This window comes from Amycolatopsis echigonensis, assembly GCF_002846615.1.
Classification (GTDB): Bacteria; Actinomycetota; Actinomycetes; order Mycobacteriales; family Pseudonocardiaceae; genus Amycolatopsis; species Amycolatopsis echigonensis.
In genome coordinates, this window is sequence record NZ_PJMY01000003.1 from 908095 (window position 1) to 964882 (window position 56788).

Here is a 56788-nt window from a genome sequence, read left to right on the forward strand (position 1 = left end):
GCCGCGTACGTCGGGTACTTGCCTGCCTTGTCCGCGATGCCCGGGAAGTTCTCGATGTTGATGAGCGTCGGCACCAACGCGACGTCGCGGCGCGCGAGTTCGGCGAGCTGGTCTGGCGACAGCGCGGTGCCGTGTTCGAGACAGTCGATGCCCGCGCCGATCAGGCCCGGCAACGCGGCTTCGCCGAACACGTGCGCGGTGACGCGTGCGCCGAGGTCGTGGGCGATGCGGATGGCTTCGGCCAGCACGTCGTCCGGCCACAGCGGTGCGAGGTCGCCTTGGCCGCGGTCGATCCAGTCGCCGACGAGCTTGACCCAGCCGTCGCCGTCGCGGGCCTGTTCGGCGACCGCTTCGGGCAGCAGCGGCGGGTCGTCCAGTTCGATCGCGAAGCCGGGAATGTACCGCTTCGGCAGCGCCAGGTGGCGTCCGCAGCGGATGATCGTCGGCAGGTCGGCGCGCGATTGCAGCGGCCGGACGTCCAGGGGCAGGCCGCAGTCGCGGATCAGCAGGGTGCCCGCGTCGCGGTCGGTCGCCGCCTGGTCCGCCGCCTCCTCGACCGACAGTCCGCCGTGCGGGCCGAGGCCCGGGTGGCAGTGCGCGTCGACGAGTCCCGGGACCACGAATCCGCCGGTGGACAGCGTTTCCGCGCCGGGAATCGGCTCGAACGACAGCTTTCCGTCCTGAATCCAGAGGTCACGCGGTTCGCCGTCAGGCAGGACGGTGCCGTGCAGGTGCAGCGGGCTCAATTGCTCTTCGGGTCCTTCGGCAGCTTGAACTTGGACGGGTCGAAGCCGGGCACGTCGTTCATGCCGCCGAGCTGGGACAGGTCCGGCATCCCGCCGCCGCCCATGCCGCCCGGGGGAAGCATCGGCATGCCACCGGGCATCCCGCCGCGCATCTTCGGCTGCGTGGGGCCGCGCCCCTTGCCCTTCTTCCCCTTCTTGCCCTTGCGGTTCTTGCTCCCGCCGCCTCCGCCGCCGAAGCCGAACCGGCCGGCCATCTGCGCCATCATCTTGCGCGCCTCGAAGAAGCGGTTGACCAGGTCGTTGACCTCGCGGACGGTGACGCCGGAGCCGTTCGCGATGCGCAGCCGGCGCGAGCCGTTGATGATCTTCGGGTCGGCGCGCTCGGCGGGGGTCATGCCGCGGATGATCGCCTGGAGCCGGTCGAGCTGCTTGTCGTCGACCGCGGCGAGCTGGTCTTTCATCTGGCCCGCGCCGGGCAGCATGCCGAGCAGGTTGCCGATCGGGCCCATCTTGCGCACCGCGAGCATCTGCTCGAGGAAGTCCTCCAGCGTGAGCTGGCCGCTGGTGAGCTTTTGCGCGGCCTGTTCGGCCTGCTCCTGGTCGAAGTGCTGTTCGGCCTGCTCGATCAGGGTCAGCACGTCGCCCATGCCCAGGATGCGCGAGGCCATCCGGTCCGGGTGGAACGTGTCGAAGTCCTCGAGCTTTTCGCCGTTGGACGCGAAGAGGATCGGCTGGCCGGTGACCTCGCGGACGGACAGCGCGGCACCACCGCGGGCGTCGCCGTCGAGCTTCGTGAGCACCACGCCGGTGAAGCCGACACCATCGCGGAACGCCTCGGCCGTGGTGACCGCGTCCTGACCGATCATGGCGTCGACCACGAACAGGACTTCGTCCGGCTGCACGGCCTCGCGGATGTCCGCGGCCTGCTTCATCAGCTCTTCGTCGACACCCAGGCGGCCCGCGGTGTCGACGACCACGATGTCGTGCTGCGCGTGCTTGGCCTCTTCGATCGCGCGGCGGGCGACGTCGACCGGGTCGCCGACGCCGTTGCCCGGCTCCGGCGCGAACGTGGTGACGCCCGCCCGCTCGCCGACGACCTGCAGCTGGGTGACCGCGTTCGGCCGCTGGAGGTCACAGGCGACCAGCATCGGCGCGTGGCCCTGTTTCTTCAGCCACATCGCCAGCTTGCCGGCCAGCGTCGTCTTGCCAGCACCCTGGAGACCGGCGAGCATGATCACCGACGGCGGGTTCTTGGCCAGGTTCAGCCGCCGCGTCTCGCCGCCGAGGATGCCGACGAGCTCCTCGTTGACGATCTTGACGACCTGCTGCGCCGGGTTCAGCGCCTGGGAGACCTCGGCGCCCTTCGCCCGGTCCTTGATCTTCGCGATGAACGCCTTGACCACCGGGAGCGCGACGTCCGCTTCCAGCAGCGCGATGCGGATCTCGCGCGCAGTGGCGTCGATGTCGGCGTCGGACAGCCGGCCCTTGCGCGAGAGCGACTGCAGGGCCGAGGTGAGCCGATCGGAGAGGGTGTCGAACACGGGGGTGCACGCTCCAGCTGGGTCGAAAGTTCGCGTGCCGGGCGGTGCTCGGCACCCCCGGCATCTTCCGAGGGTAGCCGCCCCGGCCACCCGGCCTTCACGGGTACGGGAAGGGTACTACGCACCCGCGTATTAATTGGCCGAGCGACAACAGGTCAACTGCGCGAAAATCGTTCGACCGGCTTCGCGGATTAAGTAAACATAGGCGTATGACATCAGCAACTGCCCGGCGTCCGACGCTCGCCGAACCGGCAGGAGACGAGGACGAACAGGTCCCGTTCAGCCGCATCGCTGGCCTGTTCCGGCCGCACCGGGGTGCGCTGGCCGGGCTGTGCGCGCTGCTGGTCGTGCAGGCCGGGCTGGGCGTGACCTCGCCGTTCCTGCTGCGGGAGATGCTGGACGACGCGCTGCCGCACCGCGACGCCCTGCTGGTGAGCCTGCTCGCCGCCGGAATGATCGCCGCCGCGCTCGGGTCCGGAGCGCTGAGCGTGCGGACGACCGGGCTGTCCAACACCATCGGCCAGCGGGTGATGAACGAACTGCGGGTGGCGGTGTACAGCCATCTGCAGCGCATGTCGCTCGGCTTCTACACCCGGACCAAGACCGGCGAGGTGCTGTCGCGGGTGTTCAACGACATCGGCGGTGTGGACAACGTCGTGACCGGGACCGCCGCGTCGATCGTGCAGAACGGCACCACGGCGCTGGCGATCGCGGTGGCGATCCTGGTCATGAACTGGCAGCTGGCGCTGTTGTCGCTGGTCGTCGTGCCGTTGTTCCTGCTGTTCACCCTGCGGCTCGGCGGCAAGCAGCGGAAGCTCGCCCGCGGCCGGACCCGGCGGATGGCGAGGCTGACCACGATCGTCGAGGAATCGCTGTCGGTCACCGGCGTGCTGCTGGCCAAGACGATGGGCAACGCGACGCTGATGCGCGACCGGTTCGCCGAGGAGTCGCGCGAGGTCGCGGCGCTGGAGCGCAGTGCCGCGCTGGCCGGGCGGTGGCAGCGGGCGGCGCGGACGATGAGCCTCACGATCATCCCGGCGCTGGTCTATTGGGCAGCCGGGCTGGAGCTCGCCGGTGGTGCGGCCCCGATTTCGCTGGGCACCGTCGTCGCGTTCACCAGCATGTTGAACCGGCTGCTCACGCCGGCGACGGCGATGCAAACGGTGGGCCAGAACGTCGCGTCGGCGAAGGCGTTGTTCGGGCGGATCTTCGAGGTGCTCGATCTGCCGGTGGAGATCGACGACCGGCCGGGCGCGCGGACGCTGCGGCCCAGCGGCGGGGCGGTTTCGATGCGCGGGGTGTCGTTCCGCTACGACGACGATGGCCCGTGGACATTGCGCGATATCGACCTCGACGTGCCCGCGGGGACCACGACAGCGCTGGTCGGGTCGACGGGTTCGGGGAAGACGACGCTCGCCTACCTGGTCGCTCGGTTGTATGAGGTGACCGAGGGAAAGGTATGCGTGGACGGGACGGACGTCCGGGATGTCACGCTCGCGTCGCTGGCTGCCGGGGTGGGATTGGTGTCGCAGGAGACGTATCTCTTCCACGCGTCAGTGCGGGAGAACCTGCGTTTCGCGAAGCCGGACGCCACCGACGAGGAGCTGGAGAACGCCGCGAAGGCCGCGCACATCCACGACACGCTGGCCGCGCTGCCGGACGGGTACGACACCGTGGTCGGCGAGCGTGGATATCGGTTCTCCGGCGGGGAGAAGCAGCGGATGGCGATCGCGCGGATCCTGCTGCGCAATCCGCCGGTGCTGATCCTGGACGAGGCGACGAGTTCGCTGGACAACCGCACCGAACGGGCGGTGCAGGCGGAACTGGACCGGCTCGCGGCGGGCCGCACGACGATCGCGATCGCGCATCGGCTGTCCACTGTGGAGCATGCGGACCAGATCGCGGTGCTGGACGCCGGGCGGATCGTCGAACGGGGCACGCACGCGGAACTGCTGGCGCTGGACGGGCGGTATGCCGCGTTGGTCCGAGGAGAGGCCGCCTAATCTGGCCTCATGCAGACCGAACCCGCCGACGAGCTGGCGATGCTGGCCCGGGCGGTGCGCGAGGGCGTCGGCCGGCTGAACTGGCGGATGCGCTCCGAGGCGGACACGCCCGCCCCGGGACCGGCGGTGCTGGCGGTGCTGTCGCGGCTGTACCGGGGCGGCACGCATACGCCGAGCGAACTGGCCGAGGCGGAACGGATGCACCCGCAGTCGCTGACGCGGATCCTGGCCTCGCTGGCCGAACGCGGCTGGATCACGCGCACTCCCGATCCGGCGGACGGGCGGCGGTCGCTGATCGACATCACTCCCGCCGGCCTGCGGGAACTGCGCAACTATTCGATCGCGCGGGAGGCCTGGCTGGCCGCTGCTCTCGAACGGACGCTCAGCCCGACCGAGCGGGAGCTGCTCCGGCTCGCGGCGGGGCTGCTGACGCGGATCGCGGATTCCTGAAGCCTGGGAGTCCCGGGGCGGCCGCTCCCCACGGCCGTCCCCGGAACTCTGGCGGAAGAGCTCACCTCCCCGGGAGCCTTCCGCCGCAGGCACGCGGAGCGGTTCCCCCTCGACCACCCGGCGTTGGGGAGAAGTCTGCCGTCCGGGACCGGGCGCGCGGCAGCGTGAAGTCCCTCAATCGGCACTGAGTAGAACTACTCAAACGCGGGTGTCGGGCCCCGCGGAGTCGCTCGTGAACTCGAAGAGCGGTTCCGAATCGGCGAGTTCCTCGGCCGAGCAGCTCACCGCGCAGGCCGCGGCCTGGAGGACTTCGGTGAGAACCTCGACCTCCGACGGCGAGACAGCGGCGAGCGCGGGATTGCGGACGTCCATGCGGCCGGCGAGACCGGCCAGTGCGTGAGACAGCGCGTGCTGGCCCGCGACCAGCTGGGTGACCACCTCGGACAGCTCGCCGAGGGTGGCGGCCGATCCGTCGCCGCGGAGCAGGGCGGAGAGTTCTTCGGCGCAGGTGCGCAGGTGCCCGGCCACGACTGTCGGGGGCAGCGAAAGCTCGGGCAGGTTCTCGTGACCTCGCACCGCGTTCACCTCGCCCCTTGCTCGGACCTGCCATCCTGCCATCGGAACGGGGGTTGTCGCTTCCGACACCCCGAATGGGTGAGCCCGGATGGCGCAATTGCAGGTGGTGTGCCCTGCGCGGCTGCGCCGCGAGAAGACGGTTGCGAGGGGCACCCCGAAGCTGGATTGTGCTGACGGTCTGGGGGTGCTTGTCAAGGCGGGAAAGATGCCTTGACAAACACCCCCCAGACCGCAGGGAGGCTTCGTATCGGGGTGCGGGGGAGGGTCTGGGTGCCTCGATCGTCGGGTGCGCGGGTGCGGTCGGGTGGGCGGGTGGGCGGTCCGTGAAGGGCTCCTTGAGGGAATTAGATTCCCTCAAGGAGCCCTTCACGGACGGTCAGGAGACTGCGGCTAGGACGGCCTCGGTGATCGCGGTTCGCCACTGTGGGGTGACGTGGCCGGATCTTGGCGAGAGGGCGAAGGAGTCGACGACGGCGCCGCCTAGGGTCGCGGCTTTCGCCCAGTGGACGTCGGCCTCGGCGCGGCGCAGGGCGCTTGCCACGCGGAACAGCAGGCCGATCCGGTCGGCGGCGCGCAGTTCCAGCACGACGGCGTCCGGGCCGCTGGTTTCGTCGTCGAACCATCGCACGACCGGCTTGACCACGGCCGGCGACGAGGTCGCGTAGTCCCGTTCCTTCGCGGCCAGCCGTTGGGTGAGCGGCATCGTTCCGGCGACCGCGCGGGCGAACTGTTCCCGCAGCAGCGCGGGATCCGGGAGCGAGCCGAACTTCGGCGACGCGGTGAACACGCCTGCCCGGCCTCGGCCGGAGTGTTCGCGCAGAACCGCGGAGTGGACCTCCAGGGAGTTCAGTGCCAGCACCCCGGCCGCGGGGGCGAGCAGTTCGCGGTCCGCGGGCACGGCCAGCAGGACCGTGACGACCTTGCCCTGTGCGGAGATCCGGATCTGCCCGGCGCCGGTCCGGGCGGCCTCGGCGACCAGTTCGCGCTGGTCGTCGTCCAGCGGCTCGGGCGGCGTGAAACCCTTGCCGTGCACCGCTTCCTCGCAGCCGCTGACGAGTTCGGCCAGCAGCCGGTCCTTCCAGTCGGTCCAGACGCCGGGTCCGGTGGCCAGCGAGTCGGCGCGGGTCAGGGCGTGCAGGAGTTCCAGCAGGACGACGTCGCGGTCCAGGGTTTTCACCACCCGCGAGATGGTCGCGGGGTCGCCGATGTCGCGTCTGGTCGCGGTGTGCGGGAGCAGCAGGTGGTGGCGGACCATGGCGGAAACCGTCGCGACGTCCTCGGGCGGCAGGCCCAGCCGTTGCGCTACCGAGGCGGAAATCTTCGCACCCAGTTCGGAGTGGTCGGCCTCGCGGCCCTTGCCGATGTCGTGCAGCAGCGCGCCGATCAGCAGCAGGTCGGGCCGCGACACGGTGGTGGTCAGCTTCGCTGCTTCGACACACGCCTGAACGAGGTGCCGGTCGACAGTCCACTGGTGCACGGGCGACCGCGGCGGCAGGTCGCGCACGGACCCCCATTCCGGGAACAGCCGGGCCCACAGGCCGGTGCGGTCCAACGCCTCGACCGCGTCGACCAGCCCTTCCCCCGCGCCCAGCAGTTCGACGAGGGCGTTGCGGGCGTCGTCCGGCCACGGCTCGCGCAGCTCGGGCGCGGACTCGGCGAGCGTGCGCAAAGTACCTGGTGAGATGGGCTTTTGTGTCCGAGCCGACGCGGCTGCCGCGCGAAGCAGGAGCGCCGGGTCTCGTGCCGGGAGCGCGTCTCGGGCCAGCGCGACTTCGTCGCCGTGCAACACGACGCCCTCAGCCAACGGACGGCGCACGGGACGTCGACCGAAAAGCGGGCGTGGTTGTTCCACAGTGGACCGAAGGGCGACATCGACGGCGTACGCGATGGTCCGGCCCGCACCGGAAAGCTTGCGCGCCAAGGCGAATCTGTCGCCCAGCTCCAGTTCGTGCGCGACGACGTCGGCGTCCGGAGCGCTGAGGATGTCCCGTTCTCGACGGGATTCGCGGCGCAGTTCCGTGCGAACGTCGAGCAGGAGTTGCTTGGCTGCCAGCAGTTCTTCGCCCGGTCGCGCGGTGAGCTGTCCGGCCGCGAGGGCTTCCAGCACGCCGAAGTCGCGGAGGCCGCCGCGGCCGTGTTTGAGGTCCGGCTCGGCGGATTGGGCGATCTCGCCGCTGCGCCGCCATCGGGTGTGGACGGATTCGGCCAGCTCCGGCAAACGTTTGCGGGCCGTCCGCCGCCACTGGTCGCGGGCGGCGGAAGCGAGGCGTTCGGTGAGAGCCGGGTCGCCGGCCAGGTGCCGGGCGTCGAGGAGACCGAGCGCGGTCCGCAGGTCCTCCGCCGCGACTTTCAGCGCCTCGCCGGGGGTGCGGACCGAATGGTCGAGGCCGACCCGCGCGTCCCACAGCGGGTACCACAGCGCGTCGGCGATCTCCCCGATCTGACTGTTTCCGTTGTGCAGCAGCACTAAATCGAGATCGGAGTACGGCACCAGCTCGCGCCGTCCCAACCCCCCTACGGCGACCAGCGCGACACCTGGGTCCGCGGTGTCGACGCCGGCCGCCGTCGCTCCTTTCCCGAGCCAGAACTCGTACAGATCGACCAGGGACGTCCGCAGGGCGGGCGCTCCGTGCCGTCCTTCGAGCAGCAGCGCAGTGGCTCGGGCGAGTTCTCCCCCGTCGGTCATCGGCTACAGCGCGTCCGTGCCGCGTTCGCCGGTGCGGACCCGGATCACCGTCTCCACCGGCGTCACCCAGACCTTCCCGTCGCCGATCTTGCCGGTGTGCGCGGCGGTGGTGACGGCGTCGAGGACCTTCTCGACCACGGCGTCGTCCGCCACGACCTCGATCTTCAGCTTGGCCACGAAGTCCACCGAGTACTCGGCCCCCCGGTAGACCTCGGTGTGCCCCTTCTGCCTGCCGTAGCCCTGGACCTCGCTCACCGTCATCCCGAGCACGCCCAGCTGCTCCAGCGAGGAGCGGACGTCGTCGAGCGTGAACGGCTTGACGATCGCGGTGATGAGCTTCATGCCTTGGTCTCCTCGAGTTTCGTGACGGGCTTGGCCGGGAACGTGCTCGAGTGGCCGAGGCCGCCCATGCCGGTGAAGTCGTAGGCGCTCTCCGCGTGCTGACCCTCGTCGATGCCGCTGACCTCGTGCTCGGTGCTCACGCGGAACCCGCCCGCCTTCTTGATCGCGAAGCCGATGATCAAGGTCATGATGAACGAGTAGCCCAGGACCGCAAGCGCGGCGACCACCTGGATGCCCAGCTGCTTGAAGCCGCCGCCGTAGAACAGGCCGTCCGCGCCCGCCGAGTTCACGCTCTTGGTGGCGAAGAGCCCGATCAGCACGGTGCCGACGAGACCGCCGACGAGGTGCACGCCGACGACGTCGAGGGAGTCGTCGAAGCCGAGGCGGAACTTGAGCGAGATGGCCAGCGCGCACAGCACCCCGGCGATGACGCCGATCGCGATCGAGCCGAGCGGGCTCACGAAACCGCAGGCGGGCGTGATCGCGACCAGCCCGGCGACCGCACCCGACGCCGCGCCGAGCGTGGTCGGCTTGCCGAACTTCAGCTGCTCGACGAGCAGCCAGCCGAGCACCGCGGCCGCGGTCGCGACGGTGGTGTTGGTGAACGCGACGCCCGCGAGGTCGTTCGCACCGAGCGCGGAACCGGCGTTGAAGCCGTACCAGCCGAACCACAGCAGCGACGCGCCGAGCAGGACGAACGGGACGTTGTGCGGACGGCCGGTGTCCTTCGGCCAGCCCTTGCGCTTGCCGAGCACCAGCGCGAGGGCGAGACCCGCGGCACCGGCGTTGATGTGCACCGCCGTGCCGCCGGCGAAGTCGAGCGCCTTGAGCTGGTTGGCGATCCAGCCGCCCACCGCGTCCTTGCCGGTGAATCCGTCGAACGAAAACACCCAGTGCGCGACCGGGAAGTACACGACGATCACCCAGATCGCCACGAAAAGCGTCCAGCCCCAGAACTTGGCGCGATCCGCGATGGCACCGGAAATCAGCGCCGGGGTGATGATCGCGAACATCAACTGGAACATGCAGAACGCGAGCAGCGGCAAGGCGTCCGGACCCGGCCACGGAACCGCGGGCGGGCCGGAGCTCGCGAGCCCGACGAGTTTGCCGAACGCGTCCGACAGGCCCGCGTAGTCGAGGTTCCCGACCAGGCCGCCGAAAGCGTCGTCGCCGAAGGACAGCGAGAACCCGAAAAGCACCCACAGCACCCCGACTATCGCGAGTGCGATGAAGTTCATCATCAACATGTTCAAAACGCTCTTCGCGCGGACCATGCCGCCGTAGAAGAACGCGAGGCCTGGGGTCATGAGCATGACCAGCGCGGCGCTGATCAGCACCCAGGCGGTATCTCCGGCGTTCAGCACAATCGTCCTCCCGTGCCGTGGGCAACTGCAGAGGAAGTGTTGGCCGCCGGTGTTTCACCAGGCTTCGGTTCACGTTTCCCTCGCGTGAACTCCGGTGCGGTGGTTGTTACGGGGACGTTTCCAGAGACCCGGGGCGAAATGTCCGGTCAGGCAACCTCATGGTCGAATAGCGCCCATGTCTTTGCCTGATCGGGTGATCGAAGCGCTGCGCTGTTCGGTGTGCGCCGAGCCGGTCTCGCTGACCGGCCGGACGCTGCGCTGCGAGCGGCGGCATGCGTTCGATCTGGCCCGGCAGGGTTACGTCAACCTGCTGCACGCGCGCATCCCGGCGGGAACGGCCGACACCGCGCCGATGGTGGACGCGCGGGCGGCGTTCTTGTCTTCCGGTGCGTACGCGCCGCTCGCCGAGGCGGTCGCCGCGGCTGGTTCTGCTCCTGGATTGATCATCGACGCCGGAGCCGGGCCTGGCTATTACCTCTCGCGAGTGCTGGACGAAGCGCCGGACGCGGTCGGGCTGGCGCTGGACGTGTCGGCGATCGCGTTGCGACGGGCCGCGCGGGCGCATGCCCGGCTGGGTGCGGCGGTGTGGAACCTGTGGGAGCCGTGGCCGGTGGCCGACGAGGTGGCTTCGGTGGTTTTGGACGTGTTCTCGCCGCGGAACGCCGCGGAGTTCCATCGGGTGCTCGCGCCGGGCGGGAAGCTGGTGGTGGCGTCGCCTTTGCCCGGGCATCTCGCGGAACTGGGCGATCTGGTGCTCGCGGTGGACTCGCGGAAGGAAGAACGGCTCGAGGCCGCCCTGGGCGGGCTGTTCGTGCGGGAGTCCGCGGCGGAGGTGGTCCGGACTCAGCCGTTCAGTGCCGCGCAGGTGCGGGACGTGGTCGCGATGGGCCCCGCGGGATTCCACCTGGACCGGGACGGGCGGCGGGAGAGGCTCGAGGCCGCGGCGGGGAGGGACGTGACGCTGGCGGTTTCGGTGAGCACTTGGCGGAAACGGTGAGGGCCAGGCCGGACACCCGAGTACGAACGGCCCAACTGAGCGACGTCGAGGCGATCTGCCGCTTCGGCGAAAGGCACATCCCGCCGCACTACACCCCGCTGATCGGCGAAGCGGCGGCCCAGCGCCAAGTCCGCCAGTGGTGGAACGAATCGCACGTCTCCGCGGCGGTGGCGGACGGGCGAGTTGTCGTCGCCGAAACCGGCGGACGCATCGTCGGCGTCGGGCAGCGCGGACCGGATCACGTCGTCTACAAGCTTTACCTGCACCCGGACCACCGCGGCCACGGGCTGGGCCCACAGCTGCTCGACGCCCTCGCCAGCCAGCTGCCGGAAGACGTCGGCCAGCTGCGCATCGAGCATTTCGCCGCCAACGAGCGGGCCGCGGCGTTCTACGAACGGGAAGGCTTCGCGGTCGAGCGGATCGAACCGGACCCCGCCGGGGATCCGGCGCTCGCGGTGGTCTGGCGAGCCCGCCCGATCACTCTCCGGGAGGAATGGCCGCCGCCCCGGGCGCTGGGTTAGCGTGGCGCTCGATGAGCGAACGTACCTGGGGCTTCCGCACCCGCGCCCTGCACGCCGGCGGCACTCCCGACCCCGCGACCGGGGCTCGTGCGGTGCCGATCTACCAGACGACCAGCTTCGTGTTCGAGGACGCGGCCGACGCGGCCAACCTGTTCGCGCTGCAGAAGTACGGGAACGTCTACAGCCGGATCGGCAACCCGACCGTCGCGGCGTTCGAGGAGCGCGTCGCGAGTCTCGAGGGGGCCATCGGCGGGGTCGCGACGGCCAGCGGGCAGGCGGCGGAGTTCCTGACGTTCTCGGCGCTCGCGGAGGCCGGCGACCACATCGTGTCGGCTGCCGGACTGTACGGCGGGACGGTCACGCAGCTCACCGGAACGCTCGCGCGGTTCGGTGTCGAGACGACGTTCGTGCACGGCGACACCGAGGACTACGCCAAAGCGGTGACCGACCGCACGAAGCTGATCTACACCGAGGTGATCGGCAACCCGAGCGGTGCGATCGCGGACCTCGCCGGGCTGGCCGATCTCGCGCGTTCGCACGACATTCCTCTCGTGGTCGACGCGACGCTCGCCACGCCGTACCTCTGCCGCCCGATCGAGCACGGCGCGGACATCGTCCTGCATTCGGCCACGAAGTTCCTCGGCGGACACGGCACGACGCTCGGCGGGGTCGTCGTCGAGGCAGGAACTTTCAACTGGGGCAACGGAAAGTTCCCCCGGATGACCGAGACCGTCGACAGCTACGGCGGGCTCAAGTACTGGGAGAACTTCGGCGAGTACGCGTTCTGCACGCGGCTGCGCGCGGAGCAGTTGCGCGACATCGGCGCGGTGCTGTCGCCGCATTCGGCGTTTTTGCTGCTGCAGGGCGTGGAAACGCTGCCGCAGCGGATGGACGCACATGTCGTCAACGCGCGGGCGATCGCGGAGTACCTGAACGCCGACCCGCGGGTCGCATGGGTGTCTTACGCCGGGTTGCCGGATCACCCGCATCACGAGCGCGCCGCGCGGTATCTGCCGCAGGGGCCGGGCGCGGTGTTTTCGTTCGGGGTGAAGGGCGGACGCGCGGCGGGCGAGAAATTCGTGGAGTCGGTGGAACTGTTGTCGCACTTGGCAAACGTCGGCGACGCGCGGACGTTGGTGATCCATCCGGCTTCGACGACGCACGCGCAACTGTCCGAGGATCAGCTCGCCGCGGCGGGCGTCGGCCCGGACCTGATCCGGCTGTCGGTCGGGCTGGAGGACGTCGAGGATCTGCTGTGGGATCTCGACCAGGCTCTCGACAAGGCGGTGAACGCGTGAGTTACGACGTCGGAGCGGTCGAACGGCGGCGTCTTCTCGGGCGCACGAAGTCGGTGACGGTCGTGGGCGCGTCGGCGAATCCGGCGCGGCCGAGCTACTTCGTGGCGACGTATCTGCTGTCTTCGACGCGGTACGAGGTCAACTTCGTGAACCCGCGGCTCGACACGTTGCTGGGGCGGCCGGTGTATCCGTCGCTCGCGGACGTGCCGGGCGAGCTGGATCTGGTGAGCGTGTTCCGCAAGCACGATGACCTCCCCGGGGTAGCCGAGGAGGTCATCGAGGCAGGGGCGCGGACTCTGTGGCTCCAGCTCGGCCTGTGGCACGAACCGGTGGCGGACCGCGTCCGCGAAGCGGGGTTGGACGTGGTGATGAACCGCTGTGTGAAAATCGAACACGCGCGTTTCGCGGGCGGTTTGCATCTCGCCGGATTCAACACCGGGGTGATCAGCTCCCGGCGGCAAACGGCACCGTAAACCAGGTGCTGACCTCAGGACGGTCGGCGGGCAGCTCCACGCTTTCCTTACCGCCGAAGGGTTTCCCGTCGAATACCACGAGAGCGTCGTCAGCAGACAGTCGCCACCAGGAACTCCTCCCCCGACGTCTGCAACCCATCCGAGCGGCCCGACAGATACCGCTTGGTCAAATCGGCCGCGCTGACATGCTGGACATCCTGAAAGCCGCACTCCCGCGCGAACTCCAGCATCTCGTCCGGCGCGAAGAAGCTCACGAACGGCGTCCCGGCCGCCTTCGCTCCCTTCATCGCCGCCGCCCGCGCCTCGCGGTCGGGATCGTCCAGGTACTCCTCCGACATCTGGAACGTCATCGCCACCACGGTGCCCGGTGCGAAACCGGCGAGCGCACGCAACGTCGCGGCGTTGGCCTCGCGGGTCAGGTACATGCTGACGCCCGTGGACGCCACCACCGCGGGCTTCGCCATCTCGAAACCGTTGGCAGCCAAGCGTTCCGGCCACTGTTCGCCGGATTCGAAGTCGACCGGCACGAAGCGGTACGGCGCGGGCAGCCCGAGTTCGGCGAGCCGAGCCCGCTTCCATTCCTGCGTGCCCGGCTGGTCGATCTCGAACACCCGCACACCGAGGTCCGGCTCCCGCTGCGCGAACGTGTCCAGTCCGGCGCCGAGGAGAACGTACTGCGCGACCCCGCGTTCGCGCACCAGATCCTCGACGAACCGGCTGCGCAGCACGATTCCCGCCCGGAACCGCCGGGTGAAGCCCAGGTCCATGTCCGGCCGGGACCGCCAGTCCGGACCGGGATCCGCCAGCTGGAGACCGATCTCGTCGACCAGCGCGTGCGGCGGCGGATCCGCGAGCAGGTGCAGCGCGCGCCACAGCGCTACGCGCACCGCGGTGTGGTCCGGCTCGCTCACTTCGGCGCCCGCAGAATCCAGGCCCGGCCGTCCGGATCCCGCACGGTCATCTCGCGCGTGCCGTAGTGGGTGTCCTCGAACGGCGTGACGACGTCGAGTTCCGCGTCGACCGACTCGTCCGGGACCGCCACCACCACGCTCGTCCGCGGCTCCTGGCTTTCGGGAACCTCGGCGACGAACACGGGCACGCCGTCGCCGTTCGACAGCTGCCCGGAGTTGTGGTCAGTCTCGAAATCGAGGCTGAAACCCACACGCTGCAGGAACTTCGCGGTCTTGCCCCAGTTGTGCGTCTCCAGGAAGAGCGTCGTGATGCCCTCGCTCATGTCAGCCGTCCTCTCGTTGGTCCGGCGGGGAGCCGAGATAAGCCCGCAAGGCCTCGGTGACCAGTGCGGACAGTGACTGCTCGGTCTCGATCGCCCGGTACTTCACCTGCTTGATCAGCTCGACCGGCAGGTAGACGTTGAATTGCTTGACCTCTTCACCGGCCATTCTAGGATGCTAGCATCCTAGCCAACGGCGGACAAGGGCCGCCGACCGCCGTCATGAGAAGGTGGAGGCATGGCGAAACCCTCCGGGCTGCAGATCAGGAACATCATCGCCGCCGTCCTGATGGCTGCCGCGTTCGTGTTCAACCTGGTCACCGGCGGCCCGTGGTGGGTCACCGCGATCGTCGGCGTCGCGGCTCTGCTGTCGTCCTTCTCCGCCTACCTGAACCGGCCGAGCGCCCGCGGCTGACCGTCCGGGCAGCCCCGCCCGGACGCTCGGGCAGGAAGCCGCCCCGTTCAGCCTTCGTCCGCACGGACGTCGCCTCCGGTTCAGCCGCCGCTGCTCTACTCGGCGCGGCCCGATCGCGGCAGGCGAAGGAGTGTTGGTGGCAGGGAACGGCTTCACCGTCCACCCGGACGAGTTGCACACATTCAGCGAGTACCTCGACAAGACCACCGTGCCGACGGTGCACGACTCCGCGAAAGCGGTGGACGACGCCAACGGCGGGGACATCGACGCGTTCGGCGTCGTGCTCGCGCAGGTGCTCGCCATTCCCGCGCGGATCGCGCTGAAGGCCGTCTCCGACAATCTGCACGGCGTCGCGAACGACGTGACCCAGAGCGCGGACAAGACGCGCCAGGCCAGCGAGCAGTACAGCAAGGGCGACCAGGACCTCGCGAAGGCGTTCGACAAGTTCAAGCCGGAGCAGGTCAAATGAGCGTCGTCGAGCCCATCACCGACTCGAACAGCACCACCGGCGCGGGCGTCGCGGACAGCTGGCACAGCGTCGTCTCGTCGATCCAGGAGATCCAGCACCTGCACGGCGCGGACGCGGCCGCGGTGGGCGTCGAGATCGGCGTGTCGATCGTCGGCGCGATCGCGGACACCGCGGCGTTCGTCGTCGACCCGTTCGGCAAGCTGATCGCGGCCGGGCTCGGCTGGCTGATCGAGCACATCTCGTTCCTCAAAGAGGGCCTCGACAAACTCGCCGGCGACCCCGCGGCGATCAAGAAAATGGCCGAGGAACTGCACAAGACTGCCCAGAACCTGCGCAACGCGGCGAAGGACCTCGACGCCACGCTGCAGAAGACGGTCGTCAGCTGGGAGGGCGAGGGCGCCGAGGCGTTCAAGAAGAACATCAGCGACCGGCGCGGCCAGATCGACACCGCCGGGCAGGCGGTCGACGTCGCGGGCTATGTCGTCGAGACGACGATGGCTCTGGTCACCGTGGTGCGCTCGCTGATCCGCGACATGATCACGACGTTCCTCGGCGACGTCATCGCGACCATGCTGATCGCGCTCGCGATGGCGGCGTTCACGTTCGGCGCGTCCATCGTCGTCGGGGTGGGCAACGTGATCCGGTCGGGGATCTCGCTGGCGCTGACGATGGCGTCCAAGATCGCCCGGCTGGTCGGCCTCGGCGGGCGGACCGCGAGCCGGCTGGCCCAACTGGCGGAGAAGGTCAAGCCCGGTCGCGGCAGCGGCGGCAGCACGCACGGCGGGAACGACCACGAGATGACCGACCTTCCGCACGGCACCGGCGGGGACCACGGCGGCGGGGGCGGCGGTCAGGGCGGAGAGGGCAGTCACGGCGGGAACAACACTCCGCACGACGACACTCCCGGCGGGACCAGCCAGCACGAGGACCCGCCCGGCAACAGCACGAACCACGAAGACACCCCGGGCGGAAACAACCACCACGAAGACACCCCGGGCGGAAACAACCACCACGAAGACACCCCGGGCGGGAACAATCAGCCGCACGAGGACGACCCGTTCGACACCTGGCTGGCCGCGGACCAGCACTTCAACCCGCCGCCCGGCCGCCCGCACGACTCCCCGGGTGGCAACACGCACCACGAGGACGCCCCGGGCGGCGGCAACCACGAGAACTCACCGGGCAACAACACCGGCCACGACACCACGCCCGGGAACAACTCGCACGAGGACGCGCCCGGGAACAACCACCACGAGGACCCGCCCGGCAACACCACGAATCACGAAGACGCACCCGGCGGGAACCCCAACCACGAGGACACCCCGGGCGGCACCAACCATCACCAGGACGACCAGGGCGGCGGAAACCACGAGAACGGCGGTGGCGGCGGGAACGAACCGCAGTCTCCGTTCAAGCCGTACGACTTCGACTGGATGAAGAAGCACGAAGGCTGGCTGGCGAACGTCTGCGACATCCCCGCCATCCAGAAGTACACCGGCGGGAAGAACGTCTGGAAGGACATCGTCAAGGGCCCGGACGAGTACTTCAAGACGCACCCGAGGCTGTACCCGTTCCTCAAGGGCTTGGCCGACGCCAAGAGCAGCAAGAACTTCGCCGGCTGGATCGGCAAGGACGCGATCAACTTCGACAAGTCGATCACCGACATCCAGATGCAGGCCGAGGAAGCCTGGAACGCCTCGGACGAGGAGTGGCGCAAGGAGCATCCGGACCCGGCCGCCGAAGGAAGCACCGCGGAGTAACGGTGCCAGAAGCCGTGAAGGGCCCCTTGAAGGAAACAGATTCCTTCAAGGAGCCCTTCACGGACAAAGAACTCAGTCAGACGTCTCCGCGAAGCGCGCCGTCAGGGCTTCCCGGCCGCGTTTGCTCAGTTCGCCGAAGAGCCGCAGCCGGGCGAGTCCGCCGTCGGGGTAGATGTCCAGCCGGATCTCCGTCACCTCGGGGCCGTCGTCCGCCAGGGCGAAGCGGTGCCGGGTGTCGGGCTGCAACCTGGTGCGCGGCAGCAGTTCCACCCATTCGCCCTCGTCGAGGCGGCCGCTCACCGACGCCCACCCGGGTGCGTTTCCCTTGAGGTTGCTGGTGTCCAGCTCCACGAACCGGATCACGCCGGCGCCCGCCAGCGACACCGTCGCCCAGTCGTTGCCGTCGTCGCGCCGGCGGGCGGTTTCCCAGCCTTCCGCCTGGTGCGCGGCGAGGCCCGGCGACAGCATGTTGTTCGGCGACGAATAGAACATGTCGCTGCATCCGGTGACGACCGCGCCGTTCTCCAGCGCTGCCAAGTCCAGCGAGCGGGGGTCGAGCAGGGCTGGGTCAGGCACTGGCGAACCGTGCACCCGCAGCCGTGCGACGCCGCCGTCGGGGTGCTGGGTGAGGCGCACGTGGGTGTAGCGACGCGGGGACGTCACCTTGTAGAAGTTCTCCGAGTCGCCGACCGCCGGTTCGTGGTCGACCAGGACGTCCCAGTCGGCCTCCTGCAGTTCGGCCGCGCTCGGGTAGCCGGGGACGGACGTCGCCGCGACCGACACGAACGGCGGGTAGTTGCCCTTGAAGAACGCCGTGTCCACCACCACGCCGGACACCACGCCGCCGAGGCCGAGGCGGACGAGGGCGTGGTCGTCGCCGGGTTCGCGGTGCCGCCGGGTCTCCCAGCCGTCGTACACCTGGCCCTTCGGGCCGAACGTTTCGGCGCGGTGCGCCGGCCGCCACGGATTGACCAGGTTTTCCTTTTCGGCGAACAGTTCGTCGCTCGCCCACATCACGGTGCCCCCGAACAGGCGCGAGGCCAGATCGGGCTGGGCAGTCCACTCCGGACGGTCGGACACGTGCTCCTCCATCTTGTCAGCAATTGCCCCGGGTCAGCAGAGTCCCCCTCGGTTCGCCGCCGGTCACCGGCTCGCCGCGCAGCCACGTGCCGCGCACGACGCCGGCCAGCGGACGCTGGTCGTACGCGCTCACCGGGTTGCGGTGCGCGAGCTTCGCGACGTCCACGACGAAGGCTTCGTCCGGCGCGAAGACGCAGAAATCGGCGTCATAGCCCGCTTCCAGTTTGCCCTTGCGCGTCATCCCCACCTGCGCCGCCGGGCCCTCAGCCATCCACCGCACCACGTCGGTCAGGCCGAAGCCGCGCTGACGCGCCTGCGTCCAGATCGCGGGCAGACCGAGCTGCAGGCTGGAAATACCGCCCCACGCGAGGCCGAAATCGCCGGTGTCGAAGCGTTTCAGCTCCGGCGTGCACGGCGAATGGTCGCTCACGATCGTTTCGATCACGCCGTCCGCCAAGCCCTGCCACAGCAATTCCCGGTTCGCCGCCTCGCGGATTGGCGGGCAGCATTTGAATTGCGTTGCCCCGTCCCGGATTTCCTCCGCGATGAACGACAGGTAGTGCGGGCAGGTTTCCACCGACAGTGCGACACCTTCGCGGCGGGCGCTGGAAATCAGCGGCAAAGCATCCGAAGAGGACAGGTGCAGGATGTGCGCGCGGGCGCCGGTGCGCCGGGCCGCTTCGATCACGTGCGTGATGGCCAGGTTTTCCGCGCCGCGCGGGCGGGAGCCGAGGAAGTCGTGGTACTTCTCGCCGTGCGGGTCGGGAGCCGCGTCGATCGCCTCGGAATCCTCGGCGTGCACGATCATCTGCGCGTCGAACGACTTCAGCTCGCGCATCGCGGATTCCAGGCCGGCCGCGTCCAGCGGCGGAAACTCGTCGACGCCGGAGTGCAGCAGGAAGCATTTGAAGCCGAAGACGCCCTCGTCGTGCAGACCGCGCAGATCGCCTTCGTTGCCCGGAATCGCGCCGCCCCAGAACCCGACGTCGACGTGCACCCGGCCGCTCGCCGCCTTGCGTTTGACCTCCAGCGCGGCGACGTCGACCGTCGGCGGCAGGCTGTTGAGCGGCATGTCCACGATCGTCGTGACGCCGCCGGCGGCGGCCGCGCGCGTGGCGGTCTCGAAGCCCTCCCATTCGGCCCGGCCGGGGTCGTTGACGTGCACGTGCGTGTCCACGAGACCGGGCAGCAGCACCTCGTCCTCAGCCAGCTCGACGACCCGCGAGCCCGGCATCTCGACGACACCGGGTTCCACCGCGACAATCCGGCCGTCCCGCACGCCGATCGTCGCCGGCCCGAGACCGGCGGGGGTCACCGCACGCGCGGCCCGCACCACGAGGTCCATCGACGGCCTCCTCCACTTCCACTTTACGGAAAGAGTCTTTCGCTCACCGAGATTAGACGCGTGCTTCCCGGCTCGTCAACGCCGTCCCTACCACGTTACGGTCACCGGGTGGAGTTGGAAGCCGAGTTCACCAGCGAGCCGTTCCGCGGCGAGGGCGCACCGCCGGAGCACGCCGTGCGCGCCCGCGACGCCGCCGACGCGGCCGGGCTCGACACCGACTTCGGCCCGCTCGGCACCCTGGCCCGCGGGACCGCCGACGAGCTGTTCGCCGCGTTGCCGTCGATCGCCCGCGCCGCCCTCGAAGGCGGGGCCACCCGGGTGACGCTGCAACTGCGCCGGACCGACGATTCCGACACCGTTCCCCCGATCGAACTCAACAGCGCCCTGGCGCGATTGATCGCCGACGTGGAACGCGAGCTCGGCTCGAAACTGCGCGATCTCGATCGGCCGGAAAAGCAGCGCGCGGTGCGCCTGCTGCGCGAGCGAGGGGCGTTCAACCTGCGGAAATCGGTTTCGGCCGTCGCCGAGGAACTGGGCGTCACGCGGTTCACGGTCTACAACTACCTCAACCGGGAAACCGACTGAAAGAGACACGGGGTCGCGATTCAACAAAGTGTTGACGCACGCTCGGCCCGGCCGTACGGTCAGCGGAACACCACCTCCCCGGAGGAGATTCCGTTGCCGCTCGCACTCGCCGAGTTCAACTCCGCATCCGCCGCCGAACTCCGGCCGACGCTCACCGCCTGCCTGGCCGTGCCGCGCTGGGTCGACACCGTGCTCGCAGGCCGCCCGTACGCCGATTTCGCCGCGCTGAGCAAGCAAGCCGACAGCGCGACTCCGTTGCGCCGCAACGAGATCCGCGAAGCGATCGCCGCGCACCCGAGAATCGGGGAACGCCCGACCAGCAAGGGCAGCGACGCGGACTGGTCCCGCTCAGAACAGTCCGGCGTGGACAACGCGGACGAATTCGCCGCCGCCAACGCCGAATACGAAGCCCGCTTCGGCCACGTGTTCCTCGTGTGCGCGAGCGGGCGCAGCGGCGAGGAACTGCTCGCGAACCTGCGGTCCCGGCTCGGCAACGACCCGGAGACCGAACTCGACGTCGCCGGCGCGGAGCTGGCCAAGATCGCACAACTGCGCCTGGCGAAAGCGGTAATCCCATGAGCGCAGCTTGCGAGCGAATCACGGCTGTTCATGCCGTCGCCTCCCAGGCAACCAGCGTGAAACTCGACAAGGAGGCGACAGCATGAGCCTTGTGACGACCCACGTCCTCGACACCGCGAGCGGGAAGCCCGCCGCCGGAATCGCCGTGCGCTTCGAGCGCCAGGACGGCTCGCTTATCGCCGACGGCACGACCGACGACGACGGCCGCATCCGCGACCTCGGCCCGGACACGCTCGAGCCCGGGGTCTACCGGCTGATCTTCGACACCGGGAGCTACCTCGGCCCGGAGGCGTTCTTCCCCGACGTCACCATCGCCTTCCGGATCGTCGACGGCACGTCGCACCACCACGTGCCGGTGCTGCTGAGCCCGTTCGCCTATTCCACCTATCGCGGGAGCTGACATGGGAATCTCGTTGGGCCCCAACCAGTACGGCAAGGCCGAGGTCCGCCTCGTCACCGTCCGGCGCACCGGCGGCGTGCACCACCTGCGCGACCTCACGGTGTCCTCGGCGCTGCGCGGCGACCTGTCGGCCACGCACCTCACCGGCGACAACTCCGCCGTGCTGGCCACCGACACGCAGAAGAACACGGTGTACGCGTTCGCCAAGCAGCAGGACGTCGGCGAGATCGAGGACTTCGCCCTCCGGCTCGGCCAGCACTTCGTCGGCACCCAGGAAAAGATCACCGGTGCGCGGATCACCATCGAAGAGCAGGAATGGGACCGCATCACCGTCGACGGCGCGCCGCACGACCATTCGTTCAGCCGCTCCGGCGGCGAACGCCGCACCACGACCGTCACCGTGCACGCCGACCGCGCCTGGGTGGTGTCCGGAGTGGACGGCCTGACCGTGCTCAAGTCCACCGGGTCCGAATTCCACGGCTACCCGAAGGACGAATACACCACGCTCGTCGAAACCGACGACCGCATTCTCGCCACCGCCGTGACCGCGCGCTGGCGCTACGAGGGATTCACCGGGATCGACTGGGCCAAGAGCCATCGGGAGATCCGGCGGACGCTCCTGGAGACGTTCGCCACCAAGCACAGTCTTTCGCTGCAGCAAACCCTGTACGCGATGGGCGAAGCCGTGCTTCAGGCACGGCCGGAAGTAGCCGAGATCCGGTTCTCCCTGCCCAACAAGCACCATTTCCTCGTCGATCTAAGCCCCTTCGGCCTCGAGAACCACAACGAGGTGTTCTACGCCGCCGACCGACCGTACGGCCTCATCGAAGGCACGGTGGTCCGCGACGAAGCCGAAGAGCCCGGCCCGGCCTGGACCGACGCCGTGCTCTAGCCCCGAGTCCCCTCCGGGAGAGCGCATGTCAGTAACACCGGAACGACCTTCTCGGCACCCCGTGGACGCGGCGCCTCCGCTGCCGCAGTTGATCCTCGGAGGAATCCAGCACGTAGCGGCCATGTACGCCGGAGTGGTGGCCCCACCGCTCGTCATCGGCGCGGCCGTCGGCCTCTCCCCCGGCCAGCTCGCACTGTTGATCAGTGCGGCGCTGTTCACCGCGGGACTGGCCACCCTGGTGCAAACCCTCGGCTTCTGGCGCTTCGGCGCGAGACTGCCGCTGGTCAACGGCGTCACTTTCGCCGCCGTAGCACCAATCCTGTCCATCGCGGCGCAGCATCGCGACAGCAACGCGTTGGGCGTCGTTTACGGCGCCACGCTCGCCGGCGGCGTGTTCGTAGTGTTCGCCGCGCCGTTTTTCTCCAAGCTGACGCGGTTTTTCCCGCCGGTGGTGACGGGGACGGTCATCACGCTCATCGGGATCTCGCTGCTGCCGGTCGCCGTGCAGTGGATCGCCGCGCAGCACAAATCGGCCAAGCCGACCGGACTCGTGCTGGCCGGGATCACGCTGGTCGCGGTGCTCGTCTTCACCCGGTTCCTGACCGGGTTCTGGAGCCGGATCGCGTTGCTCCTCGGCTTGGTCGCCGGCACCGCCGTGGCGTGGCCGATGGGCCAAGTCGACACGTCGACGCTGCGGCAGGCCCCGGTGTTCGGCATCGTGACGCCGTTCCACTTCGGCACGCCGACGTTCGACATCGCGGCGATCGTCTCGATGCTCATCGTGATGCTCGTGGTGATGGCGGAAAGCACCGCCGACCTGCTGGCACTCGGCGAAATCGTGGACCGGCCGACCACCAGCCGCGTACTGGCCGACGGCCTGCGCGCGGACGGGCTGTCCACCGCGGTCGGCACGATCTTCGGCGGGTTCGCCTGCACGGCGTTCGCGCAGAACATCGGCCTCGTGTCGCTCACCCGCATGGTGAGCCGGTACGTGGTCGCGGCCAGCGGCGTCGTGCTCGTGCTGCTGGGCGTGTTCCCGGTGACCGGCGGGATCGTCGCGCTGGTGCCGCAGCCGGTGCTCGGCGGGGCCGGGCTGGTGCTGTTCGGCAGCGTCGCGGTGAGCGGCGTCCGGACGCTCGCGAAGGCGTCGTTCGAGCATCCGGTGAACGTCGCGATCGTCGCCGCGTCGCTCGGCGTCGGGCTGATCCCGATCGCCATGCCGGACTTCTACTCCGGCTTCCCGGCGGCGCTGCAGGTCGTGCTCAACTCCGGGATCAGCGCGGGCTGCGTGACCGCGGTGGTGCTCAACCTGGTGCTCCGGCCGCGCTTGATAGAACGCTCTACCGTGAAGGAGCTATCCTCGGTGTCGTGACTGGCACCAAGGACCGCATCCTCGCCGCCGGGGCGGAACTGTTCCGCCACGGCGGCTACGCGGGCACCGGCATGAAGCAGATCGTGGAGAAGGCCGGCGCGCCCTTCGGGTCGGTGTACCACTTCTTCCCCGGCGGCAAGGAACAGCTGGGCGAAGAAGTGGTACGCACCTCGGGGATGGAGTACGCGCGGCTGTTCGAAGTCTTCATCACGCCCGCGCCGGACCTGATCACCGGCCTCGAAACGTTCTTCGGGGCCGCGGTCACCACGCTGCTCGAAACGGACTACGTCGAGGGCTGCCCGATCGCGACCGTCGCGCTCGAAGTGGCGACCACGAACGAACCCCTGCGCAAGGCCACCGCGGACGTGTTCGAGGCGTGGACCAAGGCGGGCACCAAGGGGTTCTCCGCCTTCGGGCTTCCCGAGGAGCACGCCCGCACGCTCACGCTCGCCCTGGTGACGAGCCTGGAGGGCGCGTTCGTGCTGTGCCGCTCCATGCGGACGACCGAACCGATGGCGGTCGCGGGCGCGGCGGTGGTCGACGTAGCGCGGCGGCTGCTGACCGAACTGGGAGACGACGGGAAACGACGTCCCGCGGACGGCTAAGCTGGAAGCAACATCCGGGTCCGCGGGAGGTTGCCGGTGTTCGGTCTCAGCATCGACCACATCGTGATTTTGCTGCTCGCCGGGTTGTTCATCCTCGGCCCGGAACGGCTGCCCGAGGCGGCGCAGTGGGTCGCGCAGACCTTGAAACGGGTACGCGGGTTCGCCGCGGGCACGAAGGCACAGCTCGAGGCGGAGCTCGGCCCGGAGTACCAGGAGCTGCGGAAACCGTTGCAAGAACTGCAGTCGCTGCGGCTCGGCAACCCGCGCGCGGCCGTGACGAGGTATCTGCTCGACGACACGCCCCCGGCCGCGACGCCGCCGCCGGCACCAGCACCGGCACCGGTTCCGTTGCGGGCGAACGAGCGGCCCCCGGTCGACCCGGACGCCACCTGATCACTCGGCCGCGCGCCACGCCCATCCGGCGAGCACCAGCAGTTCGACCAGTTCCAGCACCGCCATCAGCCGTTCCACGAGCCCGGTCGCGACGGTCGGCAGATGCTGCCCGAACGCGACATTAGCCGCGAACGGAATGAGAAACGGCAGAAAGAACGGCACCGCCGCCACCGCCAGAATGCGCGACCAGCGCGCATAACCCCGCCATCGCGGCGTATTCCGATGCGCCCAGCCGAGCAGCCATCCAGCTAACGGCAAACTCACACAACTGATCCCGGTCGCGCCGAGATGCACTTTGCCGATCAGCGTCACCGCATTTCCCTGCGGGTCCTTCGTGAACAACGCCACCGTGGCGAGCCCGGTGCACCAGGCGGCCATCGCGACGACCGTCAGCGCTCCGTACAGGACCTCCCGGCGGCGCAGGACCACGGCCACCACGACCGACCCCGCCGACGTCAGCAGCATCGCCGCCGCCCACATCCACCAGCCGGGAGTCCAGGCGTAGTCGCTGAGCATCGCGCTGACCGGGTCGATCGGGCCCCAGTAGCGGTCGACGTGCAGCACCACGAGGAAAGCCGTCGCGACCAGCACCGCGACCACCGCCGCGCCGAGCGCTCGTTTCGTTCCTTTCGCCGACGGGGCTGGCGCCAGCACCGGGACCGGTGCCGGGGTCAGTTCTGTCGCCACTCTGGATTCTCCGCTCGCCCGCTGGTTTCCCGAAAGCATATCCCGGCCGTGGGCCCGTCGCTTTAGGACAGTCTGGCCGAATTGCCGGGCATTCTCAGCGTCCTGCCAGAAATCAGTGGCTACCCTCGCGGCCGTTCACTGATTTCTGACGACGGGAAATCCATGCCTGCCGGGCGCGGTACGGAATTGCGGCTGCTTCTGTTCGCGGTGGGGATCGTCTGGTGTGCGTTCCTGCTCGTGGACGCGAACGCCTTGGCGCGGATCGACTCCGCGGTAGTCGGCTACGGCGCCTCGTTCACCGCGGTGGTGGCGGCAGCACACCTCGCGGTCCGGCGCTGGGCCCCGCACGCCGACCCGCTGATCCTGCCCTGCACCGCGCTGCTGAACGGGCTGGGCCTGGTGGTGATCCACCGGATCGACCTCGGGCTCGCCGAACAGGCGGGGCAGCGGGGCAAGGTGTACTCGGCCGTCGCCGGACAGCAGGTCCTGTGGACGGTCGTGGCGCTGGTGTTGTTCCTCGCGGTGCTCGGGTTCGTGCGCGATCACCGGGTGCTGACCCGGTACGGCTACCTCGCCGGACTGGCCGGGATTGTCGCGGTTCTGCTGCCCGCGCTGCTGCCCGCGTCGCTCTCGGAGGTGAACGGCGCGAAGGTGTGGATCAAGATCGGCCCGATGTCGATCCAGCCGGGCGAGTTCGCGAAGCTGCTGCTGATCGTGTTCACGGCGACCACGCTGGTGGCGAAACGGGAGCTGTTCCGGGTCGCCGGGCGGAAGGTGCTCGGCATCGAACTGCCGCGGGCACGCGACCTCGGGCCGATCATCATCGCCGCGCTCGGCTGCGTCGCGGTGCTGGCGTTCGAGAAGGAACTCGGCGCCTCGCTGCTGTTCTTCGGGATCGTCCTGGTGATGATCTACCTCGCGACCGAGCGGGCGATCTGGATCTACGCCGGGCTGACGGTGTTCGTCGGCGGCTGCGTGCTGGCCTACTTCCTGTTCAACCACGTGCGGCAGCGCGTCGCGAACTGGCTCGACCCGCTCGCGACCTACGACCAGGCAGGCGGCGGATACCAGATCGCCCAGGGCCTGTTCGGCCTCGGCACCGGCGGCATGGGCGGAACCGGCCTCGGCGCGGGCCGGCCGGACATCGTGCCCGAGTCGAACACCGACTTCATCACCGCCAGCATCGGCGAGGAACTGGGCTTCCTCGGACTGGCCGCGGTGCTGATGCTGTACCTGCTGATCGCCCTGCGCGGAATGCGGCACGCGCTCGCCGTCCGGGACAGCTTCGGCAAACTCCTCGGCGGCGGGCTGGCGTTCACCGTGGTGATGCAGATTTTCGTGGTCGTGGGCGGGGTGACGAAGCTGATTCCGGAAACCGGGATCACCGCACCGTTCCTCTCGAAGGGCGGCTCGTCGCTGCTCGCGAACTACATCCTGGTCGCACTGCTGCTGCGTATTTCGGACGCCGCGCGCCAGCCGAGCGCGACAGAACCGGTGCAGGCGGCACGGGCGCCGTTGGCTGATGCGGGAACGGTGCTGGTCAAACGGCCTCGCTGAGCCGTCAGCCGTCCCGAACACACGGCAAGCCATCGACCCGGAGCCGCGGAGGCGAGCAACGGGTCTTCCCGCGAGCACTCGCACCCGACCTCCGGACGCGGCACGCCAGCCAAGTGCGACAGAACCGGTGCAGGCAGCGCGGGCGCCGTTGGCCGACGCGGGAACGGTGCTGGTCAAACGGCCTCGATGAGCTAGATGACGGAATAGGGACGACTTGAGGACGGCGCATGTCAGCGTGTCTCCCGTCCAGTCATCTACTGCGAAAGGACTGACATGCCATCGAGGGGAATGCTGCTGCGGATCGCCGGAGCGGGCGCGGGTGCCGCGATGCTCACTGCCGCCCTGTCCGGCACCGCCTACGCGGGGGAGCAATCCGTCGCCGCCGGCGCGAACTTCAAGATCCATCGCGCGGGAACGAGCTCCTGCTTGGACAGCAACACGGGAGGGGATGTCTACACGCTCACGTGCAACGGCGGGCGAAACCAGGTATGGACCAACTACGCCCCGGGCAAGTTCCGGAACCTGGCGACCAACGCCTGCCTCGCCGCGAGCAGAACGGCCGTTTTCACCACGACCTGCTCGTCCAACACCACTGACTGGACGACTTCGTCCACGACGAACAAGTACGTCAAGAACGTTCAGACCGGGCTCTGCCTGAACAACAGCGGCGGCAGCCCCGAAGCGGTCGGGGTGCGGATCTGCCACGCGCCGACCGCGCTGTGGACCATGGAACGGGTCTGACCCTTGAAGCCGGTGGGCCGTTCGCGAGAGCGGCCCACCGGGCTACCCGTCTTCCCGCAGCCGGGCGCTCGCCTTCGCCAGCTCGCTCGCGATCGCCGACTCGTCCGCCGTCCTCAGCTGGCCTGTCTCCACCACGGTCTTCCCGCCCACGAACAGCCTCCGCAGCGGCGGCGGCGCGGCCAAGACCAACGCCGCGACCGGGTCGTCGATGCCCGCGTAGTTCAGCCCGTTCAGATCCCATACCGCCAGATCCGCGAGCTTTCCCACCTCCACCGAGCCCATGTCCTGCTCGCGGCCGAGACACCGCGCGCCGCCCATCGTGCCGAGCCACAACGCTTCCCGCGTCGTCAACCCGGTCGGCCCGCCGCGTTGCCGGGCCTGCAGCAATGCCTGGTGCAGCTCCTCCGCCAAGCCGCCGGATTCGCTTGAAGCCGCGCCGTCGACGCCCAAGCCGACCGGAGCACCGGCGTCGAGCAAGTCCCGCACCGGGGCGATTCCGCTGCCCAGACGGCCGTTCGACGTCGGGCAATGCGCGGAACCCGTCGCCGTCGCGCCGAAACGGCGGATCGCCTCCGGCGCGAGGTGCACGGTGTGCGCCAGCCAGACGTCCGACGCCAGCCAGCCCAGTTTGTCCGCGTACTCCGCGGGCGTGAGGCCGGTTTCGGCGAGGCATTGCTTTTCCTCGTCCTGGGTTTCGGCCAGGTGAGTGTGCAGCCGGACGCCCTTGCGCCGGGCCAATTCCGCCGACTCGGCCATCAGCCGCTCGGTGACGGTGAACGGCGAGCACGGGCCCGCCGCGATCCGCAGGTGCGCGTCCGGCGAGGCGTCGTGGTAGCGGTCGATCGCGGCTTCGGTGCCGAGCAGAGCGTCCTCGGCGGTCTCGACCAGGCTGTCCGGCGGCAGCCCGCCGTCCGACTCGCCGCGGTCCATCGAGCCTCGCACCAGGTGCAGCCGCAGCCCGATCCGTTCCCGCGCGGCGACGAGCGCGGCCACCTGGTCGCCGCCGTCGCGCGGGAAGACGTAGTGGTGGTCGGCGACCGTGGTGCAGCCGCTCAGGGCGAGCCGCGCCATTCCGGCGGCACCGGCGGCGTGCGTGATCTCCTCGGTCAGCTTGGCCCACACCGGATACAGCGCGACCAGCCACTCGAAGAGGGTGTGGTCGGCGGCGAGGCCGCGCGTGGCCCATTGGTAGAGGTGGTGGTGCGTGTTCACGAGGCCGGGCGTGACGAGGCAGCCAGTGGCATCGACGCGTTCGTCCACCTCGCCGGTGAAGGCGCCGTCGCCGACGGCTGCGATGCGGTCGTCCTCGAGGACGACGTGTCCGTTGCGGTACTCGGGACCGCTGACCGTCGCGATCGCGGCGTTCTCGACGACTGTCCTCATGCGACAACTCACCTCCGGGAGATCTCGTGAGTGGCTACCCCGAACCCGGGGCAGCCACTCACGAAACCCGTCACAACGCCTTGGCCGCGCGATCCGCCACCAGGTTCAGGAACCGGCTGGGGTCGCTCAGCTCGCCGCCCTCGGCGAGCAAAGCCATGCCGTGCAACAGCTCCGCCGTCTCGGCCAGCGAGGCGTCCTCCGGGTGCTCGGCGAACGCCTTGCGCAGGCCGGTCACCAGCGCGTGGTCCGGGTTCAGCTCCAGCACCCGCTTCACCGGCGGCAGTTCCTGCCCCATGGCGCGGTACATCTTCTCCAGCGTCGGCGTCAGATCGCCCGCGTCGCCGACGATGCACGACGGCGACGTCGTCAGCCGCGACGACAGCCGGACCTCCTTGACGGTGTCGGACAGCGTCGCCGACATCCACTTCAGCAGGTCCTCGTACTCGGCCTTCTTCTCCTCGGACGTCTCGTCGCCGAGGTCGACCTCGCCCTTCGCGACCGACTGGAACGTCTTGCCGTCGAAGCCGCTCACCGCGTCGGCCCACATCTCGTCGACCGGGTCGGTGAGGATCAGCACCTCGTATCCCTTGGCGCGGAACGCTTCCAGGTGCGGCGAGTTCTCGATCGTGGTGCGCGAATCGCCGGTCAGGTAGTAGATGTGCTCCTGGCCCTCCTTCATCCGCGACACGTAGTCGCGCAGCGAAGTGGGCTTCTCCGCGTGGTGCGTCGAGGCGAACGACGAGATCTCCAGGATCTGCTCCCGGTTCTCCGGGTCGTCGATCAGGCCTTCCTTCACCGCGCGGCCGAACTCGGACCAGAACGTCGCGTACTTCTCCGGCTCCTCGGTCATCATCGTCTTGACCGTCGAGAGGATCTTCTTCTCCAGCCGCCGCCGGATCGCGCGGATCTGCCGGTCCTGCTGCAGGATCTCGCGCGACACGTTCAGCGACAGGTCCTGCGCGTCGACGACCCCCTTCACGAAGCGCAGGTAGTTCGGCATCAGCGCTTCGCAGTCGTCCATGATGAACACGCGCTTGACGTAAAGCTGCACGCCGCGCTTCGCGTCCCGCATGAACAGGTCCATCGGCGCGCGCGAAGGCAGGAACAGCAGCGCCTGGTACTCGAAGGTGCCCTCGGCCTGCATCCGGACCGTCTCGAGCGGGTCGGTCCAGTCGTGGCTGATGTGCTTGTAGAACTCGTGGTACTCCTCGTCGGAGACCTCGTCCTTCGAACGCGCCCAGAGCGCCTTCATCGAGTTGACCGTCTCGAGACCGGCACTGCCCTCTTCGCCCTCGCCGGTCTTGGCCATCTGCACCGGCCAGGTGATGAAGTCGGAGTAGCGCTTGACGATCTCGCGCACCTTCCACGGCGACGTGTAGTCGTAGAGGTGGTCCTCGTCGTCGGCGGGCTTGAGGTGCAGCGTCACCGAGGTGCCCTGCGGGGCGTCGGAGAGGGACTCGATCGTGTAGGTGCCCTCGCCGGTGGATTCCCAGCGGACGCCCTCGTCGGTGCCCGCGCGCCGGGTCACCAGGGTGACCTTGTCGGCGACCATGAAGCTGGAGTAGAAGCCGACGCCGAACTGCCCGATCAGGTCCTGGCCCGCGGATTCCTTCGACTCCTTCAGCTTGCGCAGGAAGTCGGCGGTGCCGGATTTCGCGATGGTGCCGATCAGGTTGACGACGTCGTCCCGGCTCATCCCGATGCCGTTGTCGCGCACGGTGAGGGTGCGCGCGTCGGAATCGAGGAGGATCTCGATGTGCAGGTTGTCGGTATCCGCCTGCAGATCCTTGTCGCGGTACGTCTCGAGCCGGAGCTTGTCCAGCGCGTCGGAGGCGTTGGAGACCAGCTCGCGCAGGAAGATGTCCTTGTTCGAGTAGATCGAGTGGATCATCAGCTGCAGCAACTGGCGCGCCTCGGACTGGAACTCCAGCGTTTCGACCGTCCCGGTTCCCTCAGCCATGGCTTTCGTGTTTCCTTTCGCCCCTGAAAAGACCGTCGTGAAGTCTACCCAGCAGGGACGACAGAACGTGCGGAGACCGCGAAGTCCGAGTGCGGCCAGCGGTGCCAGCCGGAGCGGGTATCGAGCCGAGGCTGAGCATTTCGCCGCCGGTGGCCCCGGTTCGGCTTCTTTTGCCCCGCTGGCCCCGTATTTCGCCGAGGATGTCGTACTGCGCCAGGCCGCGAGTGCCTGCGCCGGTCAGCGCAGGCACTCGCGGCGTGGTTCAGGCTTGGCGCCGCGCGTACGCGTCGAGCCGCGCCACCTCGAAGGGCAGCTCGGACTCCGCCAGCGCACCGCAGTGGAACCCGCCGAGCAGATACCGCGCCAGCGCTTCCGCGGTGGCGGGTTCGTCCAGCACTCCCCCGGACGTGTTCGACGCGTAGTCCTGCAACCGCTTGGCCGCCGCCGGGGCGCCCTCGCGGTAGAAGGCGTACGTCGCCGCGTACCGGGTCGGCAGCTGGTGCGGATGCAGGTCCCAGCCCTGGTAGAAGCCGTTCTCCAGCGACCGCCGCACCAGGCGCAGGTGTTCCGCCCAGGCGCCCGGCAGGTCGTCGCCCACCGGAAGCCGGTTGGTCGAACCGTCGGACAGCCGCACGCCCGTTCCGGCAGCCGCGACCTGCATCAGCTGCTTCGCGAAGTCGGCGGCGGGGTGCGCCATGCTCTGGTACGCCGCGCTGATGCCGAGACCCGCGCTGTAGTCGTAGGTCCCGTAATGCAGCCCGGAGCACCGGCCGTCCGCGGCCTGGATGATCCGCGCGACCGAGACCGTGCCGTCGGTCGAGAGGATCGACTGCGCGGTCTCGATCTGCACCTCGAACCGCAGCGCGCGGTCCTCCAGTCCGTACGCGGTTTCCAGTCGCCCCAACACTTCCGCGGCGACCTCGACCTGTTCGACCGCGGTGACCTTCGGCAGCGTCACCACGAATCCGTCCGGCAGCGATCCTTCGGACAGCAGGCCCGACAGGAACAGATCGAGCGTCCGGATGCCCCGTCGCCGGGTCGCGGCTTCGAAGCTCTTGAACCGGATCCCGACAAACGGGGTGCCGCCGGTGGTCGCGAGCGTCCGCCCGGCGCTCTCCGCGGCCGCGTCCTCCGCTCCGTCGCCGGGATGGCCGTAGCCGTCCTCGAAGTCGATGCGGAGGTCCTCGATCGGCTCGGTGAGGAGCTTCTCGCGGACCCGCTCGGCCACCGCCGGGTCGAGGTTCAGCAGGTCGCCGTGCTCGACGAAGACCCGCATCGCCTGCTTGCCCCAGTCGGCGACCAAGCGCGTGCGGTACTGCGACGCCGGCACATACACCGTGTGCACCGGACGACGGCCCGGAGACTCGCCGGGGTACTTCGCCGCCACGCGCGCGTCGGCCTCGGCCAACCGCGCGTCGGCGGCGCTGTAGACGTCCTCGGCGAGTCGTCCGCCGCCCATTACTGGATGTGCTCGTAAGCCGGCAGGGTCAGGAAGTCCGGGAAGTCGTCGGCCAGCGCGACCTGCTCGAACAGCTCGACCGCGGGCTTCAGGAGATCGTCCGGAACCTCCGCCGCGAGCTCGCCGCGGACGTCGGCGACGACGCCGCGCACCAGCTCCGCGGTGACCTTCTCGCCGTTGTCCAGCTGCGTGCCGTTCTTGACCCACTGCCACACCTGCGACCGCGAAATCTCGGCCGTGGCGGCGTCTTCCATCAGGTTGTGGATCGCCGCCGCGCCGTTGCCGCCCAGCCACGAAGCCAGGTAGCGGATGCCGACGTCGACCGCCGCGCGCAGGCCGGCCGCGGTGGCGCTGCCCGGCGTCGAGGCGACGTCCAGCAGCTGGTCGGCGGTGACGCTCACGTCGTCGCGGGTGCGCTCGAGCTGGTTCGGCTTGTCACCGAGGACCTTGTCGAACTCTTCCTTGCAGAGTGCGACCATGCCCGGGTGCGCGACCCACGAACCGTCGAAGCCGTCCCCGGCCTCCCGCGACTTGTCGGCGTGCACCTTCTCGAAGGCGCCCTTGTTGACTTCCGGGTCCTTGCTCGGGATGAACGCGGCCATGCCGCCGATCGCGAACGCGCCGCGCTTGTGGCAGGTGCGCACGAGCAGTTCGGTGTAGGCGCGCATGAACGGCGCGGTCATGGTGACCGAGTTGCGGTCCGGCAGCACGAATTTCTCGCCCGCGTCACGGAAGTACTTGATGACGCTGAACAGGTAGTCCCAGCGGCCCGCGTTGAGGCCGGAGGCGTGCTCGCGCAGTTCGTAGAGGATCTCTTCCATCTCGAACGCGGCCGGGATGGTCTCGATCAGCACGGTGGCGCGGACGGTGCCGTGCGGGATGCCGAGCGCCTTCTCCGCGTGCGTGAACACGTCGTTCCACAGCCGCGCTTCGAGGTGGCTTTCCATCTTCGGCAGGTAGAAGTACGGGCCCTTGCCGCGGTTGAGCAGCTCCTGGGCGTTGTGGAAGAAGAACAGGCCGAAGTCGACCAGCGCGCCGACGCCCTTCCGCCCGCCGAAGGTCAGGTTCCGCTCGTCGAGGTGCCAGCCGCGCGGGCGGACCACGATCGTCGCGTGCTCGACGTCGGGCTTCAGCTCGTAGTGCTTGCCGTTCTGGTCGAGCGTGATCGTGCCGCGGATCGCGTCGGACAGGTTGACCTGGCCGCCCACGACGTTCGCCCAGTGCGGCGTGTTGGCGTCCTCGAAGTCGGCGAGCCACACCTTGGCGCCGGAGTTGAGGGCGTTGATGGTCATCTTGCGGTCGGTCGGGCCGGTGATCTCCACGCGGCGGTCGCGCAGTGCCGCCGGAGCCTCGGCGACCCGCCAGTCGCCCTCCCGGATCTCCTTCGTCTCCGGGAGGAAATCGAGCCGGCCGGTGGTGCGGGCCTCCTCGCGCCGCTTGCCGCGCGCGACGAGCAGTTCGTCGCGCCGCGCGGCGTACTCGTCGTGCAAGCCCGCTACGAAAGCGAGGGCTTCCGGCGTCAGAATCTCGTCCCCACGCTCGACGGACCCGCCGAGTACCTGGACCTCAGACATGCGCAACACCCCGAGTAGTGCTTTGGATAACGTCCCTACGGTTTTTACCTGACGGACTATAGTTTCTGCATAGCGGAACATCAATCGGGTCTGTGAGGAGGACCACTGGTGGCGGCTGAGAAGAGCGGACGAGACGGCGGCGTCCAGTCCCTGCAGCGCGCGTTCGAGCTGCTGGAGCACCTGGCGGACACCGGCGGCGAGGCCAGCCTGTCGGAGCTGGCGACCCTGTCCGGGCTGCCGATGCCGACGATCCACCGGCTGATCCGCACGCTGGTGTCGCTGGGCTACGTCCGGCAGAACACCAACCGGCACTACGCGCTGGGCGCCCGGCTGATCCGGCTCGGCGAGAACGCCAGCATGCAGTTCGGCGCGTGGGCGCGGCCGCTGCTGGTGGAGCTGGTCGAGGAGGTCGGCGAGACGGCGAACCTGGCGGTGCTGGAACGCGACGAGGTGGTGTACGTCGCGCAGGTGCCGTCGAAGCACTCGATGCGGATGTTCACCGAAGTGGGGCGGCGCCTGCTGCCGCACGGCACCGGCGTGGGCAAGGCGATGCTGGCGGAACTGCCCGCCGACGAGGTCTCGGCGCTGCTGGAACGCACCGGAATGCCGGCGTACACCGAGCACACCTTCACCGACCCGGACGCGCTGGCGCTGGAGCTGAAAAAGATCGCCGGACAGGGTTACGCACTGGACGAGGCGGAGCAGGAACTCGGGGTGCGCTGCATCGCCGTCGCGATCCCCGGCGCACCGGTGCCCGCCGCGGTGTCGGTGTCCGGCCCGTCCGGCCGGCTGACGGCGGACGCGGTCAGCCACATCGCGCCAGTGGTGCAGAAGGTGGCGGACCGGCTTTCCCAGCAGCTGCCGGTTACCTGAGTTCGTTGAGCTAGCCCTTGAGTTCGCCTTTGAGGAGGTCCATCAGCAGGCCGTCGTGCCAGGTGCCGTCGAGCCCCTGCTCGTAGTCGCGCAGGATGCCGACACGGCGGAACCCGAGCTTTTCGTACACGTGGATCGCGCGGACGTTGGCCGCCGCCGGATCGATGGTGATCCGGTGGTGCCCCTGGTCGAACAGGCGCTGGGCAAGGATCCGGATCGCCTCCGCGCCGAGCCCGAGCCCGTAGTAGTCCGGGTGGACGGCGAGGTCGATCCCCGCGTGCCGGTAGCGGCGAGTGAGTTCCTCCCAGCTTTGGATGACGCCGACGGTGTGGCCTTCGTACTCGATGGCGTAGGTCTGGTCTTCCCCTTCGGCGAGGAGGCCGTCGGTTTCCTCGTCGGGATCGCCCCACCACTGCGCGACCTCCGGAGCGGACAGGATCTCGTGCACTCGCGCCCGATCGGCTTCGGTGAGAGTCCGGAGGATTACGCGGTTCACTGCATCGGCTTCTCGTCGACCTTCACGTCGTAAGTGGCCTTAGACCCGTTGACCCCGGAAAGAGTCACGGTGAGGCCGTATTTCTCACCGCCGCCGGTCAGGAAACAGCGAGCGGTCTGCCCGTTCTCCGCCTTGATCGGCCCGGGGCATGTGACCGAATCCGGCCGTCGCCCGTTGTTCGACTGCTCGAGGACGGTGGAGATGTTCTTCTCGAGATCAGCCTTGGAGATCTCGTTGCCAGCCGACACCGAGACGCTGCAAGCCGTGAGCACCAGCCCGCAGAGGACGGGCAGGCCAAGACGAATCGAACGATGCACAGCAGGTCTCCTACCTGGTCCAGACGGATGGGGGAATACGGTCTAGCAAATCGCAGCGCGCGTCGAGCGCAGCCAGCTCGAGCGGTCTCGGGGCTGCTGCCCGGACTCCGGATCGCCGACCTTGATGCCACCTTGGCCGATCCCGGCCCTTGCCACAGCAGACCCGCGGATCTGCCGAGCACATCCCCGATCGACTTCGCCGTCCGGAGCAGTTCTTCCGGGACCGCGCCGAAACCGCCCGCCATGCCCACCCCTCGTAGTCGTAGCTGCGCCGCTACCTACCGTGGCAGGCCACACTACAAGGAATGTCCGGTTTGGCCGCTATCCACCCGTCTGGGGGAATCAGCCCAGCAAAGCGTCCACGAACGCGCCCGGCTCGAACGGGGCCAGGTCGTCCGGCCCTTCGCCCAGCCCCACGAGCTTCACCGGCACTCCCAGCTCCTTCTGGACCTGGAACACGATCCCGCCCTTGGCGGTGCCGTCGAGTTTCGTCAGGACGATGCCCGTCACGTCGATGACCTCGGCGAACACCCGGGCCTGCGCGAGTCCGTTCTGTCCGGTCGTGGCGTCCAGCACGAGCAGCACCTCGTCCACCCGCGCCTGCTTTTCCACGACTCGCTTCACCTTGCCGAGTTCGTCCATCAGGCCGGTCTTCGTGTGCAGGCGGCCCGCGGTGTCGACCAGGACCGTGTCCACGCCTTCGCTGATGCCCTGCTTGACCGCGTCGAACGCGACCGCCGCCGGGTCCGCGCCTTCCTTGCCTCGCACGACTGACGCGCCCACTCGCTCGCCCCAGGTCTGCAGCTGGTCCGCGGCTGCGGCGCGGAAGGTGTCGGCCGCGCCGAGGACGACGGTTCCGCCCTGCGCGACGAGGACTCGCGCCAGTTTGCCGGTCGTCGTGGTCTTGCCGGTGCCGTTCACGCCCGCCACGAGCACGACCGCGGGCTGCTTCTTGCCGTCCACCTCGTGCGGCAGGGCTCGAACCGAGCGTTCGGCGTCCGTGGACAGCGACGCGGTCAGCACCTCGTGCAGCAGTTCGCGCGCTTCCGCCGACGTGCGCACCGCGCGCCGGTTCAGTTCGTCGCGCAGGCGGTCCACGATCTGGGTCGTCGTGGCGGCGCCGAGGTCCGCCATGAGCAGCGTGTCTTCGACGTCCTGCCAGGAATCCTCGTCCAGGTCACCGCCGCCGAGCAGGCCAAGGAGGCTCTGCCCGAACACCGAGCGGGACTTCGACAGCCGGCCGCGCAGCCGCTCAAGACGGCCAGCGGGGGACTCGATCTCCTCGATCGGCTCCACGGTCCCCGGCACGACTGCCTCCGGGGCCGCTTCTTCGACCGGCTCGGGGAGCTTGACGTCGCGCACCGTGCGCTGGTCGGAGTCGCGCGGGACCGCGGCGTCGTCGCCGACCGCGGGCTGGCCGTCGACTTCCGGCCGGTCCTCGACGGGATGTTCGACCACCGGCTCCGGCGCGGGCTCAGCAGCAGGCGAAGGTTCCGGCGAAGGCTCCGGCGGGGCCTCCGCGGTCTTCCCTCCGGGAGCCAGCGAGATACCGCCGCTCGCGGCGTACCCGCCGCCCTTCGGCTTCTCCTCGACCTCGCGCTGTTCGGCGATGCTGATTCGCCGCTTGCGCGCGATGAGCAGCCCGGACACCAGAACGGCGACCAGGACGACGACGGCGACGACAACGATCCAGAACCAGGTGCTCGACACGCCACCATCCTGTCATCCGCGTACCCGGGCCACGGGACACCCCACCTCGAAGCCAACGAGTAACGCGAACGGTTCCGATTCGGCCAAGACTCCACGACGCGTCTTGCGCCACCCCTTCCGTGTTGACTAGACCACATCGGATGACCACCCCCGCCGGCCACTGTTTCCGCGTCCTCGGGCTGCTGTCGGGCACGTCCGTGGACGGGATCGACGTCGCGGTCGCCGAAATCCGCGTCGAGGACAACACCGAAGGGACCGTCGTCCTCACCCCGCTCGGCGAACTCGACGTGCCCTACCCCGCCGGCCTCCGCGCGGATCTCCTCGACGCCCTCCCGCCGCGGCCGAGCAGCGCACGGCAGCTGACCGTCCTCGACACCCGGGTCGGCCAGGCGTTCGCCGACGCGGCCGCGCGCGGGATCGCCGCGTACGGGCCGGTGGACGTGATCGCCTCGCTCGGCCAGACCGTCTACCACTGGGTCGAAAACGGCGTCGCGCTCGGCACGCTCCAGCTCGGGCAGCCGGCGTGGATCGCGGAGCGCACCGGAGTGCCGGTGATCGCCGACCTCCGCATCCGCGACATCACCGCGGGCGGCCAGGGCGCCCCGCTGGCGAGCACGCTCGACGCGATGTGGCTGCGCGGCCTCGCCGAGCAGACCGGACGTCCGGTGGCCGCGCTCAACCTCGGCGGCATCGCCAACATCACCGTGGTCACGCACTCCGACGAGGTGCTCGCGTACGACACCGGCCCGGCCAACGCGCTGCTCGATCTCGCCGCCGCCCGCGTCAGCGACGGCGAGCTGTCCGCCGACGTCGACGGACGGCTCGCGCTCGCCGGTTCAGTCCGCGACGACCTGCTCGACCGGCTGCTCGCCGATCCCTATTTCGCCGCCGCTCCCCCGAAATCCACGGGCAAAGAGCACTTCCACGGCGGATACCTGGACGCGGCCTTGTCCGGACTGCCGCCGTTGTCGCCGGAGGACCTGCTGGCCACGCTCACCGAACTGACCGCCGCGACGGTCGCCGCGGAATGCCGGCGGCACCGCGTCGCGACCGTCGTCGTGTCCGGCGGCGGCGTCGCGAACCCCGCCACGATGGCCGCGTTGGCCCGGCATCTTCCCGGCGGCGCGCTCCGCACCAGCGACGACCTCGGCCTCCCCGGCTCCGGCAAAGAGGCCTATCTGACCGCGCTGCTCGGCTGGCTGAGCTGGTGCGGCGTCCCGGCGACGCTGCCGTCGGCCACCGGAGCGAGCGGTCCCCGCCTGCTCGGCGCGCTGACGCCGGGTGCGGCGCCCTTGAATCTCCCCGCCCCGCTGGGGGGCGCCGCGACCCGGCTCCGGGTCGCGCAATCCGGGCAACCACGGTAGGAGAACCCCATGAATCCAGTCGATCTGGTGATCGTCATCGTGTACCTCGCGGCGATGCCGGTCATCGGCGTGCTGGTCGGACGCAGACAGAAGTCCGCGAACGACTACTTCGTCGGCGAGCGCAGCATGCCGTGGTGGGCGGTGACGCTCTCGGTGGTGGCCACCGAGACGTCCACGCTCACCGTGATCTCCACGCCCGGGCTCGTGTTCGGCAGCGCCTTCCTGTTCCTGGAGGTCGCGTTCGGCTACATCGTCGGCCGGGTGATCGCCGCGTTCGTGCTGCTGCCGCGCTATTTCCGCGGCAATTACGTGAGCGCGTACGAATTCCTCGGCCGCCGCTTCGGCCGCGGGCTGCAAGGTACCGCGTCGGTCACCTTCGTGGTGACGCGGCTGCTCGCCGAGGGGCTGCGGCTGTTCGCCGGGGCGATCCCGATCAAGGCGATCCTCGGCCACTACGGCATCCACACCGAGTACTGGCACATCGTCGTGCTGCTGACCGCGCTCACCGTGGTCTACGCGTTCGTCGGCGGCATCAAGTCGGTGATCTGGGTGGACGTCATCCAGTGGTCGCTCTACATCCTCGGCGCGATCGGCGCGGTGATCTTCCTGTCCACGAAGCTGCCGTCCGGCTGGACGCAGATCGCTTCGAGCCAGGGCCGGTTCCAGCTCACCGACTTCACGGCGAACCTGCTCACCAACCCGTACGCGTTCCTCTGCGCCGTGGTCGGCGGCGCGTTCCTGTCGATGGCTTCGCACGGCGCGGACCAGCTGATCGTCGGCCGGCTGCTGTCCTGCCGGAATCTGCGGGACGGCCAGCGCGCGCTGATCGGCTCGTCCATCGTCGTGTTCATTCAGTTCGCGCTGTTCCTGCTCGTCGGCGCGATGCTGTGGGTCTACGCCGGCGGCAAGACCGGCGCGACAGCCACCGCGGTCGCGGCCGGGAAGATGTCCGGCGACGACGTGTTCTCCAATTTCATCGTCAACGACCTCCCGGTCGGGCTGGCCGGGCTGCTGATCGCCGGCATCCTCGCTTCGACCATGGGCGCGCTCGCCTCGGCGCTCAACGCGCTGTCCACCTCCACCATCGCCGACCTCTACCAGCGGTTCACGCACAAGTCGATCGAGGACGCCAAGCTGCTCCGGCATGGTCGCATGTGGACACTCATCTGGGCGGCGGTGTTCGCGGTGTTCGCGTCGATGTTCACCAACTCGAAGGACCCGGTGATCCAGCAGGGCCTCGGGATCGTCGGCTACACCTACGGTGCCTTGCTCGGCTCGTTCTTCCTCGGCCTGCTCGTGCGCAAGGCCCGCCAGTCCGACGCGGTGATCGCGTTCGCCTGTTCGGTGGTCGGGATGGCGTTCCTGATCCTCTTCGTGAAATTCGACAAGGCGACGACCGACGTGCACATCCGGTTCGGCGCGGCGACGAAGACACTCGTGCCGCTGGCGACGTACTGGTACACCTTCGCCGGCGTACTGATCACGCTGATCGTGGGCGGCCTGCTGTCGCTGCGCCGGCGCGGCGTCGACCCGAACGTCGAGCAGGTCGAGGAACCCGCGGAAACCACCGCGTAGCAAGGTCTTTTCTCTCGCCGGGTTCCCGCGGGAACCCGGCGAGAACGCGGGTTACGGCTGCGTGTAGAAGACCCGTCCGTCCTTGTCGCAGCCGACCCGGCCGCTGCCCTGCGCGCCGGTGTCGGCCATGCACCGCCAGCCGCTCACCATCAGCACGTGCGCGGTGCCCTCGGCCTTCTTCGGCGCGTCCTGGAAATACTCGGTGATCACGTCGATCGCCTCGGTGCAGCCAGGACGGCCCGCCTTGGTTTCGGTCGCGACCACGCCGACCTTGCCGTTGGGCGCGTCGACCGGGCCGCAGTCGACCGGCGGGCCAGCCGTCGCGCCGGTGTCCGCGCCGCTGCCCTGGGATGTGCTCGGGCCGGGTGTCTTGCTCGCTGGCGCCGACTCAGTGCCGTACGCCGGGCTCTCCGGCGCGGAGGTGACGGTCGGCGCGGCCAACGCCGCCGACTGGGCTGCCGGGTCGCTGCTACCGCCGCCGCAGGCCGCGGCGAGACCGCCGAAAGCGAGCATCGACGCCGTGACAACGGCTTTGGTCACCATCGTGCGCATGAAGGCTTTCCTCCCCGGGGTTGCGGCCGCCGATCAGCGGAAATCACCCTAGGCGGCCCGCGCCGGGTCGGCAGCGTGGCGGAGGAAACCCGGCGAGCGGCCTGGTTTCCCGAGAGGAAGCCGGGCCGTCACCGCACGGGAGTGGCAGAAGGACCGCGCTCACACCGCCTTGCCGTGGAACGAAAGCCCCTTGCTGCCGCAGAAGATCTGCTTGGTGCCGCCGTTTCCGCCGTCGTATCCGCAGTTCCAGCCGTCGACGTCGAGGAAATGCCCGGTGCCCTCGGCTTTGGTCGGCGCCTGGGCCAGGTAGTCGGACATCACGTTGATCGCCTCGGTGCACCCGACGGTGCCGGCCGGCATCGCCTCGGTCACCACGTCGACCTTGCCGTCGGGGCCGTCGATCGGTCCGCAGTCGGCTCCGTTGCCGAGTTTGCCCTTGCCCGGCAACCGGTCGCTGGGCTGTTGCTGGGCCGACGTCGGGTGTGGCTTGGGCTTGCTCGGGTGCGTCGGAGCCTGCGCCGGGGTGGGCGTCGCGGAAGAACTCGGCGCGGCCACCGACGACGCGGTCGGCGCGGCCGAGAGCGAACTCTGCACTGCCGCGGCCTGCCCGGCCTGGGAGCCGTCGTTGCACGCGGCGACCGCGAGCGCCACGCCGAGCATCGAACCGGAAATCAGGGTGCGGGCCACCATGCTGCGCATTGTCGAATCCCCTCCAGGATGTGTTTCTCGTGAACACCCCTGAAGACGCGCGGGCTCCGCGGCAGTTGGCCGATCGGACGAGGCCTGCCCGTTCGGGCAGGATCTCCGGAACGGCGCAACCCGCTCAGGAAGCCGGTACCGGTTCCTCTTCCGCGGTGCGCAGCCGCTGGGAGATCACCTTGGTGATGCCGTCGCCCTGCATGCTCACGCCGTACAGCGCGTCGGCGATCTCCATCGTCGGCTTCTGGTGCGTGATGATGATCAGCTGCGACGAATCGCGCAGCTGCTCCAGCAGGCCGATCAGCCGGCGCATGTTGGTGTCGTCCAGCGCCGCCTCGACCTCGTCCATCACGTAGAAGGGCGAAGGGCGGGCGCGGAAGATCGCCACCAGCATGCCGACCGCCACCAGCGACTTCTCGCCGCCGGACAGCAGCGACAGCCGCTTGACCTTCTTGCCCGGCGGGCGCGCCTCGACGTCCACGCCGGTGGCGAGCAGGTCGTTCGGCTCGGTGAGCACCATCCGGCCCTCGCCGCCGGGGAACAGCACGCTGAACACGGTCTCGAACTCGCGCGCCACGTCGGCGTAGGCCGAGGCGAAGACCTCGAGGATCTTCTCGTCGACCTGCTTGATGACGGCCTCGAGGTCCTTGCGGGTGTCCTTGAGGTCTTCCAGCTGGGTGGAGAGGAACTTGTACCGCTCCTCCAGCGCCGCGAATTCCTCCAGCGCCAGCGGGTTCACCTTGCCCAGGAGGGCCAGGTCCTTCTCCGCGCGCTTGGCGCGGCGGGCCTGGGTTTCGCGGTCGTACGGCATCGGCGGCGGCGGGGTGACGTCCTCGCCGCGCTCCTTGGCCGCCTCGTACTCGGCCATCTCGCCCGCGCTCGGCGGCACCGGCACGTTCGGGCCATACTCCTCGACCAGGTCCGTCAGCCCGATGCCGAAGTCCTCGGCGATCTTGGCTTCCAGCGTTTCCAGCCGCAGCTTCTGCTCGGCGCGCAGCACCTCGTCGCGGTGCACGGCGTCGGTCAGCTTCTCCAGCTCGCCGGACAGCTCGCGCACCTTCGCGCGCACCGCGGTGAGCGCGGTTTCGCGGGATTGGCGCTGCGCCTGGGCTTCGTCGCGCTCGGCGGCGGCGCGCTGCACGGACACCTCGATCCGCTCCAGCGCGAACTCGCCGGCGTTGACGACCGCGTTCGCGATTTCCGCGCCACGCTCCCGCGCTTCCCGCGCCTTGGCCGCGCGCTCGCGCGCCTGCTGCTCGGCGTATGCCGCACGGCGCAACGATTCCGCTCGTCCGGCGATGCTGCGCGCGCGTTCCTCGGCGGTGCGCTGCGCGAGCCGCGCTTCGACTTCTTCCTGCCGTACCACGGCAAGCTGCTCGGCGGCCTCGTCGCGCTCGGCGGTGTCCGGGTCGTCCTCGACCGGCTGTTCGGCGACCGCGGCGAGGCGTTCTTCCAGCTCCGCCAACTGTTCCAGCGCCTGCTCGCGGCTCTGCTCGACCTTCGCGCGCTGCTGGGTCAGCCGTTCGACCTCGGCCTGCGCGGAGCGCGCCGCCTGCTCCAACCGGTTGAGCCGCTCGGACGAACGCGCCTTGCGCACCTTGGCTTCGCCGAGCGCGTCCTTGGCCTGCCCGACCTCTTCGCGCCGGGCCTGCTGCTCGGCACGGGCGCCTTCCAGCTCGGCGGAGTACTGCTCCAGCGCGCGTTCGGCCGCACGCAAGCGTTCCTGCGCCTCGTCGACCGCCGCCTGGACCTCGATCACGCTCTCGCGGGCAGCGGAACCGCCGGCGATCCAGTCGGCTCCGAAAACATCGCCCTCGGCGGTGACCGCGCGCACCTCCGGATGCTGGGCCACGAGCTGACGCGCGGCGTCCAGGTCCGGCACCAGCGCGAGCCGGTCCAGCGCCTTCTCGACCGCGGGCCGCAGCTGCTCCGGCGCGCTGACGACCTCGCGGGCCCAGCGCGCGCCCTCGGGCAGCGCCGGCCACGAGCTGGTGTCCACAGTGGACCTGGCACCGGCCGGCACGATCCCGGCGCGGCCGGAATCGGTCTCCTTCAAGTACTTCAGCGCGGACAGCGCGTTCTCGCCGCCGGACACCGCGACCGCGTCGGCCACCGGCCCGAGCGCGGCGGCCAGCGCGACCTCGTGCCCCGGCTGCACGGTGAGCAACGCGGCGACCGAACCGAGCAGGCCCGGCAATTCCGCGGACGCGCCGAGCAGCGCGCCCGCGCCGTCCTTGCGCTTGAGGCCCATCGACAGCGCCTCGACCCGGGCCCGCTCCGACGCGATCTCCCGCTCGGAACCGCGCTCGGCCTTCACCAGCTCCTCGACGCGGGCCTTGGCGGCGTTGTTCGCCTCGACCGCACGGTCGTGGCGCTGCTGCAGCTCAGCGTCGTCGGAGTCTTCCGTGCCGCCGGCGGCTTTGGCTTCTTCCAGCTCCTCGACCGCGATTTCCGCGCGCTCGGCCGCTTCCTGCAGCCCGACGGTGAGCCGGTCGACTTCTTCCGCGGTCGCGCCGTTCTTGCTGCGCAACGCTTCGACCTGGCCGGTCAGCTTCGCCATGCCTTCCCGACGGTCGGCGATCGCCCGGACCGCGGCCCAGTGCGCGCGCTCCGCGGCCTGCACCCGCTGTTCGAGATCTTCCCGGCGCAGCACGGTTTCCGCGAGAAGTTCGCGGGCCTCCATGACGGCTTCGGTCAGTTCCTGCTCGCGCTCCGCGGCCTGTTCGGCCTCGGCGAGCAGTTCCTCCGGGTCGCGGCCGCCGGTGGGCGCGGAAACGTCCGAAGAAAGGTGCCGCTGCCGTTCCACGGCCAGCCGCACGGTGCCGCGCAGCCGTTCGGTGAGCGCGGACAGCTTGTACCAAGTCTCCTGCGCGGTCTGCAGCCGCGGCGCGTCCTCGGCGAGCGAGGCCTCCAGCTCGGCCTCTTCGGCGGACACGATTTCCAGCGCCTGCTCGACCTCGGCGCGGCGCTGGCGAGCGGTGCGCTCGTCCGCCTCGTCGCGGGCGATGGACTCGCGCTGGGTGACCAGGTCGTCGGCCAGCAGCCGGAGCCGGGCGTCGCGCAGGTCGGACTGCACCGACTGGGCCTTGCGGGCGATCTCGGCCTGTTTGCCCAGCGGTTTGAGCTGCCGGCGCAGTTCCGTGGTGAGGTCGGTGAGCCGGTCGAGGTTGCCCTGCATGTTGTTGAGCTTGCGCAGGGTCTGCTCTTTGCGCTTGCGGTGCTTGAGGACGCCCGCGGCCTCCTCGATGAACGCGCGCCGCTCCTCGGGCTTCGACTCCAGGATCGCCGACAGCTGCCCCTGCCCGACGATGACGTGCATCTCCCGGCCGATGCCGGAGTCCGACAGCAGTTCCTGGACGTCCATCAGCCGGCAGCGGTCGCCGTTGATCTCGTACTCGCTCGCGCCGTCGCGGAACATCCGGCGGGTGATGGACACCTCGGCGTACTCGATCGGCAGCGCGCCGTCGGCGTTGTCGATGGTGAGCGTGACCTCGGCGCGGCCGAGCGGGGCGCGGCCCGCGGTGCCGGCGAAGATGACGTCTTCCATCTTGCCGCCGCGCAGGTCCTTCGCGCCCTGGGTGCCCATGACCCAGCGCAGCGCGTCGAGGACGTTCGACTTTCCGGAGCCGTTCGGGCCGACCACGCAGGTGATGCCGGGTTCGAAGCGCAGCGTGGTCGCCGAGGCGAAGGACTTGAAGCCCTTGAGCGTCAGGCTTTTCAGGTGCACGTGCTGCCGACCCCTCTTGGCCACGGGTACTGGATGGCTACCGGTTCCCCCGGTTCGGGACAGGCTACCCGGGGGTTCCGGAGCACCGTGGGAGGCCGGGCCGCCCGGGCGCGCCTAGCACAGGATCGGCCGCCCCGGCAACCCCAGACACCCCATCAGCCGCAGCCGCCACACCGGCCTCAGCGTTCGGCGAATCCGTCCAGCCCGCCCTTGGCGGCGCTCCAGCGTTCAACGACCTGATCCACTCGTCCGGGTGAGGTTCCGGAGCGCAGCGCGGCCAGCAACTGCGCACAGTGGTCACGGCTACCCTCCGCGACGACTTCAACACGGCCGTCCGGGAGATTCCTGGCGAATCCGGTCAAGCCGAGTTCCAGTGCCCGGCTCCGGGTCCACCAGCGAAAACCGACTCCTTGCACCTGCCCGTGCACCCAGGCGGCCAGCCGGACGGGCGATTCCTGCTCGTTCACCGGTCCCATCCTGCCGCACGCGCCCGGCTGCGGACCGTGACGGCCCTGTCCCTCGGTCGCGGGTAGGGGTGCTGAGCAGTGATAATCTCCGGCCTGGCATCCGGGGTCCGGAGCCCGCTTCCCCGTGCCGCCCCTCGACTTGAGCGTTGACCCTTCTAAGGAGCCTGCATGTCCCGTCCCGACGGGCCTGAACCAAGCTCAGCGTCGCCCGAGAACGCGATCGCGGTGAGCGCTGCCCCCACCGCTCCGCCGAAGGGCGCGAGCGGGAGGCTGAGCCGCTCCGGCTACGCGATCCTGGGCGTCAGCGGCCTCGTGGTCGCCACGGCCTTCGCCGCGGTCGCCGAACTGGCCGGCCCCGGCTCGGTCACCGACACCGCGACGAACACCACGAGCGGCGGCGGCCCGGGCGGGCTGCAGGGCAGCTCGCAGGTCGTCGTGCCGGGCAACGCCGTCCCCGGCGGCCCGATGACGGTCCCCGGTTCGCCGACGCCCGGCCAGACCGCCCCGCCGACCCCGACCACGGTGGTCGCCGTCGGCCCGGACGGAAAGCCGACGACGAGCGTCATCACTCCCCCGCCGAACGCGGGCCAGCCCGCCGGTCAGCCGGGAGGTCAGCCCGGCGGCGGACAGCCGGTGCCAGGCGGCACCACGTCGCAACGCAGCGACCCGCCGCCGCCCACCAAGTCTTCTGGCGGAACCACTACGCCGCCCTCGACCCCGGTGACCACCCCGCCGGAAACCTCGACTCCGACGAACCCGCCATCGTCGGACAGTTCGGCGCCGAAGCCCCCGACGGGCAGCAGCTCGACCGGCGGCCAGCCGTCGTCCACGTCGAGCGCGTCCACTTCGGACACCAACCCGACGAGCTCCACCAGCCGCTGAAGTCCGTGAAGGGCTCCTTGAAGGAATCTGATTCCTTCAAGGAGCCCTTCACGGCGTTCCGGCCAGGGGTGTCAGGCTTCGAAGCGGTAGCCCATGCCGGGTTCAGTGAGAAGGTGGCGCGGCCGCGAAGGTTCCGGCTCCAGCTTCCGCCGCAACTGTGCCAAATACACGCGCAGGTAATGGGATTCCGTCTCGTACGACGGCCCCCACACCTCGTGCAGCAGCTGCTTTTGCGCCACCAACCGGCCGCGATTGCGCACCAGCAGTTCCAGCACGCCCCATTCGGTCTTGGTCAGGTGCACCTCGCGGCCCTCGCGCAGGACCTTCTTCGCCGCCAGGTCGATCGTGAACGATCCGGTGTCCACCACGGCTTCCGCACCGTCCGCGCCCGCCACCGACGAACGCCGCACCGCAGCACGCAAGCGGGCGAGCAGTTCGTCCATTCCGAACGGTTTGGTCACGTAGTCGTCGGCGCCCGCGTCGAGCGCTTGCACCTTGTCCGCCGAATCGCCGCGCGCGGACAGCACGATGATCGGCACCGTGGTCCAGCCGCGCAGGCCCGCGATCACCTCGGTGCCGTCGAGGTCGGGCAGGCCCAGGTCGAGCACCACAACGTCGGGTTTCGTCTCGGCGACCGCTTTCAGCGCGGCGGTGCCGTCGTGTGCGGTGATCACCTTGTATCCGCGCGCGTTGAGGTTGATCCGCAGCGCCCGCACGATCTGCGGTTCGTCGTCGACGACCAGCACCGTCGCCGTTTGGTCGGCAGTCATCGCGCCGCGCCCTCCTCCGCCGATTCGGCTTCCACGAGTTCCCGGCCGGTACAGGCCGGCAGGGAGATCACCACGGTCAACCCTCCACCAGGAGTGTCCTCGGCGCGAACCGTACCGCCCATCGCCTCGGTGAACCCCTTCGCGACGGACAAGCCGAGCCCGACGCCCGGCGTCGAGTCCCGATCGCCGCCCAGCCGCTGGAACGGCGCGAACGCGGACTCCGCGGCACCCTTCCGCAGCCCCTTGCCGTGGTCGACGATCCGCAGCTCCACGAACTCCGAATGCGCGCTCGCCCGCGCTGAAACGTCCCCGCCGCCATGCCGGAGAGCGTTGTCCAGGACGTTCGCGATCACCCGTTCCAGCAAGCCGGGATCCGCGAGCACGGAAGGCAATCGCGGGTCCACGGACACCTGGACCTCCTGCGAATTGTCCACAGTGGACAGGGCATGCGCGACCACCTCGTCGTAGCCGACCGGCCGCAGATGCGGGGTGACCGCACCGGTCGCCAGGCGCGACGAGTCGAGGAGGTTGTCGATCAGCCCGGCGAGCCGGTCCGCCGAAAGCTCCACCGCTTCCATCAGTTCCTCAGTGTCCTCATCGGACAGAGACAGGTCCGGCGCGCGAAGGCTGCCGATCGCCGCCTTGATGGACGTGAGCGGCGTCCGCAGGTCATGTCCGACCGCGGACAGCAGCGTCGTGCGCAGCTCGGTCGCCTCGGCCTTGCGTTCGGCGGCCGCCGCGGCCGCTGCCATCCGCTGCTGTCGCAAGGCGAGCAACGCTTGTCCCGCAACGGCTTCCAGCACCCGACGGTCCGCTGCGGGCAACGCACGCCCGCGCAACGTCAGGTGCACGTCCGCGGTCACCGCGATGTCCACATCGGCCTCATCCGGATCCGCACACGGCTCGCCGCCGGACAGCGCCACCTTGTCCCACTTGCCGTTGCGTTTCTCCAGCAGCGTCACAGAAGTGAGGCCGAAATTCTCCCGCACCTTCTCCAGCAACCGCTCGATCGGATTCGGGTTGGTCAGCACCGTGCGCGCGTACGACGCCAGCAGCGACGCCTCCGTCCGGGCCCGCGCCGCCGCCACTCCGCGTCGAGCAGCGGAAGCGACGACCAGCGCCACCATCACCGCCACCACGATCATCGCGATCAGCGTCACGACATTCTGCGGGCTGTGCACATCCAGCGTGTACAGCGGCGGCGTGAAGAAGAAGTTCAACAGCCCCGCGCCGAAGATCGCGGCCAGCAAAGCCGGGCCCAGCCCGCCCACCAACGCGACGATGACGGTGGCCAGCACGTAGAGGATCACGTCGGTGGAGAACTCGACCGCGTCGCGCAGCAGCACCCCGAGACCGGTCGCGGCGACCGGCAGCAGGATGCTCAGCACCCAGCCCATCACGAGCCGCGACGGGGCCAGCGGGTTCGTGCCCAGCCGCGCCCGCAGCCGTCCGCCGGCGTAGGAGTGCGTGACCATGTGCACGTCGATCGGCCCGGACTGCTGCACCACGGTCGCGCCGATGCCCTGGTCGAAAAGCCGCGCGATCCGGGAGCGCCGCGAAGTGCCGACCACCAGCTGAGTCGCGTTGACCCCGCGCGCGAAGTCGAGCAACGCCGTCGGCACGTCGTCGCCGACCACGGCGTGGAAGGTCGCGCCGACCTCCTCGGCCAGCGTGCGGCAGCGGGCCATCGCGGTCGGCCCGAGCCCGGCCAGGCCGTCGCCGCGCAGGATGTGCACGACCTGCAGTTCCGCGCCCGCCCGGGTGGCGATCCGGCTGGCGCGCCGGATCAGCGTCTCGCTTTCCGGCCCGCCGGTGATCGACACGACCACCCGTTCGCGCGTCTCCCACGTATCGGTGATCTTCTGCTCGGCGCGATAACGCTGCAGCGCGACGTCGACCTGGTCGGCCACCCACAGCAGCGCCAGTTCGCGCAGCGCGGTGAGGTTGCCGGGCCGGAAGTAGTTGCCCAGCGCGGCGTCGATGCGCTCGGCCGGGTAGACGTTGCCGTGCGCGAGCCGCCGCCGCAGCGCCTCCGGCGTGATGTCCACCAGTTCCAGCTGCTCCGCGCGGCGCACGACCTCGTCCGGCACGGTTTCCTGCTGGGTGACGCCGGTGATCCGCTCGACCACGTCGTTGAGGCTCTGCAGGTGCTGGACGTTGACCGTGGACAGCACGTCGATGCCCGCGTCGAGCAGTTCGTCGATGTCCTGCCAGCGTTTCTCGTGCCGTCCGCCGGGCACGTTCGTGTGCGCCAGCTCGTCCACGACGACGACCTCGGGCGCGCGGGCGAGCACCGCGTCGAGGTCCATCTCGGCGAACTCGTGCCCGCGATGGCGGACCGTGCGCCGCGGCACGACCTCCAGCCCGTCCAGCAGGTCCGCGGTCTTCTTGCGGCCGTGCGTTTCGACCAGGCCGACGACCACGTCGGTGCCGCGGTCGAGCCGGCGGCGCGCTTCGCCGAGCATGGCGAAGGTTTTGCCGACACCCGGAGCCGCACCGAGGTAGATCCGCAGTTCGCCTCGGCGCGGCTTCGGGGAGGGGTCAGAGGTGCTCACCGTGTCAGTGTGCTCCAGGAGCGGCCGAATGCACGGCAAGGTTGAGCCGGAGCACATTCACGCCCGGCACACCGATCCCGTTGCCGGTCGTGTTGTCCGCGACCAGCTGCCGCACCTTCTCTTCGCTCAATCCGGTGTTGCGCGCCACGCGAAGCACTTGCAGCTCGGCGTAGGAGACGCTGATCGCCGGGTCGAGGCCCGAGCCCGACGCGGTCACCGCGTCCGCGGGCACCTCCGCCGGGGTGACGCCCTCGCGCTGGGCGATCAGCTGTCGCCGCTGCGCGATGGCCTTGGTCAGATCCTCGTTGTACGGCCCCTTGTTGGACGGCCCCGACGTCGACGGGTCACCCGGCCCGAGGACGTCCTTGGAACCGGCGGAGGGCCGGGTGTGGAACCACGGGTCGTGCGCGGGGTCGGCGGGCACCGGGTCGATCCCGATCAGCGACGAGCCGACGGCCTGGCCGTTGACCGTCACCGCCGAGCCCTCGGCGTTCCCCTGAAGGCCGGGGACCCGGGACACCGCCCACACGCCCAGCGGGTAGCCGATGCCGAGCAGCACGGTCATCGCGATGAGCAGGCGCAAGCCCGCCCAGGTCTGCTTGAGCAAGACGTTCATGTCAGCCAATCCCTGGAATGTGGCGCACGATCAGGTCGATCACCCAGATCCCGAGGAACGGGCTCACGATCCCGCCGAGGCCGTAGACGAGCAGGTTGCGGCGGAGCAGCGCGGACGCCGACGAGGGCCGGTACCGCACGCCGCGCAGGGCGAGCGGGATCAGCGCGACGATGATCAGCGCGTTGAAGATGACCGCGGAGAGGATCGCCGACTTCGGCGTCGCCAGGTGCATGATGTTGAGCGCGCCGAGCTGGGCGAAAATGCTGGTGAACATCGCGGGCAGGATGGCGAAGTACTTCGCCAGGTCGTTCGCCACGCTGAACGTGGTGAGCGCGCCGCGGGTGATCAGCAGCTGTTTGCCGATCCCGACGATCTCGATCAGCTTCGTCGGGTCCGAGTCGAGGTCGACCATGTTGCCGGCCTCTTTCGCCGCCATGGTCCCGGTGTTCATCGCCACGCCGACGTCGGACTGCGCGAGCGCGGGCGCGTCGTTCGTGCCGTCGCCGGTCATCGCGACGAGCCGCCCGCCCTCCTGCTCCTTCTTGATGAGCGCCATCTTGTCCTCGGGCATGGCCTCGGCGAGATAGTCGTCGACGCCCGCATCCTGCGCGATGGCCTTCGCGGTGAGCGGGTTGTCGCCGGTGATCATCACCGTTTTGATGCCCATCGAGCGCAGTTCCTCGAAGCGCTCCTTCATGCCCGGCTTCACCACGTCCGACAGCCGGATCACGCCGCGCACGAAGGCCGTCCCGCCCGCCGATTCCGCGACCACCAGCGGGGTTCCGCCCTGCTGGCTGATCTCGTCCACGACGCGTTCGGTCTCGTCCGGCACGTCGCCGCCGCGCTCGCGGACCCATTCGCGCACCGCCGAGGCCGCGCCCTTGCGGACCTCGCGCCCGCCGACGTCGATCCCGCTCATCCGGGTCTGCGCGGTGAACGGCACGAACTCGGCGAGCTTCTCGGTGTCGTCCGCCGCGGCCGGAAGCCCGTGCCGCTCGGCGATCAGCTCGACGATGCTGCGGCCTTCCGGCGTTCCGTCGGCGAGGCTGGACAGCCGGGCCGCGCGCGCCAGATCATCCACAGTGGACTGGCCGACCGGGATCAGTTCGGTCGCGCGCCGGTTGCCGAAGGTGATCGTTCCGGTCTTGTCGAGCAACAGCGTCGACACGTCGCCCGCGGCTTCGACCGCCCGGCCGGAGGTGGCGAGGACGTTGCGCTGCACCAACCGGTCCATTCCGGCGATGCCGATCGCGCTCAGCAGCGCTCCGATCGTCGTCGGGATCAGGCAGACCAGCAGTGCGGTCAGCACGATCACCGACTGCTCGCTGCCGGAGTAGGCCGCCATCGGCTGCAGAGCCACGACGGCGAGCAGGAAGATGATGGTCAGCGTCGACAGCAGGATGGTCAGCGCGATCTCGTTCGGCGTCTTCTGCCGGGAAGCGCCTTCCACCAACGCGATCATCCGGTCCACAAAGGACTCGCCCGGCTTGGTGCTGATCCGGACCACGATCCGGTCGCTCAGCACCGTGGTGCCGCCGGTGACCGCGCTGCGGTCGCCGCCGGACTCCCGGATCACCGGGGCCGATTCGCCGGTGATGGCCGATTCGTCGACCGTGGCGATGCCTTCGACGACGTCGCCGTCACCGGGGATCACCTGCCCGGCCTCGACCACCACGCGGTCGCCTACGCGCAGGTCCACGCCGGGCACCCGCTCCTCGGAACCGTCCTCGGTGAGCCGCCGCGCGACGGTCTCCTTTTTGGTCCGCCGCAACGATTCCGCCTGCGCCTTGCCGCGTCCTTCGGCGACGGCTTCGGCCAGGTTCGCGAACACGACGGTGAACCACAGCCACACCGCGATGAGGATCGAGAACACGCTCGGATCGGTGATCGCGAAGACGGTGGTCAGGACCGAACCGGCCCACACCACGAACATCACCGGGTTTTTGAGCTGGTGACGCGGGTTCAGTTTGCGCAGCGCGTCCGGCAGCGACGACCAGAGCTGCTTCGGGCTGAAGACACCGGCTCCGACGCGTCCAGCATTCTCGACATGGTGCTGCGTCTCCTCTTCCGGAGTCCGCTCCTGAGTGATGGTCATGCCAACGCCTCCGCGATGGGACCCAGCGCGAGCGCCGGGATGAACGTGAGAGCCGCGACGAGGACGACCGTGCCGGTCAGCAACGTCCCGAACAGCGGTCCGGTGGTGGGCAGCGTGCCCGCGGTTTCGGGGACTTTCTTCTGCGACGCGAGCGAACCCGCCAGGCAGAGCACCGCGACGATCGGCACGAACCGGCCGACCAGCATGGCCACCGAAAGCGACGCCTGGAACCAGTCGCTGGTCGCGGTGAGACCGCCGAACGCGCTGCCGTTGTTGTTGCCCGCGGACGTGTAGCCGTAAAGGACTTCGGACAGCCCGTGCGGGCCCGCGTTGCCGAGCGCGTCCCGGGTGCCCGGCAGCAGCAGGGCGATGCCGGAACCGAGCAACACCACCGTGGGCATGGCCAGCATCGAAATCGCCGCGCAGGTGACCTCGCGCTTGCCGAGCTTCTTGCCCAGGTACTCCGGCGTCCGGCCGACCATGAGCCCGGCCAGGAACATCGCGATCACGGCCATGACGAGAATCCCGTACAGCCCGGTGCCGACGCCGCCCGGCGAAACCTCGCCGAAGAGCATGTTCAGCAGCGTGCCTCCGCCGCCCAGTCCGGACAGGCTGTCGTGCGCGCCGTTGACCGCGCCGGTCGACGTGCCGGTGGTGGTGTCGGCGAACAACGACGTGCCGCCGATCCCGAACCGCTGTTCCTTGCCTTCGAGATTCGCTCCCGCGGCGAGTGCCGCCGGGCTGTTCGTGCGCGCCTCGGACGTCCAGATCACCGCGAGCATCGCCGCCCACAGACCGGTCATCACCGACAGCAGGACGTAGCCCTGCTTGCGGTTGCCTACCAGCTGCCCGAAGGCGCGGGTCAGGCAGACCGGGATGACGAGGATCAGGAACATTTCGACGACATTGGTCCAGACATTCGGATTCTCGAACGGGTGCGCGGAGTTAGCGTTGAAGATGCCGCCTCCGTTCGTGCCAAGTTCCTTGATCGCTTCCTGGCCAGCAGCCGGCGCGAGCGCGATCGTGCTGTGCGAGCCGTCCGGGTTCGTCACCGCGACGCCGGACCGCAGGCTCTGCACCACGCCGAGCGCCACGAGGACGAGCGCGAACACGAACGCCATCGGCAGCAGCACGCGGATCGTGCCGCGGGTCAGGTCGACCCAGAAGTTGCCGAGCCGGTCGGTGCGCGAGCGGACGAACCCGCGCGTCACCGCGATCGCCACGGCGAGCCCGACGCCCGCGGACAGGAAGTTCTGCACGGTGAGCCCGGCCATCTGGACGAAGTGGCCCATCGTCGTCTCGGGCGTGTAGGACTGCCAGTTCGTGTTGGTCACGAAGGAAACCGCGGTGTTGAACGCGACGGCGGGCGACACCGGCCCGCGGCCGAAGTTCCACGGCAGGATCGACTGCAAGCGCTGCAGCAGGTACAGCAGGAGCACCGAGACGAACGAGAAGCCGAGCACCCCGGAGGCGTAGGTCTTCCAGTGCTGTTCGGTGTCCGGGTCGACGCGGACGATCTTGTACAGGGCCTTCTCGACCCGCAGGTGCTTCTCGGTGGAGAAGACGCGGGCGAGGTAGTCGCCGAGGGGTCGGTAGACCACCGCGAGGGCGACCAGGAGCACGCCGGCTTGCGCGAAGCCGGCCGCGACGTCACTCATCTCAGAATTTCTCCGGCCTCACGAGGGCGACGAACAGGTAGCCGAGGAGGCCAAGCGCCAGCAGCCCGCCGACGATGTTGGCCACGGTGCCCGCGCCGCTCACAGCTTCTCCAGCCCGCGCAGGACACCGGCAAGCACCGCGAAAACGCCGATGAGCAACAGGGCGTACAGCAAATCTGCCACGAGGCACCTCTCAGGAAGGGTCACCCGGCACGGGTGACCGTCGGTCGAGAGCCACTGTGCGGTGGGCGCGACGGTGCGCATCCCGCGTCTGACGGGTCCTTGACGCGGCGACCTGGGGGCGTTTACGCGATCTTGACGGCCGGTGACCCGGGCCACGACGTCAAGCGCCATCCGGGTTAGCGAGGGCGCATGACTGTCCGTAGTTGGTGGGTGACTTGCGGCACAGCAAGTAGTGGATCAAGGACAGAGAGTGCAATTCGGGCAGACATGAATTCGAGTTCGTGTTACACCTGGGTTACCGATACTTGTATCAGCTAACTAACTGGCTCAGGGAGGTCTCGTATGTGCGGAATCGCGGGCTGGGTGTCCTACGACACCGATCTCACGCAGCAGCAGGAGATCGCGGACGCGATGACCGAGACCATGGCCTGCCGGGGACCCGACGACCGCGGAACCTGGGTCCGCCGCTCGGTCGCGCTGGGCCATCGCAGGCTCGCCATCATCGATCTGCCGGGCGGACGCCAGCCGATGAGCGTGAAGACGCCGAACGGCGAAGTCGCGATGGTCTACAGCGGCGAGACGTACAACTTCGCCGAACTTCGTGAAGAACTCACCAAACTGGGCCACCGCTGGGAGACCGACAGCGACACCGAGGTCGTGCTGCACGGCTACCTGCAGTGGGGCACGGAGGTCGTGGACCACCTCAACGGCATGTACGCGTTCGCGATCTGGGACGAGCGCGACCAGAAGCTCGTGATGATCCGCGACCGGATGGGCATCAAGCCGTTCTACTACTACCCCACCCGCGACGGCGTCCTGTTCGGCTCCGAGCCGAAGGCGATCCTGGCGAACCCGTTGGCGCGCAAGGTGGTCGACAGCGACGGCCTGCGCGAGCTGATGGGCTTCACGAAGCGGCCGGGCTGGTCGCTGTGGAAGGGCATGTACGAGGTCGACCCGGCCACCGTCGTGACCGTGACCCGCGAGGGGATCAACACCCGCACCTACTGGAAGCTCGACGCGAAGCAGCACACCGACGACCAGGAGACGACGGTCGCGCGCGTGCGCGAGCTGATGACCGACATCGTCCACCGGCAGCTGATCGCCGACGTCCCGCGCTGCGTGCTGCTGTCCGGCGGCCTCGACTCGAGCGCGGTCACCGGCCTCGCCGCCGCGCGGCTGGCCGAGGAAGGCGAGCAGCTGCGCACCTTCTCGGTCGACTTTTTCGGGCAGGAGGAGAACTTCAAGCCCGACGAAATGCGCGACACCCCCGACTCGCCCTACATCCGCGATGTCGCCAAGCTCGTCGGTTCCGCGCACCAGGACGTGATGCTGAACCCGGCCGACCTGAGCAACCCCGAGGTCCGCCGCGCGGTCCTGCGCGCCCGCGACATCCCGTCCGGGCTCGGCGACATGGACACGTCGTTGTACTTGCTGTTCAAGGCGATCCGCGCGGAATCGACGGTGGCGCTGTCCGGCGAATCGGCCGACGAGGTGTTCGGCGGGTACCGCTGGTTCCACGACGAGGCCGCGGTCAACGCGGACACCTTCCCGTGGCTGGCGTTCCGCAACAGCCTGATGGAGGACCGGGGCTCGCTGCTCGACCCCGGACTCTCCGCGAAGCTGGACCTCGATTCCTACATCGCCGACCAGTACCGGACCGCGGTGTCCCAAGTGGACCTGCTGGACGGCGAGTCCGAGCGGGAGTCTCGGATGCGGGTCATCTCGAACCTGCACCTGACCCGGTTCGTGCGGCAGCTGCTCGACCGCAAGGACCGGATGTCGATGGCGGTCGGCCTGGAAGTGCGCGTGCCGTTCTGCGACCACCGGCTCGTCGAGTACGTCTACAACGCGCCGTGGTCGCTGAAGACCTTTGACGGCCGGGAAAAGAGCCTGCTGCGGCACGCGACGAAGCACGTGCTGCCCGCCTCGGTGCGGGACCGGGTGAAGAGCCCGTATCCGTCCACTCAGGACCCGGGGTACGCGGTCGCGTTGCAGCAGCAGATCAAGGAAGCCTTGGCGCAGAAGGACAACCCGGTGTTCCAGATGGTCAGCCGGGAATGGCTGCGGCAGTCGGCGGAGACGGACCCGTCGGCGATCAGCCAGGCGCAGCGGGTCGGCATGGACCGGGCGCTGGACCTGCACCACTGGTTCGACATGTACTCGCCGGAGCTGGAACTCAACTGACCCGCTGCCTCTCGGCGCTCACCGCGACGCCGCATTGGGTGCGTCTGACGCACTCAATGCGGCGTCCAACGCCGTTTTCGGGGCGTGTGCGGGCAATCGGTCAGAAGTCCAGGTGCGCGTCGATCTCCGTGCCGCGGACGTCCAGTTCCGCGCCGGTTCCGCTGAGCAGCCGCCGGGCCGCCGCATTGTCCACAGTGGTCGTCGCGACGAATTTCGCCGCGCCGCCGTCGCGGGCCGCGTCCAGCAGCACCGCGGCCACCTTGCGTCCGATCCCCCGGCCGCGGGCCGAACGGCACAGCCACACCCCGGCTTCGACCTCCAGCGCGGCCCGTCCGGACACCGGCCGCAGCCGGGCCGCCCCGCGGACCCGGCCGTCGACCTCGATGACCCAGGTCGTTTCGATGGCGGTGTCCGGATTGAGCGATCGTCGGCGGTGAAAGGCGAGAAACGCTTCGCGGCGGGCTTCGGTCCAGCCGGCGGGACCTTCCACCGGCGGCATGACCTCGGCCGGTTCGGCGTCGGCCACCGCGGCTTCCAGCAGCCGCTCAAGCCCCTGCTCGTCGAGCGGGATCAGCACGATC

At 69.4% G+C, this 56788-nt stretch carries 53 protein-coding genes (2 of these 53 running past the window's edge); 23 read left to right on the top strand and 30 right to left on the bottom strand.

Annotated features, from left to right (window positions below):
- Positions 1 to 746, bottom strand: partial view of an amidohydrolase family protein gene (locus tag ATK30_RS08765; RefSeq protein WP_101435143.1) — the 5' portion only. Its footprint begins 328 nt before the window's first position; only the first 746 of its 1074 coding nucleotides appear in the window; it begins with the start codon at positions 744 to 746; the stop codon falls past the left edge of the window.
- The gene (ffh, locus tag ATK30_RS08770; protein ID WP_101435144.1) at positions 743 to 2287 is read right to left on the bottom strand and encodes a signal recognition particle protein; all 1545 of its coding nucleotides are present in this window, start codon (positions 2285 to 2287) and stop codon (positions 743 to 745) included. Before ffh ends, ATK30_RS08765 begins: the two co-directional genes overlap by 4 nt.
- A 209-nt stretch (positions 2288 to 2496) precedes the next feature.
- Here ffh and ATK30_RS08775 point away from each other — a divergent pair, with 209 nt between their 5' ends.
- On the top strand, positions 2497 to 4290 hold the full coding sequence (locus tag ATK30_RS08775; protein WP_101435145.1) for an ABC transporter ATP-binding protein: 1794 nt from the start codon (positions 2497 to 2499) through the stop codon (positions 4288 to 4290).
- A 9-nt stretch (positions 4291 to 4299) separates the two neighbouring features.
- Complete coding sequence (locus ATK30_RS08780) at positions 4300 to 4740, top strand: MarR family winged helix-turn-helix transcriptional regulator (protein WP_101435146.1); 441 nt, start codon at positions 4300 to 4302, stop codon at positions 4738 to 4740.
- A 198-nt stretch (positions 4741 to 4938) separates the two neighbouring features.
- On the opposite strand, the gene ATK30_RS08785 is transcribed toward ATK30_RS08780, so the two are convergent.
- The 4 genes from ATK30_RS08785 to ATK30_RS08800 form a co-directional block, all read right to left on the bottom strand.
- Positions 4939 to 5316: a hypothetical protein gene (locus tag ATK30_RS08785; RefSeq protein ID WP_208637304.1), complete on the bottom strand. Its 378-nt coding sequence runs from the start codon at positions 5314 to 5316 to the stop codon at positions 4939 to 4941.
- A 376-nt stretch (positions 5317 to 5692) separates the two neighbouring features.
- Positions 5693 to 8002 (bottom strand): [protein-PII] uridylyltransferase, encoded by a 2310-nt coding sequence (locus ATK30_RS08790; protein ID WP_101435148.1) that lies wholly within the window; start codon positions 8000 to 8002, stop codon positions 5693 to 5695.
- Between the two features lie 3 nt (positions 8003 to 8005).
- Positions 8006 to 8344, bottom strand: a complete 339-nt coding sequence (locus tag ATK30_RS08795; protein ID WP_101435149.1) for a P-II family nitrogen regulator — start codon at positions 8342 to 8344, stop codon at positions 8006 to 8008.
- Positions 8341 to 9708: an ammonium transporter gene (locus ATK30_RS08800; protein ID WP_167441864.1), complete on the bottom strand. Its 1368-nt coding sequence runs from the start codon at positions 9706 to 9708 to the stop codon at positions 8341 to 8343. Before ATK30_RS08800 ends, ATK30_RS08795 begins: the two co-directional genes overlap by 4 nt.
- A 175-nt stretch (positions 9709 to 9883) precedes the next feature.
- Here ATK30_RS08800 and ATK30_RS08805 point away from each other — a divergent pair, with 175 nt between their 5' ends.
- Genes ATK30_RS08805 through ATK30_RS08820 form a run of 4 tightly spaced genes read left to right on the top strand, consistent with a single transcriptional unit; the run spans position 9884 to position 12997 of the window.
- Complete coding sequence (locus tag ATK30_RS08805) at positions 9884 to 10705, top strand: putative RNA methyltransferase (protein WP_101435150.1); 822 nt, start codon at positions 9884 to 9886, stop codon at positions 10703 to 10705.
- The gene (locus tag ATK30_RS08810; RefSeq protein ID WP_244194562.1) at positions 10690 to 11226 is read left to right on the top strand and encodes a GNAT family N-acetyltransferase; all 537 of its coding nucleotides are present in this window, start codon (positions 10690 to 10692) and stop codon (positions 11224 to 11226) included. The genes ATK30_RS08805 and ATK30_RS08810 overlap by 16 nt, the downstream gene beginning before the upstream one ends.
- Positions 11227 to 11237: 11 nt before the next feature.
- Complete coding sequence (locus ATK30_RS08815) at positions 11238 to 12524, top strand: O-acetylhomoserine aminocarboxypropyltransferase/cysteine synthase family protein (RefSeq protein WP_101440713.1); 1287 nt, start codon at positions 11238 to 11240, stop codon at positions 12522 to 12524.
- Positions 12521 to 12997: a CoA-binding protein gene (locus tag ATK30_RS08820; RefSeq protein WP_101435152.1), complete on the top strand. Its 477-nt coding sequence runs from the start codon at positions 12521 to 12523 to the stop codon at positions 12995 to 12997. The genes ATK30_RS08815 and ATK30_RS08820 overlap by 4 nt, the downstream gene beginning before the upstream one ends.
- A gap of 89 nt (positions 12998 to 13086) precedes the next feature.
- On the opposite strand, the gene ATK30_RS08825 is transcribed toward ATK30_RS08820, so the two are convergent.
- From ATK30_RS08825 to ATK30_RS08835, 3 genes are read right to left on the bottom strand one after another with little or no spacing between them, the layout of a single operon-like run.
- Positions 13087 to 13908 carry a class I SAM-dependent methyltransferase gene (locus ATK30_RS08825; RefSeq protein ID WP_167441865.1) on the bottom strand — a complete coding sequence of 274 codons (822 nt, stop codon included), beginning with the start codon at positions 13906 to 13908 and terminating at the stop codon, positions 13087 to 13089.
- Positions 13905 to 14231 carry a VOC family protein gene (locus ATK30_RS08830; protein WP_101435154.1) on the bottom strand — a complete coding sequence of 109 codons (327 nt, stop codon included), beginning with the start codon at positions 14229 to 14231 and terminating at the stop codon, positions 13905 to 13907. Before ATK30_RS08830 ends, ATK30_RS08825 begins: the two co-directional genes overlap by 4 nt.
- A gap of 1 nt (position 14232) precedes the next feature.
- The gene (locus ATK30_RS08835; RefSeq protein WP_101435155.1) at positions 14233 to 14397 is read right to left on the bottom strand and encodes a ribbon-helix-helix domain-containing protein; all 165 of its coding nucleotides are present in this window, start codon (positions 14395 to 14397) and stop codon (positions 14233 to 14235) included.
- Positions 14398 to 14466: 69 nt separating this feature from the next.
- Here ATK30_RS08835 and ATK30_RS45315 point away from each other — a divergent pair, with 69 nt between their 5' ends.
- The 3 genes from ATK30_RS45315 (at position 14467) to ATK30_RS08845 (ending at position 16872) form a co-directional block, all read left to right on the top strand.
- Positions 14467 to 14643: a hypothetical protein gene (locus ATK30_RS45315; RefSeq protein ID WP_167441866.1), complete on the top strand. Its 177-nt coding sequence runs from the start codon at positions 14467 to 14469 to the stop codon at positions 14641 to 14643.
- Positions 14644 to 14779: 136 nt separating this feature from the next.
- Positions 14780 to 15112, top strand: a complete 333-nt coding sequence (locus ATK30_RS08840; protein WP_101435156.1) for a type VII secretion target — start codon at positions 14780 to 14782, stop codon at positions 15110 to 15112.
- Entirely contained in the window at positions 15109 to 16872 is a 1764-nt protein-coding gene (locus ATK30_RS08845) for a WXG100 family type VII secretion target (RefSeq protein ID WP_101435157.1), read from the top strand. Before ATK30_RS08840 ends, ATK30_RS08845 begins: the two co-directional genes overlap by 4 nt.
- A gap of 72 nt (positions 16873 to 16944) precedes the next feature.
- On the opposite strand, the gene alc is transcribed toward ATK30_RS08845, so the two are convergent.
- Positions 16945 to 17964, bottom strand: coding sequence for an allantoicase (gene alc / locus ATK30_RS08850; RefSeq protein WP_101435158.1), 1020 nt, complete (start codon positions 17962 to 17964; stop codon positions 16945 to 16947).
- Positions 17965 to 17968: 4 nt separating this feature from the next.
- Positions 17969 to 19297 carry an allantoinase AllB gene (allB, locus tag ATK30_RS08855; protein WP_101435159.1) on the bottom strand — a complete coding sequence of 443 codons (1329 nt, stop codon included), beginning with the start codon at positions 19295 to 19297 and terminating at the stop codon, positions 17969 to 17971.
- Between the two features lie 108 nt (positions 19298 to 19405).
- On the opposite strand from allB, the gene ATK30_RS08860 reads away from it, so the two are divergent.
- The 7 genes from ATK30_RS08860 to ATK30_RS08890 all read left to right on the top strand — a co-directional run bounded on the left by ATK30_RS08860 (position 19406) and on the right by ATK30_RS08890 (position 24123).
- Positions 19406 to 19882, top strand: a complete 477-nt coding sequence (locus ATK30_RS08860; protein ID WP_101435160.1) for a helix-turn-helix domain-containing protein — start codon at positions 19406 to 19408, stop codon at positions 19880 to 19882.
- Positions 19883 to 19975: 93 nt separating this feature from the next.
- The gene (gene uraD / locus ATK30_RS08865; protein ID WP_101435161.1) at positions 19976 to 20461 is read left to right on the top strand and encodes a 2-oxo-4-hydroxy-4-carboxy-5-ureidoimidazoline decarboxylase; all 486 of its coding nucleotides are present in this window, start codon (positions 19976 to 19978) and stop codon (positions 20459 to 20461) included.
- A gap of 82 nt (positions 20462 to 20543) precedes the next feature.
- Complete coding sequence (uraH, locus tag ATK30_RS08870) at positions 20544 to 20861, top strand: hydroxyisourate hydrolase (protein ID WP_101435162.1); 318 nt, start codon at positions 20544 to 20546, stop codon at positions 20859 to 20861.
- A gap of 1 nt (position 20862) precedes the next feature.
- A complete protein-coding gene (gene pucL / locus ATK30_RS08875) occupies positions 20863 to 21753 on the top strand; it encodes a factor-independent urate hydroxylase (protein ID WP_101435163.1) in 891 nt (296 codons plus the stop codon).
- Positions 21754 to 21778: 25 nt separating this feature from the next.
- Positions 21779 to 23125 carry a nucleobase:cation symporter-2 family protein gene (locus ATK30_RS08880; protein WP_101435164.1) on the top strand — a complete coding sequence of 449 codons (1347 nt, stop codon included), beginning with the start codon at positions 21779 to 21781 and terminating at the stop codon, positions 23123 to 23125.
- A complete protein-coding gene (locus ATK30_RS08885; protein WP_101435165.1) occupies positions 23122 to 23730 on the top strand; it encodes a TetR/AcrR family transcriptional regulator in 609 nt (202 codons plus the stop codon). Before ATK30_RS08880 ends, ATK30_RS08885 begins: the two co-directional genes overlap by 4 nt.
- Positions 23731 to 23766: 36 nt before the next feature.
- Entirely contained in the window at positions 23767 to 24123 is a 357-nt protein-coding gene (locus tag ATK30_RS08890; protein ID WP_101435166.1) for a twin-arginine translocase TatA/TatE family subunit, read from the top strand.
- On the opposite strand, the gene ATK30_RS08895 is transcribed toward ATK30_RS08890, so the two are convergent.
- Positions 24124 to 24810 (bottom strand): DUF998 domain-containing protein, encoded by a 687-nt coding sequence (locus ATK30_RS08895; protein WP_101435167.1) that lies wholly within the window; start codon positions 24808 to 24810, stop codon positions 24124 to 24126. It abuts the gene before it with no gap.
- A 162-nt stretch (positions 24811 to 24972) separates the two neighbouring features.
- On the opposite strand from ATK30_RS08895, the gene ATK30_RS08900 reads away from it, so the two are divergent.
- Both ATK30_RS08900 and ATK30_RS08905 read left to right on the top strand, forming a co-directional pair.
- Positions 24973 to 26367, top strand: coding sequence for an FtsW/RodA/SpoVE family cell cycle protein (locus ATK30_RS08900; protein WP_101435168.1), 1395 nt, complete (start codon positions 24973 to 24975; stop codon positions 26365 to 26367).
- 273 nt (positions 26368 to 26640) lie between these two features.
- Positions 26641 to 27108 carry an RICIN domain-containing protein gene (locus ATK30_RS08905; protein WP_101435169.1) on the top strand — a complete coding sequence of 156 codons (468 nt, stop codon included), beginning with the start codon at positions 26641 to 26643 and terminating at the stop codon, positions 27106 to 27108.
- A 42-nt stretch (positions 27109 to 27150) separates the two neighbouring features.
- On the opposite strand, the gene ATK30_RS08910 is transcribed toward ATK30_RS08905, so the two are convergent.
- The 4 genes from ATK30_RS08910 to aceB form a co-directional block, all read right to left on the bottom strand.
- Positions 27151 to 28491 (bottom strand): 8-oxoguanine deaminase, encoded by a 1341-nt coding sequence (locus ATK30_RS08910; protein WP_101435170.1) that lies wholly within the window; start codon positions 28489 to 28491, stop codon positions 27151 to 27153.
- Positions 28492 to 28561: 70 nt separating this feature from the next.
- Positions 28562 to 30451 carry a molecular chaperone HtpG gene (htpG, locus tag ATK30_RS08915; protein WP_101435171.1) on the bottom strand — a complete coding sequence of 630 codons (1890 nt, stop codon included), beginning with the start codon at positions 30449 to 30451 and terminating at the stop codon, positions 28562 to 28564.
- 262 nt (positions 30452 to 30713) lie between these two features.
- Positions 30714 to 31910 carry a DUF6986 family protein gene (locus ATK30_RS08925; protein WP_101435172.1) on the bottom strand — a complete coding sequence of 399 codons (1197 nt, stop codon included), beginning with the start codon at positions 31908 to 31910 and terminating at the stop codon, positions 30714 to 30716.
- Entirely contained in the window at positions 31910 to 33484 is a 1575-nt protein-coding gene (gene aceB / locus ATK30_RS08930; RefSeq protein ID WP_101435173.1) for a malate synthase A, read from the bottom strand. The genes ATK30_RS08925 and aceB overlap by 1 nt, the downstream gene beginning before the upstream one ends.
- Positions 33485 to 33592: 108 nt before the next feature.
- Between aceB and ATK30_RS08935 the strand changes: the two genes are divergently transcribed.
- Positions 33593 to 34357 carry an IclR family transcriptional regulator gene (locus tag ATK30_RS08935; protein ID WP_101435174.1) on the top strand — a complete coding sequence of 255 codons (765 nt, stop codon included), beginning with the start codon at positions 33593 to 33595 and terminating at the stop codon, positions 34355 to 34357.
- A 10-nt stretch (positions 34358 to 34367) separates the two neighbouring features.
- Here the strand turns inward: ATK30_RS08935 and ATK30_RS08940 are convergent, their stop codons facing one another.
- The 3 genes from ATK30_RS08940 to ftsY all read right to left on the bottom strand — a co-directional run bounded on the left by ATK30_RS08940 (position 34368) and on the right by ftsY (position 36880).
- Positions 34368 to 34853 (bottom strand): GNAT family N-acetyltransferase, encoded by a 486-nt coding sequence (locus ATK30_RS08940; RefSeq protein WP_101435175.1) that lies wholly within the window; start codon positions 34851 to 34853, stop codon positions 34368 to 34370.
- Positions 34850 to 35170, bottom strand: coding sequence for a DUF4333 domain-containing protein (locus ATK30_RS08945; protein ID WP_208637305.1), 321 nt, complete (start codon positions 35168 to 35170; stop codon positions 34850 to 34852). The genes ATK30_RS08940 and ATK30_RS08945 overlap by 4 nt, the downstream gene beginning before the upstream one ends.
- A gap of 342 nt (positions 35171 to 35512) precedes the next feature.
- A complete protein-coding gene (ftsY, locus tag ATK30_RS08950) occupies positions 35513 to 36880 on the bottom strand; it encodes a signal recognition particle-docking protein FtsY (RefSeq protein WP_101435176.1) in 1368 nt (455 codons plus the stop codon).
- 140 nt (positions 36881 to 37020) lie between these two features.
- On the opposite strand from ftsY, the gene ATK30_RS08955 reads away from it, so the two are divergent.
- Positions 37021 to 38244: an anhydro-N-acetylmuramic acid kinase gene (locus tag ATK30_RS08955; RefSeq protein ID WP_101435177.1), complete on the top strand. Its 1224-nt coding sequence runs from the start codon at positions 37021 to 37023 to the stop codon at positions 38242 to 38244.
- A gap of 9 nt (positions 38245 to 38253) precedes the next feature.
- Positions 38254 to 39819, top strand: coding sequence for a sodium:solute symporter (locus ATK30_RS08960; RefSeq protein WP_101435178.1), 1566 nt, complete (start codon positions 38254 to 38256; stop codon positions 39817 to 39819).
- A gap of 51 nt (positions 39820 to 39870) precedes the next feature.
- Here ATK30_RS08960 and ATK30_RS08965 read toward each other — a convergent pair whose 3' ends face one another.
- The 4 genes from ATK30_RS08965 to ATK30_RS08980 all read right to left on the bottom strand — a co-directional run bounded on the left by ATK30_RS08965 (position 39871) and on the right by ATK30_RS08980 (position 45273).
- Positions 39871 to 40371, bottom strand: a complete 501-nt coding sequence (locus ATK30_RS08965; protein WP_101435179.1) for a hypothetical protein — start codon at positions 40369 to 40371, stop codon at positions 39871 to 39873.
- 159 nt (positions 40372 to 40530) lie between these two features.
- The gene (locus ATK30_RS08970; RefSeq protein ID WP_101435180.1) at positions 40531 to 41070 is read right to left on the bottom strand and encodes a hypothetical protein; all 540 of its coding nucleotides are present in this window, start codon (positions 41068 to 41070) and stop codon (positions 40531 to 40533) included.
- A gap of 124 nt (positions 41071 to 41194) precedes the next feature.
- The gene (gene smc / locus ATK30_RS08975; protein ID WP_101440715.1) at positions 41195 to 44797 is read right to left on the bottom strand and encodes a chromosome segregation protein SMC; all 3603 of its coding nucleotides are present in this window, start codon (positions 44795 to 44797) and stop codon (positions 41195 to 41197) included.
- A 179-nt stretch (positions 44798 to 44976) separates the two neighbouring features.
- The gene (locus ATK30_RS08980; RefSeq protein WP_101435181.1) at positions 44977 to 45273 is read right to left on the bottom strand and encodes an acylphosphatase; all 297 of its coding nucleotides are present in this window, start codon (positions 45271 to 45273) and stop codon (positions 44977 to 44979) included.
- Positions 45274 to 45432: 159 nt separating this feature from the next.
- Here ATK30_RS08980 and ATK30_RS45000 point away from each other — a divergent pair, with 159 nt between their 5' ends.
- Positions 45433 to 46146, top strand: a complete 714-nt coding sequence (locus ATK30_RS45000) for a hypothetical protein (RefSeq protein WP_158242458.1) — start codon at positions 45433 to 45435, stop codon at positions 46144 to 46146.
- Positions 46147 to 46217: 71 nt separating this feature from the next.
- Here the strand turns inward: ATK30_RS45000 and ATK30_RS08990 are convergent, their stop codons facing one another.
- The 6 genes from ATK30_RS08990 to kdpF are packed head-to-tail and all read right to left on the bottom strand — an operon-like array spanning position 46218 to position 53943.
- A complete protein-coding gene (locus ATK30_RS08990; RefSeq protein ID WP_101435182.1) occupies positions 46218 to 46916 on the bottom strand; it encodes a response regulator in 699 nt (232 codons plus the stop codon).
- Positions 46913 to 49471, bottom strand: a complete 2559-nt coding sequence (locus ATK30_RS08995) for a sensor histidine kinase (RefSeq protein ID WP_101435183.1) — start codon at positions 49469 to 49471, stop codon at positions 46913 to 46915. The genes ATK30_RS08990 and ATK30_RS08995 overlap by 4 nt, the downstream gene beginning before the upstream one ends.
- Before the next feature lie 4 nt (positions 49472 to 49475).
- Positions 49476 to 50087 (bottom strand): potassium-transporting ATPase subunit C, encoded by a 612-nt coding sequence (locus tag ATK30_RS09000; RefSeq protein ID WP_101435184.1) that lies wholly within the window; start codon positions 50085 to 50087, stop codon positions 49476 to 49478.
- A gap of 1 nt (position 50088) precedes the next feature.
- Positions 50089 to 52182, bottom strand: coding sequence for a potassium-transporting ATPase subunit KdpB (kdpB, locus tag ATK30_RS09005; protein ID WP_101435185.1), 2094 nt, complete (start codon positions 52180 to 52182; stop codon positions 50089 to 50091).
- Positions 52179 to 53840 carry a potassium-transporting ATPase subunit KdpA gene (gene kdpA / locus ATK30_RS09010; RefSeq protein WP_101435186.1) on the bottom strand — a complete coding sequence of 554 codons (1662 nt, stop codon included), beginning with the start codon at positions 53838 to 53840 and terminating at the stop codon, positions 52179 to 52181. The genes kdpB and kdpA overlap by 4 nt, the downstream gene beginning before the upstream one ends.
- A gap of 1 nt (position 53841) precedes the next feature.
- Positions 53842 to 53943, bottom strand: coding sequence for a K(+)-transporting ATPase subunit F (gene kdpF, locus ATK30_RS09015; protein ID WP_037358287.1), 102 nt, complete (start codon positions 53941 to 53943; stop codon positions 53842 to 53844).
- Between the two features lie 422 nt (positions 53944 to 54365).
- Here kdpF and asnB point away from each other — a divergent pair, with 422 nt between their 5' ends.
- Complete coding sequence (gene asnB / locus ATK30_RS09020; RefSeq protein WP_101435187.1) at positions 54366 to 56207, top strand: asparagine synthase (glutamine-hydrolyzing); 1842 nt, start codon at positions 54366 to 54368, stop codon at positions 56205 to 56207.
- 100 nt (positions 56208 to 56307) lie between these two features.
- On the opposite strand, the gene ATK30_RS09025 is transcribed toward asnB, so the two are convergent.
- Positions 56308 to 56788, bottom strand: the 3' portion of a protein-coding gene (locus ATK30_RS09025) for a GNAT family N-acetyltransferase (protein WP_244194563.1). The gene runs 23 nt beyond the window's last position; the window shows 481 of its 504 coding nt (coding positions 24-504); the start codon falls outside the window, past its right edge; the stop codon is at positions 56308 to 56310.

Excerpts from the sequence above, each read along its gene's own strand:
- ATK30_RS08775 (WP_101435145.1), top strand. The coding sequence starts at position 2,497 with ATGACATCAGCAACTGCCCGGCGTCCGACGCTCGCCGAACCGGCAGGA.
- ATK30_RS08780 (WP_101435146.1), top strand. The coding sequence starts at position 4,300 with ATGCAGACCGAACCCGCCGACGAGCTGGCGATGCTGGCCCGGGCGGTG.
- ATK30_RS08790 (WP_101435148.1), bottom strand. The coding sequence starts at position 8,002 with ATGACCGACGGGGGAGAACTCGCCCGAGCCACTGCGCTGCTGCTCGAA.
- ATK30_RS08795 (WP_101435149.1), bottom strand. The coding sequence starts at position 8,344 with ATGAAGCTCATCACCGCGATCGTCAAGCCGTTCACGCTCGACGACGTC.
- ATK30_RS08805 (WP_101435150.1), top strand. The coding sequence starts at position 9,884 with ATGTCTTTGCCTGATCGGGTGATCGAAGCGCTGCGCTGTTCGGTGTGC.
- ATK30_RS08815 (WP_101440713.1), top strand. The coding sequence starts at position 11,238 with ATGAGCGAACGTACCTGGGGCTTCCGCACCCGCGCCCTGCACGCCGGC.
- ATK30_RS08830 (WP_101435154.1), bottom strand. The coding sequence starts at position 14,231 with ATGAGCGAGGGCATCACGACGCTCTTCCTGGAGACGCACAACTGGGGC.
- ATK30_RS08835 (WP_101435155.1), bottom strand. The coding sequence starts at position 14,397 with ATGGCCGGTGAAGAGGTCAAGCAATTCAACGTCTACCTGCCGGTCGAG.
- ATK30_RS45315 (WP_167441866.1), top strand. The coding sequence starts at position 14,467 with ATGGCGAAACCCTCCGGGCTGCAGATCAGGAACATCATCGCCGCCGTC.
- ATK30_RS08845 (WP_101435157.1), top strand. The coding sequence starts at position 15,109 with ATGAGCGTCGTCGAGCCCATCACCGACTCGAACAGCACCACCGGCGCG.
- alc (WP_101435158.1), bottom strand. The coding sequence starts at position 17,964 with ATGGAGGAGCACGTGTCCGACCGTCCGGAGTGGACTGCCCAGCCCGAT.
- allB (WP_101435159.1), bottom strand. The coding sequence starts at position 19,297 with ATGGACCTCGTGGTGCGGGCCGCGCGTGCGGTGACCCCCGCCGGTCTC.
- uraH (WP_101435162.1), top strand. The coding sequence starts at position 20,544 with ATGAGCCTTGTGACGACCCACGTCCTCGACACCGCGAGCGGGAAGCCC.
- pucL (WP_101435163.1), top strand. The coding sequence starts at position 20,863 with ATGGGAATCTCGTTGGGCCCCAACCAGTACGGCAAGGCCGAGGTCCGC.
- ATK30_RS08880 (WP_101435164.1), top strand. The coding sequence starts at position 21,779 with ATGTCAGTAACACCGGAACGACCTTCTCGGCACCCCGTGGACGCGGCG.
- ATK30_RS08900 (WP_101435168.1), top strand. The coding sequence starts at position 24,973 with ATGCCTGCCGGGCGCGGTACGGAATTGCGGCTGCTTCTGTTCGCGGTG.
- ATK30_RS08905 (WP_101435169.1), top strand. The coding sequence starts at position 26,641 with ATGCCATCGAGGGGAATGCTGCTGCGGATCGCCGGAGCGGGCGCGGGT.
- ATK30_RS08910 (WP_101435170.1), bottom strand. The coding sequence starts at position 28,491 with ATGAGGACAGTCGTCGAGAACGCCGCGATCGCGACGGTCAGCGGTCCC.
- htpG (WP_101435171.1), bottom strand. The coding sequence starts at position 30,451 with ATGGCTGAGGGAACCGGGACGGTCGAAACGCTGGAGTTCCAGTCCGAG.
- ATK30_RS08925 (WP_101435172.1), bottom strand. The coding sequence starts at position 31,910 with ATGGGCGGCGGACGACTCGCCGAGGACGTCTACAGCGCCGCCGACGCG.
- aceB (WP_101435173.1), bottom strand. The coding sequence starts at position 33,484 with ATGTCTGAGGTCCAGGTACTCGGCGGGTCCGTCGAGCGTGGGGACGAG.
- ATK30_RS08955 (WP_101435177.1), top strand. The coding sequence starts at position 37,021 with ATGACCACCCCCGCCGGCCACTGTTTCCGCGTCCTCGGGCTGCTGTCG.
- ATK30_RS08960 (WP_101435178.1), top strand. The coding sequence starts at position 38,254 with ATGAATCCAGTCGATCTGGTGATCGTCATCGTGTACCTCGCGGCGATG.
- ATK30_RS08965 (WP_101435179.1), bottom strand. The coding sequence starts at position 40,371 with ATGCGCACGATGGTGACCAAAGCCGTTGTCACGGCGTCGATGCTCGCT.
- ATK30_RS08970 (WP_101435180.1), bottom strand. The coding sequence starts at position 41,070 with ATGCGCAGCATGGTGGCCCGCACCCTGATTTCCGGTTCGATGCTCGGC.
- ATK30_RS08980 (WP_101435181.1), bottom strand. The coding sequence starts at position 45,273 with ATGGGACCGGTGAACGAGCAGGAATCGCCCGTCCGGCTGGCCGCCTGG.
- ATK30_RS45000 (WP_158242458.1), top strand. The coding sequence starts at position 45,433 with ATGTCCCGTCCCGACGGGCCTGAACCAAGCTCAGCGTCGCCCGAGAAC.
- ATK30_RS08990 (WP_101435182.1), bottom strand. The coding sequence starts at position 46,916 with ATGACTGCCGACCAAACGGCGACGGTGCTGGTCGTCGACGACGAACCG.
- ATK30_RS09000 (WP_101435184.1), bottom strand. The coding sequence starts at position 50,087 with ATGAACGTCTTGCTCAAGCAGACCTGGGCGGGCTTGCGCCTGCTCATC.
- kdpB (WP_101435185.1), bottom strand. The coding sequence starts at position 52,182 with ATGACCATCACTCAGGAGCGGACTCCGGAAGAGGAGACGCAGCACCAT.
- kdpA (WP_101435186.1), bottom strand. The coding sequence starts at position 53,840 with ATGAGTGACGTCGCGGCCGGCTTCGCGCAAGCCGGCGTGCTCCTGGTC.
- asnB (WP_101435187.1), top strand. The coding sequence starts at position 54,366 with ATGTGCGGAATCGCGGGCTGGGTGTCCTACGACACCGATCTCACGCAG.